The sequence below is a fragment of the Rhizobium hidalgonense genome, assembly GCF_002914525.1.
GTDB classification, from domain to species: domain Bacteria; phylum Pseudomonadota; class Alphaproteobacteria; order Rhizobiales; family Rhizobiaceae; genus Rhizobium; species Rhizobium hidalgonense.
This window is the reverse complement of the sequence record NZ_LODW01000050.1, coordinates 1-57,312: the sequence shown is the minus strand read 5'-3', so window position 1 is coordinate 57,312 and position 57,312 is coordinate 1. Positions and strand designations below refer to the sequence as shown.

At 58.6% G+C, this 57,312-nt stretch carries 52 protein-coding genes and 3 pseudogenes (1 of these 55 only partly in view); 29 read left to right on the top strand and 26 right to left on the bottom strand.

Features of this window, described 5'->3' with window-relative positions; translation table 11 throughout:
* Positions 1-154, top strand: the 3' end of a protein-coding gene (locus ATY29_RS13105) for an MFS transporter (protein ID WP_097536564.1). 1,445 nt of this gene lie to the left of the window's left edge; only the last 154 of its 1,599 coding nucleotides appear in the window; its start codon lies off the left edge, out of view; it ends in the stop codon at positions 152-154.
* 336 nt (positions 155-490) lie between these two features.
* Here the strand turns inward: ATY29_RS13105 and ATY29_RS36385 are convergent, their stop codons facing one another.
* Positions 491-868, bottom strand: a complete 378-nt coding sequence (locus ATY29_RS36385) for a hypothetical protein (RefSeq protein WP_133118198.1) — start codon at positions 866-868, stop codon at positions 491-493.
* Between the two features lie 135 nt (positions 869-1,003).
* Complete coding sequence (locus ATY29_RS38515; protein WP_097536563.1) at positions 1,004-1,369, bottom strand: hypothetical protein; 366 nt, start codon at positions 1,367-1,369, stop codon at positions 1,004-1,006.
* Between the two features lie 10 nt (positions 1,370-1,379).
* On the opposite strand from ATY29_RS38515, the gene ATY29_RS13095 reads away from it, so the two are divergent.
* A complete protein-coding gene (locus ATY29_RS13095; RefSeq protein ID WP_375164595.1) occupies positions 1,380-1,892 on the top strand; it encodes a GNAT family N-acetyltransferase in 513 nt (170 codons plus the stop codon).
* 252 nt (positions 1,893-2,144) lie between these two features.
* Here ATY29_RS13095 and ATY29_RS13090 read toward each other — a convergent pair whose 3' ends face one another.
* Complete coding sequence (locus ATY29_RS13090; protein WP_097536562.1) at positions 2,145-3,425, bottom strand: DUF3422 domain-containing protein; 1,281 nt, start codon at positions 3,423-3,425, stop codon at positions 2,145-2,147.
* A 597-nt stretch (positions 3,426-4,022) separates the two neighbouring features.
* Here ATY29_RS13090 and ATY29_RS13085 point away from each other — a divergent pair.
* A complete protein-coding gene (locus ATY29_RS13085; protein WP_165779427.1) occupies positions 4,023-5,450 on the top strand; it encodes an aldehyde dehydrogenase family protein in 1,428 nt (475 codons plus the stop codon).
* Here ATY29_RS13085 and ATY29_RS13080 read toward each other — a convergent pair.
* Positions 5,444-6,373, bottom strand: a complete 930-nt coding sequence (locus tag ATY29_RS13080; RefSeq protein WP_097536561.1) for a LysR family transcriptional regulator — start codon at positions 6,371-6,373, stop codon at positions 5,444-5,446. The genes ATY29_RS13085 and ATY29_RS13080 overlap by 7 nt on opposite strands.
* A 286-nt stretch (positions 6,374-6,659) precedes the next feature.
* On the opposite strand from ATY29_RS13080, the gene argE reads away from it, so the two are divergent.
* The 3 genes from argE to ATY29_RS13065 are packed head-to-tail and all read left to right on the top strand — an operon-like array spanning position 6,660 to position 9,100.
* On the top strand, positions 6,660-7,784 hold the full coding sequence (gene argE, locus ATY29_RS13075) for an acetylornithine deacetylase (RefSeq protein WP_097536560.1): 1,125 nt from the start codon (positions 6,660-6,662) through the stop codon (positions 7,782-7,784).
* Between the two features lie 9 nt (positions 7,785-7,793).
* Positions 7,794-8,717: a 2-hydroxyacid dehydrogenase gene (locus ATY29_RS13070; RefSeq protein WP_097536559.1), complete on the top strand. Its 924-nt coding sequence runs from the start codon at positions 7,794-7,796 to the stop codon at positions 8,715-8,717.
* A gap of 29 nt (positions 8,718-8,746) precedes the next feature.
* Positions 8,747-9,100, top strand: coding sequence for a cupin domain-containing protein (locus tag ATY29_RS13065; RefSeq protein WP_003567805.1), 354 nt, complete (start codon positions 8,747-8,749; stop codon positions 9,098-9,100).
* Positions 9,101-9,476: 376 nt separating this feature from the next.
* Here ATY29_RS13065 and ATY29_RS13060 read toward each other — a convergent pair whose 3' ends face one another.
* The 7 genes from ATY29_RS13060 to ATY29_RS13030 all read right to left on the bottom strand — a co-directional run bounded on the left by ATY29_RS13060 (position 9,477) and on the right by ATY29_RS13030 (position 16,288).
* A complete protein-coding gene (locus ATY29_RS13060; RefSeq protein WP_003567803.1) occupies positions 9,477-9,920 on the bottom strand; it encodes an Lrp/AsnC family transcriptional regulator in 444 nt (147 codons plus the stop codon).
* 19 nt (positions 9,921-9,939) lie between these two features.
* Complete coding sequence (locus tag ATY29_RS13055; protein ID WP_097536558.1) at positions 9,940-10,725, bottom strand: homoserine kinase; 786 nt, start codon at positions 10,723-10,725, stop codon at positions 9,940-9,942.
* Between the two features lie 29 nt (positions 10,726-10,754).
* Positions 10,755-12,152 (bottom strand): aspartate ammonia-lyase, encoded by a 1,398-nt coding sequence (locus tag ATY29_RS13050; protein ID WP_097536557.1) that lies wholly within the window; start codon positions 12,150-12,152, stop codon positions 10,755-10,757.
* 11 nt (positions 12,153-12,163) lie between these two features.
* Positions 12,164-13,042 carry a 4-hydroxy-tetrahydrodipicolinate synthase gene (gene dapA / locus ATY29_RS13045; RefSeq protein ID WP_097536556.1) on the bottom strand — a complete coding sequence of 293 codons (879 nt, stop codon included), beginning with the start codon at positions 13,040-13,042 and terminating at the stop codon, positions 12,164-12,166.
* 50 nt (positions 13,043-13,092) lie between these two features.
* Positions 13,093-14,505: an aldehyde dehydrogenase family protein gene (locus ATY29_RS13040; protein ID WP_025418503.1), complete on the bottom strand. Its 1,413-nt coding sequence runs from the start codon at positions 14,503-14,505 to the stop codon at positions 13,093-13,095.
* Positions 14,505-15,566, bottom strand: coding sequence for a homoserine dehydrogenase (locus ATY29_RS13035; RefSeq protein ID WP_003567792.1), 1,062 nt, complete (start codon positions 15,564-15,566; stop codon positions 14,505-14,507). The genes ATY29_RS13040 and ATY29_RS13035 overlap by 1 nt, the downstream gene beginning before the upstream one ends.
* 245 nt (positions 15,567-15,811) lie before the next feature.
* Positions 15,812-16,288: an Lrp/AsnC family transcriptional regulator gene (locus ATY29_RS13030; protein WP_003567790.1), complete on the bottom strand. Its 477-nt coding sequence runs from the start codon at positions 16,286-16,288 to the stop codon at positions 15,812-15,814.
* Between the two features lie 172 nt (positions 16,289-16,460).
* Between ATY29_RS13030 and ATY29_RS13025 the strand changes: the two genes are divergently transcribed.
* From ATY29_RS13025 to eutC, 9 genes are all read left to right on the top strand, one after another.
* Positions 16,461-17,861: an aspartate aminotransferase family protein gene (locus ATY29_RS13025; RefSeq protein WP_097536555.1), complete on the top strand. Its 1,401-nt coding sequence runs from the start codon at positions 16,461-16,463 to the stop codon at positions 17,859-17,861.
* A 29-nt stretch (positions 17,862-17,890) separates the two neighbouring features.
* Entirely contained in the window at positions 17,891-18,667 is a 777-nt protein-coding gene (locus tag ATY29_RS13020) for an amino acid ABC transporter ATP-binding protein (RefSeq protein WP_097536553.1), read from the top strand.
* A 38-nt stretch (positions 18,668-18,705) separates the two neighbouring features.
* A complete protein-coding gene (locus tag ATY29_RS13015) occupies positions 18,706-19,524 on the top strand; it encodes a transporter substrate-binding domain-containing protein (protein WP_097536551.1) in 819 nt (272 codons plus the stop codon).
* A gap of 61 nt (positions 19,525-19,585) precedes the next feature.
* Positions 19,586-20,299: an ABC transporter permease subunit gene (locus ATY29_RS13010; RefSeq protein WP_003567782.1), complete on the top strand. Its 714-nt coding sequence runs from the start codon at positions 19,586-19,588 to the stop codon at positions 20,297-20,299.
* Position 20,300: 1 nt separating this feature from the next.
* Positions 20,301-20,981, top strand: coding sequence for an ABC transporter permease (locus ATY29_RS13005; RefSeq protein ID WP_025418505.1), 681 nt, complete (start codon positions 20,301-20,303; stop codon positions 20,979-20,981).
* 23 nt (positions 20,982-21,004) lie between these two features.
* Positions 21,005-21,358, top strand: coding sequence for a cupin domain-containing protein (locus tag ATY29_RS13000; RefSeq protein ID WP_025418506.1), 354 nt, complete (start codon positions 21,005-21,007; stop codon positions 21,356-21,358).
* A gap of 42 nt (positions 21,359-21,400) precedes the next feature.
* Positions 21,401-22,720, top strand: coding sequence for an NAD(P)/FAD-dependent oxidoreductase (locus ATY29_RS12995; protein ID WP_165779426.1), 1,320 nt, complete (start codon positions 21,401-21,403; stop codon positions 22,718-22,720).
* A gap of 140 nt (positions 22,721-22,860) precedes the next feature.
* Entirely contained in the window at positions 22,861-23,844 is a 984-nt protein-coding gene (eutB, locus tag ATY29_RS12990) for a hydroxyectoine utilization dehydratase EutB (RefSeq protein ID WP_097536549.1), read from the top strand.
* Complete coding sequence (gene eutC, locus ATY29_RS12985) at positions 23,844-24,839, top strand: ectoine utilization protein EutC (RefSeq protein WP_003567771.1); 996 nt, start codon at positions 23,844-23,846, stop codon at positions 24,837-24,839. Before eutB ends, eutC begins: the two co-directional genes overlap by 1 nt.
* Before the next feature lie 332 nt (positions 24,840-25,171).
* On the opposite strand, the gene ATY29_RS12980 is transcribed toward eutC, so the two are convergent.
* On the bottom strand, positions 25,172-26,056 hold the full coding sequence (locus ATY29_RS12980; protein WP_164895889.1) for a LysR substrate-binding domain-containing protein: 885 nt from the start codon (positions 26,054-26,056) through the stop codon (positions 25,172-25,174).
* Between the two features lie 432 nt (positions 26,057-26,488).
* Between ATY29_RS12980 and ltaE the strand changes: the two genes are divergently transcribed.
* The 5 genes and pseudogenes from ltaE to ATY29_RS12955 all read left to right on the top strand — a co-directional run bounded on the left by ltaE (position 26,489) and on the right by ATY29_RS12955 (position 31,465).
* Complete coding sequence (gene ltaE / locus ATY29_RS12975) at positions 26,489-27,526, top strand: low-specificity L-threonine aldolase (RefSeq protein ID WP_041686662.1); 1,038 nt, start codon at positions 26,489-26,491, stop codon at positions 27,524-27,526.
* 195 nt (positions 27,527-27,721) lie between these two features.
* Positions 27,722-28,204 (top strand): annotated as a pseudogene (locus ATY29_RS12970) (ABC transporter permease); the annotation flags it as partial.
* A 215-nt stretch (positions 28,205-28,419) separates the two neighbouring features.
* A complete protein-coding gene (locus ATY29_RS12965) occupies positions 28,420-29,922 on the top strand; it encodes an NAD-dependent succinate-semialdehyde dehydrogenase (protein WP_165779425.1) in 1,503 nt (500 codons plus the stop codon).
* Positions 29,923-30,030: 108 nt separating this feature from the next.
* Positions 30,031-30,384, top strand: coding sequence for a cupin domain-containing protein (locus ATY29_RS12960; RefSeq protein WP_097536545.1), 354 nt, complete (start codon positions 30,031-30,033; stop codon positions 30,382-30,384).
* 244 nt (positions 30,385-30,628) lie between these two features.
* A complete protein-coding gene (locus ATY29_RS12955; protein WP_037091923.1) occupies positions 30,629-31,465 on the top strand; it encodes a GNAT family N-acetyltransferase in 837 nt (278 codons plus the stop codon).
* On the opposite strand, the pseudogene ATY29_RS12950 reads toward ATY29_RS12955, so the two are convergent.
* From ATY29_RS12950 to ATY29_RS12935, 4 genes and pseudogenes are all read right to left on the bottom strand, one after another.
* Positions 31,455-31,875 (bottom strand): annotated as a pseudogene (locus ATY29_RS12950) (Lrp/AsnC family transcriptional regulator); the annotation flags it as partial. The gene ATY29_RS12955 and the pseudogene ATY29_RS12950 overlap by 11 nt on opposite strands.
* Positions 31,876-31,976: 101 nt before the next feature.
* Positions 31,977-32,660 carry a GntR family transcriptional regulator gene (locus ATY29_RS12945; protein ID WP_097536543.1) on the bottom strand — a complete coding sequence of 228 codons (684 nt, stop codon included), beginning with the start codon at positions 32,658-32,660 and terminating at the stop codon, positions 31,977-31,979.
* A gap of 104 nt (positions 32,661-32,764) precedes the next feature.
* Entirely contained in the window at positions 32,765-34,135 is a 1,371-nt protein-coding gene (locus tag ATY29_RS12940; RefSeq protein WP_097536541.1) for an aspartate aminotransferase family protein, read from the bottom strand.
* Positions 34,136-34,143: 8 nt separating this feature from the next.
* Positions 34,144-35,145, bottom strand: coding sequence for a phosphotransferase (locus tag ATY29_RS12935; protein WP_097536539.1), 1,002 nt, complete (start codon positions 35,143-35,145; stop codon positions 34,144-34,146).
* Positions 35,146-35,697: 552 nt separating this feature from the next.
* Here ATY29_RS12935 and ATY29_RS12930 point away from each other — a divergent pair.
* Positions 35,698-36,387 (top strand): haloacid dehalogenase type II, encoded by a 690-nt coding sequence (locus ATY29_RS12930; RefSeq protein ID WP_097536536.1) that lies wholly within the window; start codon positions 35,698-35,700, stop codon positions 36,385-36,387.
* A gap of 627 nt (positions 36,388-37,014) precedes the next feature.
* Here the strand turns inward: ATY29_RS12930 and ATY29_RS12925 are convergent.
* From ATY29_RS12925 to ATY29_RS12915, 3 genes are all read right to left on the bottom strand, one after another.
* Complete coding sequence (locus ATY29_RS12925; RefSeq protein ID WP_097536534.1) at positions 37,015-38,442, bottom strand: aldehyde dehydrogenase family protein; 1,428 nt, start codon at positions 38,440-38,442, stop codon at positions 37,015-37,017.
* 153 nt (positions 38,443-38,595) lie between these two features.
* Complete coding sequence (locus tag ATY29_RS12920) at positions 38,596-39,567, bottom strand: threonine/serine dehydratase family protein (protein ID WP_097536532.1); 972 nt, start codon at positions 39,565-39,567, stop codon at positions 38,596-38,598.
* A 2-nt stretch (positions 39,568-39,569) separates the two neighbouring features.
* The gene (locus ATY29_RS12915; RefSeq protein ID WP_097536530.1) at positions 39,570-40,565 is read right to left on the bottom strand and encodes an ornithine cyclodeaminase family protein; all 996 of its coding nucleotides are present in this window, start codon (positions 40,563-40,565) and stop codon (positions 39,570-39,572) included.
* Between the two features lie 549 nt (positions 40,566-41,114).
* Between ATY29_RS12915 and ATY29_RS12905 the strand changes: the two genes are divergently transcribed.
* Positions 41,115-41,783, top strand: coding sequence for a haloacid dehalogenase type II (locus ATY29_RS12905; RefSeq protein WP_003567743.1), 669 nt, complete (start codon positions 41,115-41,117; stop codon positions 41,781-41,783).
* A 76-nt stretch (positions 41,784-41,859) separates the two neighbouring features.
* Positions 41,860-42,089: pseudogene (locus tag ATY29_RS37665) on the top strand (FAD-dependent oxidoreductase); the annotation flags it as partial.
* Positions 42,090-42,280: 191 nt separating this feature from the next.
* Here ATY29_RS37665 and ATY29_RS12895 read toward each other — a convergent pair.
* The 6 genes from ATY29_RS12895 to ATY29_RS12870 form a co-directional block, all read right to left on the bottom strand.
* Complete coding sequence (locus ATY29_RS12895; RefSeq protein WP_025418524.1) at positions 42,281-43,603, bottom strand: NAD(P)/FAD-dependent oxidoreductase; 1,323 nt, start codon at positions 43,601-43,603, stop codon at positions 42,281-42,283.
* A 19-nt stretch (positions 43,604-43,622) separates the two neighbouring features.
* On the bottom strand, positions 43,623-44,048 hold the full coding sequence (locus ATY29_RS12890; protein WP_003567739.1) for a RidA family protein: 426 nt from the start codon (positions 44,046-44,048) through the stop codon (positions 43,623-43,625).
* A complete protein-coding gene (locus ATY29_RS12885; protein WP_097536526.1) occupies positions 44,048-45,226 on the bottom strand; it encodes an alanine racemase in 1,179 nt (392 codons plus the stop codon). The genes ATY29_RS12890 and ATY29_RS12885 overlap by 1 nt, the downstream gene beginning before the upstream one ends.
* A 78-nt stretch (positions 45,227-45,304) precedes the next feature.
* Positions 45,305-46,030, bottom strand: coding sequence for a beta/alpha barrel domain-containing protein (locus tag ATY29_RS12880; RefSeq protein WP_097536524.1), 726 nt, complete (start codon positions 46,028-46,030; stop codon positions 45,305-45,307).
* A gap of 11 nt (positions 46,031-46,041) precedes the next feature.
* Complete coding sequence (gene pdxA / locus ATY29_RS12875; protein ID WP_097536523.1) at positions 46,042-47,016, bottom strand: 4-hydroxythreonine-4-phosphate dehydrogenase PdxA; 975 nt, start codon at positions 47,014-47,016, stop codon at positions 46,042-46,044.
* Positions 47,013-48,224, bottom strand: coding sequence for a four-carbon acid sugar kinase family protein (locus ATY29_RS12870; protein WP_097536522.1), 1,212 nt, complete (start codon positions 48,222-48,224; stop codon positions 47,013-47,015). The genes pdxA and ATY29_RS12870 overlap by 4 nt, the downstream gene beginning before the upstream one ends.
* A 68-nt stretch (positions 48,225-48,292) precedes the next feature.
* Between ATY29_RS12870 and ATY29_RS12865 the strand changes: the two genes are divergently transcribed.
* Positions 48,293-49,201 (top strand): LysR substrate-binding domain-containing protein, encoded by a 909-nt coding sequence (locus ATY29_RS12865; RefSeq protein WP_003567729.1) that lies wholly within the window; start codon positions 48,293-48,295, stop codon positions 49,199-49,201.
* A gap of 123 nt (positions 49,202-49,324) precedes the next feature.
* Here the strand turns inward: ATY29_RS12865 and ATY29_RS12860 are convergent, their stop codons facing one another.
* Positions 49,325-49,993, bottom strand: coding sequence for a FadR/GntR family transcriptional regulator (locus ATY29_RS12860; RefSeq protein WP_003567727.1), 669 nt, complete (start codon positions 49,991-49,993; stop codon positions 49,325-49,327).
* A gap of 203 nt (positions 49,994-50,196) precedes the next feature.
* Here ATY29_RS12860 and ATY29_RS12855 point away from each other — a divergent pair, with 203 nt between their 5' ends.
* The 5 genes from ATY29_RS12855 (at position 50,197) to ATY29_RS12835 (ending at position 57,027) form a co-directional block, all read left to right on the top strand.
* Positions 50,197-51,840, top strand: coding sequence for an ABC transporter ATP-binding protein (locus ATY29_RS12855; RefSeq protein WP_097536521.1), 1,644 nt, complete (start codon positions 50,197-50,199; stop codon positions 51,838-51,840).
* A 57-nt stretch (positions 51,841-51,897) separates the two neighbouring features.
* The gene (locus ATY29_RS12850) at positions 51,898-53,568 is read left to right on the top strand and encodes a peptide ABC transporter substrate-binding protein (protein ID WP_097536520.1); all 1,671 of its coding nucleotides are present in this window, start codon (positions 51,898-51,900) and stop codon (positions 53,566-53,568) included.
* Between the two features lie 71 nt (positions 53,569-53,639).
* Entirely contained in the window at positions 53,640-54,590 is a 951-nt protein-coding gene (locus ATY29_RS12845; RefSeq protein WP_097536519.1) for an ABC transporter permease, read from the top strand.
* A 32-nt stretch (positions 54,591-54,622) separates the two neighbouring features.
* Positions 54,623-55,501: an ABC transporter permease gene (locus ATY29_RS12840; RefSeq protein ID WP_003567719.1), complete on the top strand. Its 879-nt coding sequence runs from the start codon at positions 54,623-54,625 to the stop codon at positions 55,499-55,501.
* Between the two features lie 191 nt (positions 55,502-55,692).
* The gene (locus ATY29_RS12835) at positions 55,693-57,027 is read left to right on the top strand and encodes an NAD(P)/FAD-dependent oxidoreductase (protein WP_097536518.1); all 1,335 of its coding nucleotides are present in this window, start codon (positions 55,693-55,695) and stop codon (positions 57,025-57,027) included.
* Positions 57,028-57,312 lie beyond the last annotated feature (285 nt).

The following is a 57,312-nucleotide window of genomic DNA, read 5'->3' as shown; positions in this document are numbered from 1 at the left end:
CATGGTGGAATCCTGGGCTGAACATCTTCGCCAGCACAAGCGGGTCTCGAACGCCGACGCCGATCTGCAGGGCAAGGTCCTGGCTTACCATCTCGGTCCTGAGAAGCCCGTCGTCAGGCACTTCCTGACGATCAGCCGGCCGGCGGCGGCGTAACACCGAAGTAGGAGCTGGCAGCTACGGTCGCCGCCTCCATATCCATTGGCGAGATAGGTGACTCCAGCGGTCATTTGCGGATTCGAATGCCACCAGTCCTACCGCAGCAGGCCTTCGTTTCCGAACTCGTCCCAACCGCTCAACCCGGTCGCAGCGTCTCCAGCTTTCGGATGAGTTTCTTTAATTTTTTTCTCTTTTCGTCAGTGAGTGCGTCAGCTTGATGTGGCGCAGCGCAGCAGGCATCGTGGCGTATCGCGATCGTTTGCTTGATCTTTGAAAAGGGCGCCTGCGGCGCTGGGAGGGCTTCCCTCAATTCACTAGAGGAAAATACAGTTCTCACAGCACCGCTTCCCGGGCCAGCCAGCCGAGAAACCCGCCGACGACCAGCGCAGCATAGGCGATACCAGCGACCGCCAAATGGCCTGCCAGTACGAAGCCGATGATAGCGCCGGACAGACCAATCATGGCGCAAAACAGGATTGTATCTGCTTCCCTTCGGGGACGATCGTGCGCAGAGCTACACTGCTCGTTGTGGGCAGGGTTGCTGATGATGCAAGGATCGGTGCGAGAACGCATAGCCCCGTGGTCAAGTGACGATTGGCCGTGGTCGCAATGATCAATATCGTCGTTTCGTCCCTGTCCACCCTGCATCAAAAGATCGCCTTTGTTTCCTCTACCGATCGCCTTAACAGGCACAAATCGGTGATATGACATGTGAACTCCTCGCCAGAGGATCGGGAAATAAGGTTCCCCTTCAGCGAGGTCTCCCCGCTATGGAGCGGCGGCGATGTCTCCGCCCGGCCCACTGCTTTCTTCTTGAACATCTGCGGCCCTTCTTTCTGTTCACCATCAGGGGGCTGCGTGCATTTTCTCTGCAGACACCGTGGAGATTTGATGGACGCAAATACCCATGACCAGGCCAGCGTCCTGACGGTCGGCGAGACGTCCGGCTACCGGGGCCGCGAAGCTGCGGACTAGGAGGGCGACCGAGAACGCGCCGAACACCATTTTCTCCGACACCTTGAGATCGCAGGCGATATCGGGAACGAGGACACTGAAGGCATAGTAGAGCGCGCCGTAGCCGATGATCTGGGTCGCGCCGAGGCCGATCCGCGCCCAGAGGGGAAGTCGCCTCTCCATGTCCTCATGCGACCCGGTTGCTTGGGCGTCGAGCACCCGCTCGCCGTCCTCCTTGATGAACTCCGACGTGAACATCTCCGCCGGAATGATGTCGAGGACGGCCTCGGACGGCCGGGCCGGTCGGGTTCACATCGGGGCGACGACGAGTGAGCGGTTAAATATCGGGTGCTCCAGGATCGCGTCGAGGAGGTGGTCGTCGGTAAGCGCCCGATCGTCATCAATAATGCGGACCTTCGTCGTCTGCGAGGAGAGCTGCGTCATCGCCTATTACGCGCTCGCTTCCGGCGCCGTCAAACAGCCGGAAGCGCCTGGCCGTTTTTGGCGCAATATGCCTGATCCAATTCTGGTCGCGGTGCTTGGTCGCCTTGCAATTGATCAATCCTACCAAGGGCGCGGTATCGGCAGGGCATTGGTGCGCGACGCGGGCCTGCGCCTGCTCAATGCCGCTGAAGTACTTGGCATTCGAGGTTTGCTCGTTCATGCGATTTCAGATGACGCACGAGCCTTCTACGAGGCCGTCGGCTTCCTGTCTACTCCTTCCGACCCCATGATGCTGATGGTCGGATTGCATGACCTCAATAACGCCCTGAACCCTTAGGCGGAACTCATCAATAATTTCGGTCGAATGCATTCCATCTCGCTTCTAACTCGCTGAATTTCGGCAGAAGGTCCCCGACATTAAACGAGGGCCGCGAGTCCTAATCCCATCAACTGCAAGGAGGCAATCTTATTCGTACGCCCTATCTCGCAAGATCGTCGGTTGCCGGAGCTGCTCTCTGCCGTAACCGTGAACTATTCTCCAGGCTACCTTAACGCGTGTTCTACGCTGACTTTTTCAGCGGCGCGGGCTCTAGTGCTCTGCCTTTAAAGCATGCTTGACGCGGAGGATAGTGATCGCAACAGCTCCCACCACCACTGGAACAGCAACAAGCATGATCACCGGATCGACGTGGAACCCCGCATGGTCTGACGTCTCATAGATAAATTTCAGCAAACTCAGCAAATAGTAGCTAATCGCAATGATCGAAAAACCTTCGACGGCGCGCTGGATTTTAACCTGGGTCGCAGCTCGATCAGCCATTGCCTGGATCTGTGTCGCGTTCTGGAACTCAATCTCGACCTGAATTCGGGTCTGCAGCAAATCGAGCAGGTGCATCGTCGCTCTCGATAGGTGCTCGAGCCGCAAGACAGTTGCCTCGCAGGTACGCACAGCAGGCTTGAATCGCCGCTCCACGAAGGTGCCGAAACGTTGGAAGCCGGGGACATGGGTTTCCCGCAAGAGGGCTATTCTCTCCTCAACGATTTTGGCGTAGGCCGCGGTTGCTCCGAACCTGTTTCTGGTCTCGGCAGTGGCCGAGATGATATGCGACGAGAGAACCGTTATCTCCTCAAGCAACTGCTTGTGCTGATGCGCAGGGGTTCTCAAGTTGCGATTGGTCAATTGAACGAGTTCCGCATCGTACCCGCCGAGAAGCGGGGCGAGACGTCGCGCCTCTGGCAGGCCAAGCAGCGCCATCGACCGATAGGTTTCGATTTCGAACATGCGGCGTACCATACGCCCCAAGCGATGCGCATTCAGGTCCTTGTTGAAGAGGATGATTCTGCTTGAATTATCTCCGCGGACGCGAAAATCGGAGCAGACCTGCGCCGACCCACCACCGATCGATGACGCGGCGGTATCACCGAAATCGAAGCTTTTCAAAACCGCTCCCAGTTCGTCAGGGGGAGTCCCCAAGACAAGGATACTGGCGTGGCAAACAAGCCGAGGGGAGTCCAATCCTGCCAGCCGCGCAAAATCATCTTCCACCAGATCAGATTCGGGCCAGCGCTCAGGCTCTGAGTCCAATTTTCGTAGGCGCGTAATCGTCACGAACTCAGTATGTCGTTCGACCCTGACGGAAATCTCACCATCGGCTTCAAGGCTATCGTGAAACTCCTTGATCGCCCCATCTAACGGCATGAAAGCAACGTGCTCGACGATCGCCGGACCGTTGAAATAAATTGACGGACGAGCGTGAAGCTCGGAGTTGAAGTCTTCTGTCCGAGGTCCAACAGTAGCTGGGCTGGAGACGTATCGTCGCGCAGCAGCCGCCGGCGCCGAAACTGCTTCATCTGCGCGATTTGAAGTCAAGGCCATCTTCCCCACCCCACTAAAACATCAATCGGGCAACCTGTATGAACCGAACGCGATCAACTTAAAAGCCTGGTCCGGCGTATCGTCGAGCGATGTGAGCCTTTTTATCCAATCGATTGGCTCTCTTCTCATTGTTACGCTATGGCCGTCCTCATGAGGGATAGCGGAGGAGAGAGGCCGCGCCCAACTTTCTTGAACTCACTCGCGTATCCACGGGCTATGGCATGCCATGTATGCCCACTCATCAAGCTTGCTCAGCTACGGGCCTGTCGAAATTTGGTGTCCGGCCCTTGTTTGGTTGATACGAGACGCTTTCAATCCACACGCTCCTTCCAGCTCTCGAGGGCATAAGCATCAATGGAAAAAACCTATCAACGTTTCGAGGAAGAGCAATCGAGGGGCGTTAAAGTACCCCGGCGGCACCTTCGATTTCCGAGGACAAAACCCTACCTTCTTCGTAAACCGGCAGACGAGTTTTGTTAACACGTTCCTTAAGCAACCGTTCATGCAAGGTAAATTGTCATCTTCGCATTTCCTGGCATCTTCACCAGGGCAGCTCGGACTGGCCGCACCGTTATGACGCGAGGTGAAATTATGCTGACCGAACGCGAGGATCAGTTTTACGTTGGCGGTAAATGGCGCCAACCTGTTGATGTAACCCGTCTGCCTGTCGTCAATCCCGCCTCGGAGGAGGTTGTTGGGCATATTGCTGCGGGCGGTGCTCATGAGGTCGATCTCGCGGTCGCCGCAGCGCGCCGGGCCTTTTCCATCTTCTCTCAAGCAACGGTGCCGGACAGGCTCGGTCTGCTCCGCAGGATGCATTCTCTCCTGAAGGAAAGAGCGGAGACATTCGCACAAGCCCTTGTCATGGAAATGGGGGCGGCCGTCAGTTTTGCGCGGGCTTCTCAGGTTCCGTTTGCCGCCGAGCACATTCGCGTTCAGATGGAGATTCTCGAAAAGTACCAGTTCACGACGGTTGATGGATGCACCGCAACCGCCAAGGAAGCGATCGGGGTTTGTGCGCTGATCACACCCTGGAACTGGCCACTTTACCAGATCACGGCCAAGGTCGCTCCCGCGATCGCAGCGGGATGCACCATCGTCCTCAAGCCCAGTGAGCTGTCACCTTATAGCGCACTGCTCTTTGCCCAACTGATGCACGATGCCGGCACTCCGCCGGGCGTATTCAATCTGGTCAACGGTACTGGCGAGAGCGTAGGCGCAGCGCTCGCCAGCCATCCGGACGTAGACATGATTTCCATCACCGGTTCCACCCGCGCAGGGGTACTCGTCGCGCAGGCGGCCGCACCGACTGTGAAGCGAGTGGTTCAGGAACTCGGCGGCAAGTCACCGAACATTTTGCTCGCCGATGCCGATTTCAGCGCGGCGGTAGCGAAGGGCGTGCTTGCCGGTATGCGCAATGTCGGCCAGTCGTGCAGCGCCCCGACGCGCATGCTCGTGCCCGCACATCGGCTCGGCGAAGTGGAGGAACTGGCAAGCGCCACTGCGCGTGCCATCCGCGTCGGTGCGCCGCTTGATCCGGCGACGGAGATGGGTCCAATCGCCAATCGTGCTCAGTTCGAACGGGTACAGGTCATGATCCAGGCCGGTATCGATGACGGCGCCAAGCTGCTGTGCGGCGGACTGGGCCGGCCGACCGGCCTTGACAGCGGCTTTTTCACACAACCGACGATCTTTTCCGAGGTGACGCCCTACATGCGGATTGCTCGTGAAGAAATCTTCGGTCCCGTCCTTTCGATCATGCCCTACAAGGACGAGGAAGAGGCAATCGCGATTGCTAACGACACCGTCTATGGATTGGGCGCCCATGTTCAGTCTTCAGACCCGGAGCGGGCACGCCGGGTCGCCACTCGCATTCGTGCCGGCCAGGTCCATATCAACTATCCGGCTTGGGACGGAGCGGCCGCCTTCGGTGGCTACAAACGGTCGGGCAACGGCCGCGAGTATGGCGTATACGGGCTTGAAGAATATCTCGAGACGAAGTCGATCCTCGGTTATTGACCAAGCTTCTCCGCAGGATAGGCTCTCCAGGGCAATGGTTTCAGCGACTGGCGAAGCATTGTCAGAAATGCGGCAGTGCGCGCGCTTCGTCCGTGCCGCGATCCGAGGATGGCGACGATATCGGCCGAGGGCAGCTTCCAATTGGGAAGTACCTGCCTCAGCCGTCCGTCGGCGAGGTCTTCTGCAACCGCCCATTCAGAGCGCATCATGATGCCCTGACCCGCCAGCGCCCAATCCCGAATAACGGCGCCATCATTACTCGACATGACGGGGTTGACGCGCACTGTCGCAGTTTCCTGCCGTGATCCCTTAAACCGCCAGAGCGTTACGTCCTCCTCATTCTCGCGAACCACAAGGCAGCGATGTCGCGCCAGATCGGCGGGCGTAGAGATGGGCGCAGTCGAAGCGAGGTATTCGGGACTTGCGCAGAGAAACCGGTTGTTCGGCGCCAGCGTCGTCACCACTTGATCCAGATGCGCGGACGCTCCGATGTGAACAACCACCTCATAGCTGTCAACGATCAATGCCGTGGGATGGTCGGACAGTTGCAGGGTAGCGGTGGCACCACAATGCTCTCGAGCAAACGCCTCCACGACCGGGGCCACATAGATCCTACCAAAACCGTGAGGTGCTGCGACCCTGAGGTGCCCGCGGACCGCACCCTTGCGATCAGCCAAGGCTTCGGCAAGCGAGTCTATGGCATCGCTGACGATGACGCTGTGAGAAGCGACCAATGAGCCCTCTTCGGTAAGACGCAGGTGGCGTCCGGAGCGGTCGATCAGCCTCACCCCGACTTTCTCTTCAAGCGCGCGCAGGCGCTGGGTCACCGCCGGAGGGGTGACATTCAGCTTTCTCGCGCTTTCCGCGAGAGATTTCGAGCCTGTGAGGACCGAAAAGAAGGCGAGATCGTCAGACGTGAGCATTAACTGTCACCTGAAGCCATCATTCATGACCCATTAATTGCCATCTTTATGGTTCTGCGGCAAGGTGAGTTTCAAGTCGGAGATCGGGTTATGAAGTGGCGACGTCGACAGACCCCGTTTCTGGTCGCCATGACCAAGGGTAGAAAGCTGGCCCGCCTAGTATTGATAGGGCGCCCGCCATCGGAGACGGCGCGGAAATCGGCACGTGTGTCCGACCGCGGCGCTGTCGCCCATCGGCTGTGCGCGGTGGCGTGCGCGTAGAGCCGCCGATAAGGGAGGACCTACGATGAATGTTAAGGACATACTGGAGCAGCTGGTCGGCTTTCCCTCCGTCGTCGGGACTCCGAACGGCGATATCGTCGCATGGGTGAAGACCTATCTCGAAAGTCATGGCGCCACCGTGACTGTCTTGCCGGGGCCGGAAGGGGATAGGGCAAACCTGTTCGCCACGATCGGCCCCAAAGATGAGTCCGGCTATATTCTTTCCGGGCATATGGACGTCGTTTCGGCCTCCGAACGGACTTGGACGTCGGATCCCTTCCGACTGCGGGCTGAGGGAAATCGGCTCTTTGGCAGGGGCGCCTCCGACATGAAGGGGTTTCTCGCCGCCGCGCTTGCCGGACTTCCCGCTATAGCGAAAATGCCATTGAGGCGCCCGATTCACTTCGCATTTTCGTATGACGAGGAAGCTGGCTGCCGCGGCGTACCGCATATGTTAAAGCAGATCGGGAACCTGTGCGCTCCTCCATTGGGAGCAATCATCGGTGAACCAAGCAGTATGGTGGCGATCCGCGGGCACAAGGGAAAGGCCGCCGCCCGCATCGAGATCCATGGCACGACCGGTCATTCGTCGCGCCCTGATAAGGGCCTGAACGCCATTCACGCCATGACTGCGGTGATGGGTGCGACGCTGAAGACCGTTGATGCCTTGAGAGACAGCGCCTTAGATCAGAACTTCGAGCCGCCGTATTCTACGCTACAGATAGGAACGATCACAGGCGGACGCAGCGTCAACATCATCCCGGATGTCTGCATCATGGAATTAGAAGCTCGCGCCGTGCCCGGCGTATCGCCAAAAGTTCTCCTGGAACAGATCAAGACAACGGCCGAGGCTTTGGCGAAAGACGGTTTCCGCGTCACGTGGGAAACCAGCAGCACCTATCCGGCGCTTTCGCTTGATGCCGACACGTCGCTCGCTCGGCTAATGGAGGAACTAACCGCAGCACCGACCGTGGCTGCCGTGAGTTACGGGACGGAGGCCGGACTCTATCAGGCAGCCGGCATCGACGCGATCATCTGCGGTCCCGGGGACATCTCCCGCGCCCACCGCGCTGACGAGTTCATCCGCCTCGACGAACTGGCTGCCTGCGAAGGGATGATCCTGCGGCTTGCCAAAACGCTGCAACAGTAGGAGAGCTTCATGGTTTTCTGGTTCAATTCGGATCGAGAAAGAGGTCGCGTCTTCGCCGAAGCTTTTGCACGCGACCTGCCCGATCTGCCCTTCGTGATGGATATTTCGGAGCGCGATCCGGACGAAATCCGGTACATTCTCACGTGGACCGCGCCGCCCGACCTCCATCGTTTCAGGAACTTGAAGGTTGTCTTCTCGATCGGCGCCGGCGTCGATCAATTCAAGCCAGAATCGCTTCCCCCAAACGTCATGCTCGTCCGGATGGTCGAGGACGGTATCGTGCGGATGATGCAAGAATATGTCACGCTCGCTGTGCTCGCCCTGCACCGCAAGTTGAAGGCCTATATCGAACAGCAGGCTGATGCCGCCTGGCTCTCGCTTCCTGTGCGACAAGCTGGCGAGCAGCGGATCGGCATCCTTGGCCTTGGCATGCTCGCCCAGGCCGTTATTGAGCGACTGAAGCCCTTCGGCTTTCCGCTTGCCGCCTGGAGCCGCTCGAAACGACAAGTGGATGATGTTGATTGCTATCACGGCCCGGAGGGCCTCACGCCGTTCCTTGCGCGCACAGACATCCTGATCTGTCTCCTGCCGCTGACCCAAGAGACACAAGGACTACTCGACGCCGGGGTCTTCGCGACCCTTCCATCGGGCGCGGCGCTCGTCCACGTGGGGCGCGGCGCGCAACTCGATCATGACGCGCTGCTTGCGGCTCTCGATGATGGACATCTGTCGGGTGCGGTCATCGATGTCACCGAACCTGAACCCTTGCCCCCCGAACATGGTTTCTGGAGGCACCCGAAGATCATCCTGACGCCGCACATCGCGAGCGTCACGCAAGCAGAAACGGCGGCCCGCGCCGTCATCGACAACATCAAACGCCTTCGCAACGGTCTCGACCCGATCGGGCTCGTCGATCGCGACCGCGGTTATTGAAGCTGCAACCAGGAGAGCAAGGAGAAAACATGTCCCTCCTCAAGACCATAGTACCCAACAGCACCGAAGCGCCTCGCGAGTCCAAGCCGGGGCCAGAACGCCTGATCTCCGGCGATCCCTCGTTCAAGAGCTGGCCCCAGGACGTTGCGCGAGACGATATAATTCACACCGGCGTCTGGGAAGCGACACCGGGCCTGACGCGCTCCGTCAAGGGAGAGACATTCGAGTTCTGCCACATCCTTGAAGGCATCGTGGAAATCACCCCGGACGGCGGTGAACCGGTGACCTACAAAGCAGGCGACAGTTTCGTGATGAAACCCGGATTTATCGGCACCTGGCGCACCGTCGAAACGGTCCGGAAAATCTACGTCACTGTCAACTAACCAATTCCGCCGCCTTCGTGCGCGCGTTGCGACTGATCGGCCCTGCACAACAACGAACAGTAAATCGGCGGAGAAGCGTTTGCTCTCCGCCGATGTGAGGGCGCCGACGCGAATGTCGGAGCCGAAGACGTGGGATTCAACATATGATCGGCAAGGGGTAGTCCGCTCGCCGATGACAGGCCGGCCACCAGTCTGGGACTCTCTTCATTCGAAGCCCCATGAGGTGAACAACAACTCGGATCGGCCTGCTTGCTGGAATGATCATAGTCCGCTCGCACAGAGCTATGGTGGCCCATTTTGCGCGTCCGCCATTAGAGTCCGGAGCCGGGGCAGTTGTTGGGCGGACACCTGCCCCTTTTTCACCGATCACACCGGATTATCTTCGGATTACAGAGGATAGGGCGAACGCAGTCAGTGTGTCGCGCACGCCGGGCATCTCGGCGATCAATTGCCAAATCTGCCGGATGCGGTCGGCCTCGGGGGACTCGACCCGCACGAGGAGATCGAAATCACCGGTCATAACGTCGCAAGCAACGACTTCTGGGATCTTTCGTAGCGCCTGAACGACTTCGCCGCCCCGCATGCGATCGTGCCGATAGACGAAAATTAATGCGGTTGTGACGTTTTGGCTATTCCCTCCATCCCCGGTGAGGATTGTATATCCCTTGATGAAGCCTTCTCGTTCGAGACGTTCGATTCGCACCCGCACGGCGTTGCGAGAAAGGTTCACCTTCGCCGACAAATCCGCGTGCGAGATACGGGCGTTGGCCTTCAATTCGACAAGTATCTGTTCGTCAGTTCGATCGAGAAGATATTTCATGGATATTGAGCTGGGCCGCTTAACCTAGAATGTCGGGGGTTACGGACCGATAAGCTAACACGGCGATTTCCGGTAGTAATGTTCTTTCCTTCTTGCTCGAAAATCGCCTTGATGTCGAAGCCATTATGAATCCTGGCAGCGCCTTTTTTTCCGCGTCAGTCAGGCTGCGGACTCCCTGATACCCCTGCAGCAGCGCTCGCGCCCGCTCTTTGTTCAGCTCTCCATTGATCTCGCCGGCCCAACCGACAAGCGCATCAGCAAGCTCCGACACCAGCGAGTCCTCGTGCCGAAGCCTGAAATTGATGACCCCGCTGACTTCTTCTCCGAGGAAAAAGACGTTCTCCTGGACCAATGCGCCATGAATTGCGCCAGTGGGAAGATCCGTCGATTTGCACTTCGCTTTTCGTTCCAGGACGGTGTGTATTTCAGCCATCACGCGGCCCAGGCTGAGGCATTTTGCCGGGTTTGCAAATGTGGGTGAGGCGCCGGGTACGAAGCTGACCATGGCGACCAATCGACCTGCGGCCCGAGACGTGGCGTGGCCGTCGACAGTGCGTAGCGGCTTCGGGCAGGGGACGCCATGTCGATAAAGCGCCTCCATAGTTTCGAAGGCCCTTTCCAGATCTGAAGGTTGGGCTCCGTTCTCGAATAGTGTTACGATGAATTCGCCTTCCCTCGTCCGAAACAGATAGGTCGTCTCGGAGTCGCCGTCCGCGATGCCAATCACCGACAGAAGCGACGTCAAGCCATAAGCCGCGGCAATGAGTTGGCGATCTTCGTCAGAAAGCTCAGTAAAAACAGCCATTTCCACCCCTTATGTGGCCGATGCACGCATCAGAAATTTGCGAAGGCCGCGCTACCTTCAAAGAGCTCTTCAACTTGACCGGAGGCTAGGATACCTTCCTCTTCCACGACCTGCCGCAGCCCCCGCTTTTCGGTCAGGGCTTTCTTGGAAAGCTGGGCTGCCTTACTGTAGCCGATTAGCAACGCCAACGGTGTCGCTAGGACAAGAGACTGATCGAGGAGGTCCTTGCAACGGTCGACATCAACTTCAATGCCAGCGACGCACCGCTGCTTAAAAATTTCCATGCCCCGCGTCAACATCCGCATGGACTGTAGGATGTTGAGGATGATTACCGGCTCCATCGCATTGAGTTGCAACTGCCCCGCACTTGCCGCCAGGGTGACAGTAAGATCATTTCCGATAACCTGAAATGCGATTTGGTTCATCATTTCCGGAATGACGGCGTTGACTTTACCGGGCATGATCGAGGAACCGGCCTGTACAGGCGGAAGTCGGATTTCTCCCAAGCCGCCCCTCGGCCCACTGCTCAAGAGCCGCAGATCATTGCAGACCTTTGTCAGCTTCACAGCCATCCGCTTGAGGACACTTGAGATGGAAACGAAGCCACCGGTGTCGGACGTGGCCTCAATCAGATTTCGAGCTCGGATGAGCTGGATACCGGAAATCTGTGTGAGGTGGGCGCAAGCCGCGGCTGGAAAGCCGCGGGGGACGTTGATCGAAGTTCCGATCGCGGATCCGCCGAGATTAACCTCTTTCAACTGCCCGGAAGCGGACTGCAGTTGGTTGATATCTGCGTCGATCAGCTCGGCGAACGCATCAAATTCCTGCCCGACTGTCATTGGGACGGCGTCCTGCAACTGAGTGCGGCCGACCTTCAGCACAGTCGCATATTCATTCGCCTTGGCGCGGAATGCTTCGCGCAGCCCGACCTGGGACTCGATCAGCCCTTCGCAAGCACGAAGAATGGTCAGACGCAGCGCGGTCGGATAGACATCGTTTGTCGACTGGGACAAGTTCACTTCATCGTTCGGATGAAGCTTGTCATAGTCGCCCACATTCGCACCGAGCTTCAAGAGCGCCAGGTTCGCAACAACTTCATTCACGTTCATGTTGGTGGACGTTCCGGCGCCACCCTGCATCATATCGACCGGGAAGTTCTCATCAACGCATTTCAACTCGATGAGCTCATCGCAAGCCTCTGAGATCGCCGACGCTTTCTCCGCTGACAGAAGGCTAAGCTCGGCGTTTGCACACGCGGCCGCTTTCTTGACCATAGCCATAGACTGAATGAGTTCGGGGAAGTCTTTCAGGCGAAGGCCTGAAACGGTGAAGTTGAGCTCGGCTCGCCGCGTATGGACACCGTAGAGAACGTCACCGGGGATAGGGAGGGGGCCGATCAAATCGGTCTCTATGCGTTCAATTCCCATTCACCGCTCCCCTAGTCCAGAATTCCGGCGTGGCGCATGGCATGAGTGATAACCTCTTTGACAGGCTGGCTCACCTCCACGAGGGGGAGGCGGAGGTCACCGCGGATCTTCGAGAGTTGCGCCAGCGCGAATTTCACCCCAGCCGGGCTGGTCTCGAGGAATAGCGCGCGATGCAGAGGCATCAGTCGATCTTGAAGAGCCAGTGCTGCCGCGAAGTCGCCTTTCAGGCATGCCCGCTGGAAGTCTGCACACAGCCGGGGAGCGACGTTCGCGGTCACGGAGATACAACCGTGGCCGCCGTGGGCCATGTAACCCAGCGCCGTGCCGTCTTCGCCGGTGAGAAGATTGAACTCATTGCCGCAGGCCATACGCTCCAGCGACGGGCGCAAGAGATTGCCTGTCGCGTCCTTGACACCCTTAACGTAGGGACAATCTCTAAAAATCCGGGCAAGCGTTTCGACTTCAATATCGATCACGCTCCGACCCGGGATATTGTAGACAATGATCGGAGCCGCAGCTTCAGCGTCGATGGCCTTGAAGTGCTGATAGATTCCCTCTTGGGTGGGTTTATTGTAGTAGGGCGCGACGATCAGCAAACCGTCCGCGCCGGCCTCCTGTGCGTGCCGCACGAAGCTGATCGCTTCCTCGGTGCTGTTGGAGCCGGCGCCGGCAATCACCGGAACGCGACCGTTCGCTGCCGCGACCGCGAGTTCCACGACTTGCTTGTGTTCGGCATGGCTGAGGGTCGGGCTTTCCCCCGTTGTTCCGCAGGGGACGAGCCCTGACGTGCCTTCGGCGATCTGCCATTCAATGAGGCTGCGGAGGGCAATCTCATCGACTTTCCCATCGGCAAAAGGGGTGACAAGGGCAGTGATGGATCCGTTGAACATCTTGACTTCCAAAAACGACGATGGGTTCAAATTGGCGCCGGCGCCGGCGATCAGTGCTGCAGCGACGTGATGCAGACGACCTTCGGCTGGGTCATGTCCTCATAAGCAAAGCGAACGCCTTCGCGCCCCATGCTGCCGTATTTGAATCCGCCAAACGGCATTGCGTCGAACCGATAGTCGGACGACTGGTTGATCATGACACCGCCGGCATCGATCCGCTTGGCGGCCTCCAGAGCACTGGCAAGATCGTTGGTAAAGATCCCGGCATGGAGGCTATATTCCGGCGTGTTAGCCAACTCTATTGCCTCTTCAAGTTCATCGAACGGCTGCAGCATGACGACGGGGGCGAAGACTTCCTCATTCAGGACGTCGCACGTGGCCTGCACGTTTTCTAGGACGGTCGGGGGATAGAGTGTGCCTGCTGGCTTGTGACCGCAAAGCAGCGTCGCGCCGGCAGCAATTGCTCGTTCCACCATGGCGGCGGCGCGGTTCACCGCACGTTCGGAGATCATCGGACCCATGTCAGTCTCAGCGTTCATCGGATCGCCGGTCTTCATCCGGACGGTTTGGGCCACGAACTCGGTCTTGAAGTGTTCATAGACCGAGCGTTGCACCAGAATCCGCTGCGTTCCGATGCAGTTCTGGCCAGCCGCCCAGAAGGCGCCTGACACACAATCTTCCACGGCGGCCTGAACATCGCTGTTTTCCATCACGATAACCGGCGCATTGCCACCGAGATCCATTGCGAGCTTCTTGATGCCTGCAGATCTCGCAATGGCCTCGCCCGTGACAAATCCCCCTGTAAAGGAGATCATGCGAACGTCTTTTGCCGAGACAAGTGCCTTGCCCAGGTCGGCGCCGCCGACAGCGACCGTGATGACCTCTTCCGGCAAGCCGCTTTCGATCAAGACCTCTACCAACTTGATGGCGGAGAGAGGCGTAAGCTCCGACGGCTTCAGAAGTACCGCGTTTGCGCCGGCAATGGCGGGGCCAAGCTTGTGGGCCACCAGATTGAGCGGGTCGTTGTAAGGCGTGATCGCGGCGATGATCCCTAGCGGCGCCCGGGTATACCAGCCCTGACGAGATTCCGAGCCAGCATAGGCATCAAACGGAATGACTTCGCCAGCATTGCGCTTGGCTTCTTCGGCGGAGAGTTTCAGTGTGTTGACACAACGTGTCGCCTCCTTGCGGGCCTGGGCAATTGTCTTCCCCGCCTCCTGAACGATCAGGAGCGCAAACTCCTCCTTGCGTTCTTCGATGGTGGCTGCGGCCCTTTCGAGAATTGCAGAGCGCTGGTGGCGGGGGAGCGACCGGGCAATCTGCGCGCCGCGCCTGGCGCGTTCGAGCAACAGGTCCACAGCCTCGGCACTGGTCTCTGGGATTGCGCCGACAAAGCTTCCATCGAACGGATTAGTGACGATGATCTCCTTGGAAGAGGCGGGTTTCAAGGCGAGACCGGGCATCACGCGGCCTCCTTCGCGAAATTTGCCGACTGCGCATTGTGTATAGCCACGATGTCGGACAGCAGCGCGTAGGCGGTTTCGACTCGACCGGCGCCCGGGCCACTCATTGTGACTGGGCCGAGAAGCTCTGTGTTCAGCGATACCGCGTTGGTGGCGCCATTGACGCCGGTGAGCGGGTGTCCGAGGGCAAGCTGTTTGGGCGCGACACTGCCGGTTATCGTCCCGTCGGCATTGCGAACTGCTGACCCGACCAGTTTCCAACGCCTTCCAGTCTTGGCAGCTGCTTGAATGTCGGAGGGAGAAAGCTTGGAGATGCCGTTGCAGGAGACATCCTCGGGCTTGAGATTTGCTCCCAGCAGCTCATTTGCTAAGATCACGACTTTCAGGCGAACGTCGAAACCCTCGACATCGGCGGTCGGATCGGCTTCGGCATAGCCCAGCGCCTGCGCTTCCGCGACGGCGCTGGCGAAGTCGAGACCCTCCTCCATGCGGCCGAGGACGAAGTTCGACGTGCCGTTGAGGATCCCTTCGAACCCTTTCACCTCTGCGCCGGCAAGGGTCTTCTCTGCCATCCTTATGACGGGCGTGCCGCTCATGACGGAGCCCTCATACTCGAAATGAACGCTGTTCGCCTTGGCAAGGGCCTTCAGTTCCCGAGCAGCGATTGCGACAGGCCCCTTGTTCGTGGTGACGACGTGCTTGCCCGAGTTCAGAGCCCAGCGGCAGTGCGAAACCGCCGGTTCGCCGTCCATCGGGTTCGTAAATGTCGCCTCTACGACGATGTCGGCAGGCGCCGTCTTGATGATGGCTTCGTTATCGGCCTCGGCATTGCCGCCGGAGAGCCGGCCAAAACCGCCTTTCGCGAAATTCGCCTCCACGAGGGTTTTGGCATCCAGGCCATTCGGCGAAATGACGGAGCCCAGATGGAGATCGCTGACCGCAACGATGTTCAGGCGGAAACCAAGGTCCCGTTCCCACAGAGGATTCTTTATGGCGATGAGCTCGGCCAAAGCCCGGTTGACGCCACCAAATCCGATTAGGGCAATATTGTAGATCTTCATGTGGTTTCCTCCGATGAGCGATTTATGCGCATATCATCAGATGCAAATCGCTCAGTCGGAACGGCACAAATAGACCAATCTGCCGTGCATTTTGCTCATGATGCTGACCGCTTGCCCGTCCAGCCCGGCCCCAGCACGCGGCGGGATAGGTGGTTCGTGCGAAGAAACCGGCTCGCCCCAGCAATACGTCGAAGTGCCAATCTTTGCGCAAAGTGGAGGCGTCTGAGCGGCTGTCTGCGGAAACCTCAGGAAAAGTGATCAAAGTCGATCGGAACTGAAAAGCCAGTCTTGACGCGGTCCATGACCACCATTGTCTTGAAGCCTTTGATATCGGGATTTTCATAGAAGAACTTGCGGGTGAAGACCTCATAGTCCTCCATGCTCTCGGCAGTAACGATGAGGACGAAATCCGCATCTCCCGTTACGTAGTAGCCGTTCATTACTTCCGGCGTCTGCCGGATCGATTGTTTGAACCGATCGACGATGTCGGCTCTTTCGCGCTCAAGCGTGACCAATACAAGCATTGCGATCGGTCGGCCGACAGATTTGGGTTTCACAACCGCAACCTCCGCCTCAATCACTCCGGCCTCGCGCAGCCGCTTGAGGCGCCGCTGCACCGCAGTGGCCGAAAGACCGACCATCGCACCGAGCTCCTCGCTGCTGTGCCTGTTATGATTCTGCACAATGTTGAGAAGACGAGCATCTAGTCGATCGAGCTGCATTTGGAAACTCCGCAGGATTTCGTCATTTATCGCGCCGAAAAAGCAGGATTTCCTCGTCAGAGCAATACCTATGTCGGAAATGAGCGTCTCAGTGCTTCTACGCTTCACAGACAAGACAGAGGCGACAGAGACGTTCAGCCCACGATGACCTCGCTGCATGAGGAATTGAGAAATGACCAATATTGCTGAAATAGCTGAGATGGATCGCAGGACCGTTCTGCATCCATTCACCTACCTTAAAAATTACGCCGCCGGGGAGACCGATCCTACCATCGTCGAGACTGGAAAAGGCGTTCGTATCCGCGACGCATCCGGCCGGGAATATCTGGACGGGTTTGCGGGCCTCTACTGCGTGAATGTCGGCTACGGCCGGACCGAAGTCGCCGAAGCGATCGCCCGGCAGGCCTACAAGCTTGCCTATTACCATTCCTACGCCGGACACACGACCGAGGAGCTCGCACGACTTTCGGATCGACTGGTGCGAATGGCGCCAGGCAATATGTCCAAGGTCTTCTACGGGCTGTCCGGTTCGGACGCGAACGAGACGCAAGCGAAGATCGTCTGGTATTACAACAATCTTCGCGGGAAAGCGCAAAAGAAGAAGATCATCTCGCGTGAGCGTGGCTATCATGGCTGTTCTGTGGTTTCCGGTTCCATGACGGGCTTGAGCTTTTACCACGATCATATGGATCTACCGGTTTCGGGGATTCTGCGTACCGGCGTGCCGCATTTCTATCGCGGCGCGATACCTGGCGAGACCGAAGAAGCCTTTTCACAGCGTCGCGCTGATGAATTGGAAGCGCTTATTCTCGCCGAAGGGCCGGACACTGTCGGCGCCTTCATTGCGGAGCCGGTCCTTGGAACGGGAGGCATTACACCGCCGCCGGCAGGATACTGGCCGAAAATCCAAGCTGTGCTGAAGAAGTACGACGTACTGCTGATTGCCGACGAGGTGGTCTGCGGGTTTGGCCGCACCGGTGCCATGTTCGGTTCGGATCTCTACTGTATGAATCCCGATCTGATCACCGTCGCCAAGGGCTTGACCTCAGCCTATGTGCCGCTGTCGGCGGCCATCATTTCGCAGAAAGTCTACGAGGTCATGGAGGAGGCGACGCCGCGTGTGGGCTCCTTCTCACACGGTTACACCTATTCCGGTCATCCGATCGGCGCTGCGGCCGCGAACGCAGTGCTTGATATCGTCGAGCGTGAAAATCTGGCCGGACAGTCCGCGACGAAAGGCGCTTATCTTTTGCAACGGTTGAAGGCAGAGTTTGATCAGAACCCGATCGTCGGGGAAGTTCGTGGCGTCGGCATGCTTGCTGCCATCGAGTTCGTTTCCGATCGCGGTACCCGGGCTTCGTTCGATCCGGGCCTGAAAGTCGGCGCGCGCATCTCCCAAGCCGCTCGAAATCGCAACCTCATTGCGCGCGCAATGCCGCATGGAGACATTCTGGGCTTTGCACCACCACTCGTGATGACGGAAGCGGAAATCGACGAAATGGTTGCGATCGCAAGGGCTGCCGTTGACGAGGTGCTGCGGGAGCTGGACTCCCAGGGATTGGTGGCAGGATAACGAATGGGCACTCGTCTGAGGCTTTGCGCATGAACGCAATTCTAAAGGTTCACGAACTTACAAAGACGTTTGGATCGACGAAGGTGCTGGATGGTATCAGCTTCGACATGAGACAAGGTGAGGTCATTTCTCTGATCGGGTCGTCCGGATGTGGAAAAAGCACCGCACTTCGCTGTATCAACTTTCTGGAGACGCCTACATCAGGTCGGATCGAGTGCATGGGCCAGTCCGTCTCCGTCGTCAATGACGAGCGCGGCCGTAGTCAGATCGTCAACGGTCGCGATATCAGGAACCTTCGCAGACACATCGGCATGGTGTTCCAGAACTTCAATCTCTGGCCTCACCTGAGCGTCCTGTCCAACGTGACCGAGGCACTCGTTTGGGTGCTGAAACTCGGGAAGAAAGACGCCGAAGAGGTTGCGCTCTCGGCCTTGTCGAAAGTCGGCATGGCGAGCTTCCGCAACCGCTATCCGCAACAGCTTTCGGGCGGGCAGCAACAACGCGTCGCGATTGCGCGCGTTCTGGCAATGAGACCAAAACTGATGCTGTGCGATGAGCCGACATCTGCACTGGACCCCGAACTCGTGGGCGAAGTGCTGAAAGTCATAAGGGCGCTGGCGGAAGCGGGGGCTACCATCCTCCTCGTCACGCATGAAATGCGGTTCGCACGGGATGTGTCGAACCGGATGATATTCCTGCAAAACGGCCACCTTGAGCAGGATGACGAACCGAAGGAATTGTTTCGAAATCCCGCGACGGAAGGGGTGAAGCGGTTTCTATCGACAGTGATGGCGGCCAACGCCTGAAAACCGCACTACAACGAAAACCATAAGGGGTAACAATCATGATCAACAGCAATCTCATCAAGTCAGCATTCACAACCAGCCTTCTCGTCTGCGCACTGGCGACGGGCGCGTCGGCAAAGGACGGCGTTCTGCGCATCGGGACGGAGGGCGATGCGCCGAAGTTCAGCATGGCCGATCCGAGCGGCACGGTAACCGGTTTCGACGCCGATATCGCCAACGGCATCTGCGCCGAGCTGAAACTGAAGTGTGAATTCGTCGTACAGACATTCAGCTCGCTGGTGCCTTCGATGGACAGCGATCGCTTTGACGTCATCATTTCCGGCCTCGGTATCACCGCCGAACGTCAGAAGAAGATCGACTACTCCATCCCCTATGCGACAACACCACTCTATTTCGCTGTCGCCAAGGACTCCCCGCTTGCAGGTCTCAAGAGCCTCGCCGAAATCGAGAAGGCTCTCCAGGGCAAGAGTGTCGGCGTCGTCACCGGGACGACCTACGCCAGGTTCATTGAGAAGCGGCTGAACGGCGTCGATCTTAAGACATACGACGCCGTCACGCAGCTGACCGCCGATCTCGCGAGCGGCCGTATCGACATCGCCTTCGCGGATTCGCCGACATGGATGGATTTTCTCGCAACGCCTGACGGCGCCAACTTCACCAGAATCGACCTGAAAATCATGGCCATGGACGACCCAGACGTCCTTGGCCATGGCATGGGAGTCGGGATGCGCAAAGGCAATACCGAGCTCAAGACCAAGGTTGATGCCGCCCTCTGCAAGATGATCAACGATGGCAAGGTCAAGGAAGCATCGATGCATTGGTTCCAGGACGACTACACGATTCCCTGCAAGAAGTGATCGTTTCGAACATGAAGCCTGCCTTGGCACGGGCCAAGGCAGGGTCACGGGGATTGTGTCCATGTTGGGTGACCTTTGGGTGTTGATGGTGGAGCAAAGTTGGGCGCTCGCTCTGCTGAAAGGAAGTGTCGTCACGATCGCGATCGGTTTGATCGGAATGACATGCGGTTTTCTGGTTGCAACGCCCTTGGCCATCATGCGCTGGCGGAAGGTCAAGGTCGTTTCGCAACTGGTCGACGGGTACAGCATTCTTGTTCGTGGCGTTCCGGGCTTGTTGGTCATCTATCTCCTGTTTTTCGGGTCGATCGAGTGGGTGAAGGCGATTACGGCTGCGTTCGGCTACCAGGACTCGGCTGATAACGCATACCCCTATATCATCGGGGTAATCGCGATTGCCGTCATCTCGTGCGCCTATTCGATCGAAGTCATCCGGGGTGCGCTTCAGGCGGTGCCTTACGGTCTGCTGGAAGCCGCTCAGTCGCTCGCGTTGCCAAGAGGTGTAACGTTTATGCGCATCACGTTCCCACTGGCACTGCGACTGGCGCTTGGCGGGATCAACAACGTCTGGCAGATGACGATCAAGGACACTTCGCTAGTCTCGGTCGTCGGCTTACAGGAATTGATGAGGACGGCTGCCATCGGTGCGGGAATCACACGATCCCCGCTGCTTTTCTACTGTATCGCTGCGGCGCTCTTCTTCTGCATGACCGCAGTCAGTCAAACCGCGTTTTCCAGCGCAGAACGTGCGCTCGACCGCGGCTTCCGAGGACGCTGACATGGATCTTGGGATAATTGCTTATGCCGTTCCGTTCCTTGTCATAGGTGCCAAGACGACCTTGCTGATCGCCGTATTCGGCGTCGGTATTGGGCTTCCCTTTGGTGTCGCCGTCGGGCTCGCGCGCTGCTCGAGAAGCCAGGCATTGCGCCGCGTTTGCGACGCTTACTGTGCGATCTTCCGCGGCACGCCTATGCTGGTGCAGGTCTTCGTCATCTATTACGGCTTGGCCCAGGTGAGTTTTATTCGTCAGAATCCGTTTCTGTGGTGGATGATTGGAGACGGGTTGAACGCTGCGGTCCTTGCCGTGGTGCTCAACACAGGTGCCTACACGGCCGAGATTTTCCGCACGGCTTTCCTCTCCCTGCCCAAAGGACTTATCGAGGCGGCAGAAGCCTGCGGCATGCACCCGTGGCATGTCTTTAGGAGGGTGAAATTTCCGCTTGCGGTGCGCCAGGCGCTTCCGGCCTATAGTAGCGAGGCAGCGATCATCGTGAAGGAATCCAGCCTCGCATCCACGATTACCGTTCTGGAAATCACCGGATATGCGAAGCGGCTCATGAGCGAGACGTTCGCGATCATGGACATCTTCATCATTACCGCAGCGTTCTATCTCACCATAAATATCGTCGTCTTGACGGGTTTGAAACTCCTCGAACGGCGCCTTTCGCTTGCCCGATAAACAGATCCAAGAAAGGTCTTCCAATGTCCAAACTCACTTTCGTCGATTGCGGCAACCTGCCTCAACCGCGTAAGGGCCAGCCCGCGCCTGAAAGGCTTGTCGAGGGTAATCCGCAGTTTCTTTCCTGGGACATTGCGCAGACGGCCGACGGCGTCGTTCGCTCCGGCGTCTGGGAAGCGACGCCCGGCGCCTACCGCTCGATCAAGGGCGAAACTTTCGAATTCTGTGTCATTCTTTCGGGCGTGTCCGAACTGATCGAGGATGGCTGTGAGCCGCGGCGCATCGTTGCCGGCGACGCTTTCGCCATGCATCCGGGTTTCGTCGGAACCTGGAGGGTGATCGAAACGACGCGCAAGCTCTGGGTTTGCCGAGACTAAGTCAAAATCAATTGAAATCCTCTATCCGGAACTTAAGCTCTCATGGCCCAGGCTCAAGCGCATCCCATTAAGTCCACGCCCTACTGGTGGGAGGACAGCACATTTCCCGCCCTGCCAGCGCGGAACCTCGAGAAGACGTGCGACGTGGCGATCGTTGGAGGAGGGTACACGGGTTTGTCGGCGGCCCTCGAGCTTGCCCGTGCCGGTAAGCATGTCCAGCTGTTTGACCGTCAAGCCCTTGGCCTCGCGGCATCGGGCCGCAATGGAGGCATGGCCAGCGGAAGCATCCGCCCGGGGCGCAAGGATCTGGTCAGGCGGTTCGGGCAGGAGAGGGCGCAAGCCATTCTCCTGGAAGGTAAGGCGGCGCGAGAGGATCTCTGGCGCTTCCTCAGAGATGAAAATATCGAATGCGATTTCTCGCTGTCTGGCGCCTTCAGCGGGGCCATGACGGTTGATCAAGCCGACGAACTCCGTCGTCAGGCAGAGTTTCTGCATCAGAATCTCGGCATCGAGGCATATCCGGTGGAAAGGGCCGATGTTCCGAAGTTCATCGGAACCGACCTTTATGTCGGAGGCCTTGTGCGCAATGACATCGGTGGGCTGCAGCCGGCCAAGCTTCTTGGGGCCATGATCGATCTGGTAAGTTCATCGTCGGCGATCATACATGAAAATACCGCAGTCCTTGGATCGAAAAGCGAGGCCGGAGGCGTGCGAATTCAAACGCAGCGCGGAGAGGTTTTCGCCAGAAAACTTCTTGTCTGCACTGATGGCTACACCGACGGTTTCGACCCGTGGCTCCGTCGCCGCCTTGTCCCGGTTCGCAGCAGGATAATCGCGACTGAACCGCTCGACAGAGAGGTGATAGATCGGCTGATGCCGCCACGCATGATGTATGGCGACCTGCGTAAGCTCAGCTACTATTATCGACCATCGCACGACGGATCTCGGATCTTGTTCGGCGGACGCGACGGCACGACCGAAGGAGACTCCGCCGCTCCGATTGCACATCTGCAAAGCGAACTTGCGCGGCTTTTTCCCGAACTCGCAGGAATAGGTCTTACGCACAGCTGGTTCGGCTATGTCGCCATGAACCGCGACATGATCCCGCGCATGTTCTCCCGCGGAAATACAGTCTATGCGACCGGCTATTGCGGCTCCGGTGTCGTGTGGGCCAGATGGCTGGGCAAGAAGGCGGCGTTCAAGATCCTCGGTGACCCGGAACAATCGCGTTCAGCGTTCGATTTCGATGCCGCTCCGAGGGCCGTGCCATTCTTCAAGGGCAAACCCTGGTTCATTCCTATCGTTTACTCGATGTATGCGCGGCACGACAGGAAGATGCTCCTCAGACGCCTGAAGGGCTGAGGTTCAGATGCCATACTCGTTTCTGCAAGTCCGCCACGGCGCCGAAAAAGGTTCGTGCCGTCCGCTTGCAATCAAGCCCCTGCGTTGGCGCTATGCGCAGCAGACAACAACTGGCAGAGGCCGGAGCTAGGTGAACAGACATGATTAGTCTGGAAACGATCGAGCAGGCGCGCGAGCGCATCAGCAAGCACATCCGCATCACGCCTATCGTCATGTCGGCGGCACTGTCCGAACTGGCCGGGACGCAGGTCAGCCTGAAGCTGGAGCATCGCCAGTTGACCGGAAGCTTCAAGCTTCGTGGAGCAACCAATGCCGTGTTGCAGCTCACCCAATCCGAGCGGGATAGAGGCGTTGTTGCGGCTTCCACCGGCAATCACGGACGCGCTCTGTCCTATGCCGCCGGCGCGATTGGCTCTCGAGCGACCATTTGCGTGTCGCACCTCGTGCCGGAAAACAAGGTGTCCGAAATCCGCCGGCTCGGCGCTCGCGTCCGGATCGTCGGGTCATCCCAAGATGAAGCGCAGGTTGAGGTTGATCGTCTCGTCGCGGAGGAGGGCCTCAGCATGATCCCCCCCTTTGATCACTCCTGGATCATCGCCGGCCAGGGCACCGTCGGACTTGAAATCGTCGAGGCGATGCCTGACGTCGCCGCGGTTCTTGTTCCCCTATCCGGAGGCGGTTTGGCAGCAGGTGTCGCGGCGGCGGTCAAGACGGTGCGCCCGGATGCCAAGGTAATCGGTATAACTATGGAAAGGGGAGCGGCGATGAAGGCTAGCATCGACGCGGGGCACCCGGTCCAGGTCGAAGAACATCGAAGTTTCGCCGATTCGCTCGGCGGCGGCATCGGTTTGGCCAATGCCTGGACGTACCCGATGTGCAAAACCCTCCTCGACGACGTGGTGCTCGTCAGCGAGCGCGAGATAGCCACTGGCATACGTCACGCCTATGCGTGTGAGCGTGAGATAATTGAGGGTGCTGGGGCAGTCGGCATTGCTGCGCTGCTCTCAGGTAAACTGGCGCAGGTTGAAGGCCCGATCGTCGCCATTCTTTCAGGCGGTAACATTGACATGGCGTTGCACATGAAGGTGGCCAGCGGCCTTGACACAATTGATGAGGGAGGCTGATGCCAAAAATAAGGATATTGACCGAGTCAGAGCTTCGAACCATCGTTCCGCTCGACATGGATGCGGTGGATTGCGTTGAAAACGCCTTCCGCGCATTGGCCCTGGAAAACGCGGTTCAGATGCCGCCGATTTTGCGCCTCGACGTGCCCCACAGCAGGGGCGAAGTCGATGTGAAGACGGCTTATATTCATGGTTTGAGCAGCTTTGCTATCAAGGTCAGCCCTGGTTTCTTTGATAATCCGAAGATCGGGCTTCCGAGCACTAATGGTCTGATGGTCTTGCTGTCGAGCAAAACCGGCTTGGTGGAAGCTCTCTTGCTTGACAATGGCTACCTCACCGACGTTCGCACAGCGGCCGCTGGCGCTGTCGCGGCAAACCATCTGGCACGGAAGGACGCGTCGATCGCAACGGTCTTCGGAGCGGGCGTTCAGGCCAGGCTGCAACTCGAAGCCCTCATGCTGGTGAGACCTATTCGAGAGATCCGCGTTTGGGCGCGTGATTATCGGCGGGCGCAAGCGCTTGTTGAGCAGCTCGGAGCAAGACAAAATCTTTCCATTTCCGCATTTGAGGATCCGCGAAGGGCGATCGCCGGGTCACAGATCGTCGTCACGACGACACCTGCCGACCGACCGATTGTCGATGCCTCGTGGCTCGAACCCGGACAGCACCTGACCGCCATGGGTTCGGACGCAGAACATAAGAACGAGATCGACCCCATCGCTATCAAAGCGGTAGATGTTTACGTGGCTGACAGCCTCAAACAAACGCGAAGACTTGGTGAATTGCGCCATGCCATCAACGCAGGTCTCGTCGCAAGTGATGCTGATTTTCCGGAACTAGGTCAGGTCGTTGTAGGTGCCAGACCGGGCCGCAGAAGTGCCTCGGACATCACCATAGCCGATCTTACGGGGACCGGGGTTCAGGATACCGCAATTGCCACGCTGGCGTTTGCGCGCGCCGAAGAACGAAGTGCCGGCACGTTCTTTGAAAGTTGATGCTGGTCGGCTCTTTGCCTCCGAGGCCTCAGCGACCCGAGTACCGATTCGGCGGTCTAGGTCTGCATTGGCGCCGTTCACGCTGCACTGAAGACTAGCTAGCTCAGAGTGTGCGGCGCCTGCTCCTCATACTCCATTCCTGCTATTGCCCAGAGCCCACCCGAACGAGCAGGTCCGCTCATCGACTTGAGAAAGTTTGGGACCCCCAAAGGCATAATCGAAGGTGCCGTCATGAGAAAGGTCTTTGGCCTCGCCTCTTAATCTACCCGATCCTCCGGAGCCTGGACAGCTCCGACGAATCCGGGCGAGCCGACCCATGTCCAGTGCTTCTCTCACGACGCAGCATAGAAATCTTCTTGGATAGTGGCGAGAAGCCAAGACACGAATTGATCGATTCCAGACGTCTTCCTTGCCAGCGCCGAACGAATAACGCCGTAATGTGAACCATCGGGGTGAAAGCCGAGTGGTGCGGTCAGGCGGCCTTTGCGGATATCGTCAATGGCAATAATCTTTGGGCACATGGCCACCCCAAGACCGCTGGCTGCGGCCTCCACCATCAGGAAATGATGGTCAAGAAAGCGCGTCGAGCGCGCCTTCGGCGCGTCCGGATGGGCGGCGGACCACTTCTGCCATCCATCCGGCCGGGTCTTTGCAGCAAGCGCGACATAATCGCCGGCAGCAAACCGATCCGTCATGGCGGGATGCATGACAGGACCGACTTCCTCCTCAATCAACCGTTCGATCTGCCAATTCGCATCGATCGCGAAATCGAGCCTGCGGATCGCTAGGGTGATACGGTCGCGCGCAAAATCGAACCCCCCACCACCGACAGAAAGATGAAAGTCGATTTCGGGATGGCGATCCTGAAATTCCGATAGGCGTGGGATCAGCCATCGCATGGCGACGGATCGTTCGCAAGAAATGACAATCGGCGGTGATAGGTCGACTTTGCGGATATCCTCCAGCGCCGCCGAAACCAGGGACAAAGCGTCTGTCGTCGCCTGCGCGAGCCGTAAACCGTCTCCCGTCAGCCTTAGGCCACGCCCATCAACTTCCAGCAAACGAATGTCGAGGTGTTCGGAAAGTTTCGAAACACGCCGGCTGACAGCACCGTGCGTCAAATTTAACTCAGCCGCGGCCGCACGTACGGAACCAAGGCGCGCAACGACCTCAAAGGCACGCAGGTCATCGAGGGATGGAATGTCCGAACGCTTCATTGGTGACAAACTATCACCGGTATGTTTGAAATCATATCAATTTCCATCTCGAAGTACGGAGGAACAGTCGAGGCGGGCGCTCTCCCAAAAGCAAGGCTCCTCGAATCTGCAGAGTAGGACAAGGCGGCAACGTTTCGCACGTTGTCTCCATCGAAGAGGGTAGTCGCATGCTGTAAAAGCGATGCAGCATATGTGACGCACAGGGCGGCAGCCGCTTGCAGACAGGCCGTGAAAGATCGAGCCAAAGTTCGCTGTCGCAGGCGGCGGTCAAAGGCAGTTGCAACGCCACATTGATAGGGCGCCATGACTCGTCGTGGCTAGATCGCATGATTGGTGATCTATTATCACCATAATCCGTCAGTTTATATCGATAGTCCGAGCCTATCCTTTCGCTAGTATGACCGATAAAGCCAAACCGATAGGGTCTCGATCATGCAAGCCAATGCTGCTATCCGCCTGGACTTCCGCTCTGATACGGTTACCCGTCCCACCCTTGGCATGCGAGCGGCGATGGCTGCCGCCGAAGTGGGCGACGATGTCCTTGGCGACGACCCCACGGTCCAGGCGCTCGAGGCCCGATTGGCCGCACTGTTCGGCAAGGAAGCGGGACTGTTCGTGCCAACCGGCACCATGTCCAATCTCGCTGCGATCATGAGCCATTGCCAGCGCGGCGAGGAATATCTCTGCGCAACCGGAGCTCACACCTATCTGTGGGAAGCCGGAGGCGCTGCGGTGCTGGGCTCGGTCCAGCCGCAGCCATTGCCGGTGCGCGCCGACGGCACAATCCCCATCGAGGAGCTTCACGCCGCGGTGAAGGACGATGATCCGCATTTTGCGATCACGCGACTGGTCACCATCGAGAACACGTTCGCCGGGCGGGTCCTGCCGCGCGATCATCTGGCCGAGGTCGTCGAATTTGCGCGAGAGCGGAAGCTCGCCACCCATCTCGATGGTGCGCGGCTGTTCAATGCGGCTGCGGCGCTCGGCGTTGATGTCGGGTACCTGGCAGAGGGCTTCGATAGCGTGTCGCTGTGCCTTTCAAAGGGGCTGGGGGCGCCGCTCGGATCAGTGCTGGTCGGCGATGCCCCATTGATCGCCCGTGCGCGCCGGTGGCGCAAGATGCTCGGCGGCGGAATGCGGCAGGCAGGGATAATTGCAGCGGCTGGACTGTACGCGCTCGACCATCACGTCGACCGGCTGGTCGAGGACCACGCTAATGCTCGGGTGCTCGCGCAAGCATTTGCGGGAATTGAGGGGCTGAAGGTGACCCCGCCGCAATCAAACGTGGTCTTTGTCGAGCTCTCGCCCGATCTGGCGACCCGGCTGTCCGAGGCGCTACGTGAACTCGGCATCGCGGCGAGTTTCTGGCCCGGTGGGCGAATGCGCTGGGTCACCCATCTCGATGTCAACCGTGCCGCTGTCGACGAGGCCATTGCGGCAGTGCGCGAGGTCACTGAAAGTAGGAGATGAAGACTCCCGGCGAATTGAACAGGGCAAGTTGCGCGGTCATTCCAAGGCCACTTCATCCTACGGAAGAAAGCAGGCCTCTTCTGAATCTCGAACGATTCGGGAATCAACGGGTCCTGCGCAGCGGACCTCGCCCTTGCCACCGACCTGCGCCATGGCGTTTGAGGCAGCCGCATCAACGTTGGCAAGCGGCTTCCCCTAAAGGCGCTGAACGCAATACCGCGCGTCGTGCTCGCGCCGATCTTCGTGCTGTGGCTTGGCCTTGGGCTGGTCCAAGGTGGCGCTCGCCGTAACATTGGTTTTCTTCGTCACATTCTTCAACGCAAAGCAAGGCGTGCGCGAGGTAAACCCGGTTGTGTTGTCGAACGCCCGCATTTTGGGAGGCACTCGATCGATCTCCTGCGTCATGCCTATTTCCCAGCGGCGGCAAGCTGGATTTTGTCATCGTTGCGCACCTCGGTCGGCTTCGCAGTTGTGGGAGCGATTATCCGCGAATATCTCGGCTCCTCTGCCGGGCTCGGCTATTTAATCGCGCAGGCCGAAGGCAACTTCGATGCAGTGGGTGTCTTCGCGGGCATTCTGATCCTAGCAATCTTTGTGTTGATCATCGACTTCGTTCTCGACATTGCCGAGAAGCGGCTCATCAAGCGGCGAACGAGCTGTTCCGAAAGGCCCGCCTGAACGCTCATCCGCGTCCACCGACAAAACTCCTTTCCGCAGGCGTTCTCCCTTTGCGCAGGAGGGAGAACGCCAGTGGAATTTGAGCCGTTCTGCTTATCGCAGGGCCGCGGCGTTCGGAAGATCGAAAATAATCCGCGAGACCAATTTGATCTATGTTGACACCAATCGCTAAACCAATTCTATATTGATCGCACGACGATCCTGATTGGTAGCGAATGGTGGTGAACGTGAAAGCAACTCCGACACTTGAAACGAGCCGTGCGCCTTCACAGGCGGCTGTAGCACGCGAAGCTCCCACGCAACTGTTCATCGGCGGCGAATGGGTTACTGCAAAAGGTGGCCGGACCTTCGATGTGATCGATCCTTCGACTGCGGAAGCGATCGCCACTGTTTGTGACGGCGATATCCCGGATGCAATGGCGGCCGTCGACGCGGCAGAAAAGGTGGCTGCGGCCTGGAAGGCAACGTCGCCGCGGCGGCGCTCGGATGTCCTGATGAAGTGTTTTCACCTCCTTCTCGAACACGCAGAGTGGCTGGCGCAACTGATCACGGTGGAAAATGGCAAGGCGCTTCCCGACGCGAGATCTGAGGTCGCCTACGCGGCCGAGTTTTTCCGTTGGTATGCCGAGGAGGCTGTTAGGGCTCCCGGTGAATTTGGATCAGCACCTTCGGGCGCAAACCAGATCATCGTCAGCCATGAGCCGATTGGTATCGCCGTATTGGTAACGCCCTGGAATTTTCCGGCAGCGATGGCGACCCGAAAAATCGCCCCGGCATTGGCAGCAGGCTGCACTTGCATCCTGAAGCCGGCAGCCGAGACGCCTCTGACGGCGCTCGCCATTGGAGAACTGATGCGGCAGGCAGGTGTTCCTGCCGGAGTGGTCAACATCGTTCCCACGAAAAAAGCCGGTCCTGTGGTCAGTGCAATGCTGCATGACAAGCGGGTGCGGAAGCTGTCGTTCACCGGCTCGACCGGCGTTGGGAGAATACTGTTGCGCGAGGCCGCGGACCAGGTCGTCAGCTGTTCAATGGAATTGGGCGGCAACGCGCCTTTCATCGTATTCGACGATGCCGACCTCGAAACGGCGGTCGCAGGCGCAATGGTCGCAAAGATGCGCAACGGCGGTGAGGCTTGTACGGCCGCAAACCGCTTCTACGTTCAAAGAGGAATTTCTGCTGACTTCATTCGGCGCTTCGCGGAGGAGATGGCAGCGCTCAACGTCGGGCCAGGACTGGCACCGGAGACGCAGCTTGGCCCACTGATCACCGATGCTGCGGTGACCAAGGTGGAGCGCCTGGTAGACGACGCGATCGCCAAGGGAGCCCGGCTGGTGACAGGCGGAAGCAGGTTGAGCGGCGAGGGATTCTATTATTTGCCAACCGTTCTCGCCAATGTCTCTCCGGACGCCGAGATACTTCGCGAAGAAATCTTCGGTCCGGTTGCGCCAATGATCGTGTTTGACACCGAGGACGAGGTCGTCGATCTGGCCAACGACACCGAATACGGGCTTGTATCCTATATCTTCAGCCGAGACCTCAAGCGTGTGCTTGCGGTCGCCGGCAGGCTGGAAAGCGGCATGGTCGGGATTAACCGCGGTGTCGTTTCCGACGCTGCGGCGCCGTTCGGCGGCATGAAGCAGAGTGGCCTCGGGCGCGAAGGCAGTCATCACGGCATGCTCGAATACCTCGAAACGAAGTACATCGCCGTCACCTGGTAGGTCGTCGCGAGCAAGGCCGCTTGCCAATAGCAATCATGTGCCGACGTCAGGCAGGCTCCAACCACGGAACAATGCCGCGGGTGACTGCAGCAAGAATAGGAGTGATAAATGTCCCTACTGAAAACCATCGATCCGAATCCATCCTTCGAGCCGAAACATAGAACTGCCGAGCCGGAGCGCCTGATTGCGGGCAGACCCGCCTTCAAGACGTGGCTGCAGGACACCGCCAAGGACGGCAAGGTCAATACCGGTGTTTTCGAGGCGACGCCCGGTGAAACGCACTCCATCAAGGGCGAAACATTTGAATTCTGCCATCTTGTAGATGGCGTGATCGAACTGACGGAAAAGGGCAAGGATCCGGTCATCTATCGCGCGGGCGACAGCTTCGTGATGAAGCCTGGCTACGTCGGGGTCTGGAAGACAATCGAGACCGTGCGGAAGATTTTCGTCACCGTCACCTGATCATTCGAGCAAACGATGCCGTTTTAACGTGCATCTTCGCATTTGCAGGCGGGACAGGGCGAGGCGGCAGGCAAGCCGTTTCGGCCGGCGAGACTTGAAATCGATGGGCGGTTTATCCGTCGCTCTTTACTAGGCGTGTGTATACGTGTCTCCGGTACGGCCAGGAGACTCGATTCTCCGTCACGGCTTCATAGACCTTCGCCGTTATCACTGATGAGCAGGAGACTCACGAATGGATGAACTCATGCAAACGGAATCGATCGTTCTTGCGCCTTTCGAGGCTCATCATGTGGGCGGAGCCCTCGCGCTGTCGCGTGCAGCGGGTTGGGCGCACAGGAGGGAAGACTGGGAAATGATACGGTCTCTGAGCGAAGGACGCGTTGCGCTCGCCGGCGACCGGGTTGTGGGTACCGCCCTCATGACTCCCTTCGGCGACACTTGCTCTGCCATTAACATGATTATTGTCGATGAAAGCCAACGTGGACGGGGGGTGGGAAGAAAATTGACCACCGCCGCGTTGGAACTCGCTGGTGAGCGTGAATGCCGATTGACGGCGACGAATGACGGCTTGCCTCTATATGAAAAACTCGGCTTCGTCGCGACGCACCAAATCCTCCGTCATCAAGGCATTGCCGGTCAGGTCGGTGCTCCTGACAATGTTGAGTGGATCGGGCCTGACGCGCTGCCGGCAATCAAAGCGCTCGATCGTACGGCATTCGGGGCCGACCGTGACGCGATATACAACGCCCTGGCGAATGAGGGGCGTTTTGCCGCCATCCGGAAAGGTGATCATATCGTCGCATTTGCGGCGACGCGGTTGTTCGGAAAGGGTGAAGTCGTCGGGCCCGTCGTTGCTGAAAACTCGGAACAGGCGAGGGACCTGCTTGCCTTCATCCTATCGGGCAAGGAAGGTCGCATTGTAAGAGTCGATATCCCTGAACAGACCGGCCTTTCGTCACCGCTCGCGGACTGGGGACTGCCTAAGGAGGGCAGCGTCGTTGCGATGGTTCGCGGCGCGGCGGGTCGATGTGAAACACCGGCCGTTCAAACTTTCTGCCTTGCGAGCCAAGCTATTGGCTGACGTGAAAATCCGAAGTGCGACGCGGCGACATTGCAAGCGGCAAATGCACTTTGATCAGGGGCGATTTCAAGACGACGAAGGTGAAGTACTTGTCAATGCGGATCTCCAAATCGAGGAGCTGCTCCATGATCGCCTGGCACTCGTCGATTCCGGTGGTGACAAATTTTACGAGGTAATCGTAGCCTCCCGAAACCAAATGGCATTCGATAAGCTGATCGACCCTTCTCGATCGCGCTGATAAATCTCGCGAAGTCAAGTTGACGGTGATTCTTCAGCTTGATTTCGGTGAACACCGTCAGCGTCAGTTTTGCGATATTGATCTGCGCACAGTATCCCTGGATATAGCCCTTCGCCTCCAGCTTTCTTACGTGCAACAAACAGCGACTTGGCGAGAGGTTGACCATTTCCGCACGACACATCTGCCTTTTGGCCGCGCGGCAGATGCCGCGAGGCGATCAATGCGGGATCGAGGTGGTCTTTTCCGAAGCGTCACATCCCCGGGGAGCGCTGGTCAGCGTTGATCGAGCAGTTTGATCTGGAGATCTTCCCAATGCTCCTGGAATGCATCCCGCGCCGTATCGTAGTGACGGCTCCTCAAGCTGTTGATGAGCCGCTCGTGTTCTTCCGCCATTTCTTCAGCGGTGGAGTAGAAATCCTGCCGCTGTGCGAGAAGAAGCTCGATCTCGCCCTCAAGGTCCGAATAGGTCCGCTTGAGCCGAGCGCTACCGCTGGAGGCGATGATGGCGCGGTGGAAGTCGCGGTCCGCAGCAACCAACAGGGATCTGTCGGAGGACAGAGTCGACCTGTGCATAACATCGATCGCCTCCAGCGCCTGCGATGGGATAACGCCGGTCAGCACGATCAGACGAATGGCCTCGCCCTCGATGGCGCCGCGCACGCGCGTGATATCGACAATATCGTCTGGCCCGAATTCTGGCACCACAAAGCCCCGGTTCGGTATCTGACGTAACAGTCCTTGCGTGACGAGCACCTGGGCTGCTGTACGGAATGTGTGCCGCGAGGTCGAATGCTCTTCGCACATCTTCACGTCGCGTAGGAACTCGCCCGGTCGGAAGTCCCCCGACAAGATGCGCCGTCGCAAGGCGTGCACCAGGATTTCCACCGCGCTAGCGGGCAAGGGCTCGACGTTCATCTCTGGATCTTCGGCTTGGTTCTTGGCGGGCAGCGGCGGCATGGCTTTGGCTTTGCTCGTTGTTTATGTCGTATACCTACGCCACATGCGGCGGCGCTGAGCAAGGGAGATGATATTGTACCTTCCTTGCCGCATGCTGGCGGGTCCTAGATCCTCACGGACCGAAGCGCCTCGTCGACGCCCTCGAGCAAACGCGCCGCGTTGGCCGATGTGAAGATGAGCGGGGGCCTGATCTTCAGGATATGTGCGTCCGCTCCCGTCGCGGAAATGAGGATGCGCCGGTCGCGCAGGGCATTGACCGCCGCAAGCGCACGGTCCATGTCCGGCGTTTTCCGGTCTCTGTCCCTAACGAGTTCGACGGCGAAATAGAGGCCGGCCCCGCGAACATCGCCGACAAATTCGTATTTTTTCTGCAGGTTCCGGAGGCCGTCGAGGATTTCGCCGCCGACCTTGGCGGCATTGTCCAACAGGCCCTCCTCGAGGATCGTATCGAGCACGGCTCTTGCTGCGGCGACAGCGACGGAGTTGCCGCCAAACGTATTGAAGTAGCGCATGCTGGATCCGAATTCGGCAACGAGTTCGGGCCGCAGCACCACGCCGGCAACGGGATAGCCGTTGCCCATGGGTTTGCCCATTGTGACGATGTCCGGATCGACCTTGTGACGGCTGTGGCCCCAAAGATGGGTGCCGGTCCGCCCGAATCCGGATTGCACCTCGTCGGCAATGAACAAGCCGCCCGCCTTGCGCACCACTTCCGCCACCGGCGCCAATATGTCCGTCGGATCGACGTAGAGACCATCGGAGGAGAAGACGGAGTCGGCGATGAATGCCGCTAGGCCGCCGCCATGCTGCTCAATGTCGGCGATCTGCCGCGCGACATCCTCCGCCATCCGCTGGCCAATTTCCTCGACGGGCAGTCGATAGGAATCCGGCGCCGCGACAGTGCGAAGATAGGGATCCAGAGCCGACTTTCTGCCGAGCGACGGCGAGATTGCCGCCACCGCGCCGCTGTTGCCGTGATAGGCTTCCGCCGTGACGATGACGCCTGTCTTGCGTGTGTGGTAACGCGCGATCCGCAAGGCGAGATCGTTGGCTTCCGAGCCCGTGCATGTGAACATCGCGCATCCGGTTCGGCCGAGTTCGCCACCGAACGTATTGATCAGGGCTTCGGCATAGTCCAGCAGCGGCTCCTGCATGTAACGCGTGTGGGTACAGAGTACCTCGAGTTGCTTCTGGATCGCCTCAACGACCCGCGGATGAGAGTGCCCCAGCGACACCACGTTGTTGTAGGCATCGAGATATTCGTTGCCGTGCTTGTCATAGAGGAAGACGCCCTTCGCACGGGAGATCTCAACCGGGGACTTGTAGAAGAGCCGATAAGCAGGCCCGAGCAGCCTTTGCCGCCTGGCGACATGCTCGAGATCTTCACTTGTAAGATGAGACGTGTCCTGAGGGTTGAAGCCATTTGGCATGTCGCCACGGAAGCCCTTGGGCAGGGTAGTCGCTTGTTTGGACATTGCGGTTCCTATCGTGTCAGAAGATCGGAAATCTGTGCGGTCGAAATCGAGTGAAACCACTCGAGGTGGGCCCAGCCGGCTTCGGTGTTGCGTAGGATATAGCGGCTATTCTCGGGGAAGATCTCTGCGCGCCAGCATGTCAGCAGCGCACGAACCGCAAGGCGGCCCATCGACAAAAAGGGAATGAGGCGGAGCTCCTCATCCGTCAGTTCGGCATGGCGGAGATAGCCACGCAGAACGTCGCGCGCTTCGTCGAACAGATCACGCCGGTTCCCATGGGCGAACGATTTTGGCATCTGGTTCATCAACGCCGTGGAGACATCGACGGCAATGGCGGTACGGACCGCATCACCGAAGTCGATGACGCCGGTCAGAAACTGCGGACTGGTGTGCTCGACGACCAGGTTCGACGTATTGAAGTCGTTGTGGAGCACTTGCCGCCGGCACAGATCGAGCTTCGGCTTGATTTCGGCAAACCGTTCGAGCGCACGGACGGTCCAGGCCCGCTTATCGCCCTCAGGAATGAAGCTCAACAGATCGGTGAGATCGAGCAGATGGGTGACGTCCCATGCGACCGTCCGGCCGTCTGCGGGGTGCGAGAAATCGGCCATGGAATGGCGCAGCTTTGCCAGGATTTCGCCGATCCGTTCACGCTGTGGGGCTGTGCAAGATGTCCGGTCGAGCGGGGTGCCGGCAAGGAAGGTTATAAGGCGCACGACTCGCCGATCGCCGCCGCTCGTAGTGACGATTGGCAAATCCGCCCCGTCGACATCGCCAAATGTGCGGGGGATTGGTAGATCAGGGGCTCGCTTCTCCAAATGGCGCATCAGCGACACCTGGAAATCGAGTTCCTCGATCCGCTCAGAAGGATGAGCGATCTTCAATACAAACTTCCCCTGGGCGGCGCAGTCGAGGAGGAACGTGTCGTCCTTTTCTGTTTCAAAGCGCGTTGCCGAGCCGCGCGTGCCATATAGCCGCTCGGCGATTCGTTCGGCTTCCGCAGCGCCCACGGAATGGCACGCCTCTGAAAGCTCAGGGACGCGGGCTGGCCCGTACTGATGCTTGTGACCCATAACTCATTTATATCCTGAAGTTCGATGACCTCAGTATCTCATACTTCAATTTTTGTACAACAATTTATTTCGATGATGAATCTAGTCAGCCTTAGCTTTTTTTGATGGTTGCAGGCCAAAATGTGAGAAAAGGCAACAAAATTAATAACATGCTTGGCTTGCGGTGACGGCATGGAGTAGCAACGTATACACGTCGACTGAGCGCTCGACGATGAAAATCCAAAAAATGGTTGGACAATAAGTTGATATCACCTCAAAGTTATGCCAGTGTGCTCCCACTGGTCGAAATGCAGCGAACAAGTCGGATTGATCCGCTTTGGTGGATTGGCCCGGTATCTAAAAAGGCAGAAGAAATGACCAGATTCGCAAAGGTATCTGCCGCGTCCGCATTGGGTCCGTCGGGACCGCGACCTCTTAGAAAGGCGGCATGCCCGCCAAAATGACCTGGACAGGCACACCGTGCCATGAAAATTGGAAGGAATACACGCGATGACTCAATTTCGGCCGAAGTACGTGACCTTCGATTGCTACGGCACGCTCACCAATTTCGACATGGCCGGCGCGGCGCGACGCGTCTACAGCGAGCGCCTCTCCCCTGAAGCGATGGCAGCCTTCGTCGAGGCTTTCAAGGGCTATCGCCTTGACGAGGTGCTAGGCCCATGGAAACCGTTCGTCGAAGTGGTACACAATTCAATCGAACGCACCTGCAAACGTATCGGTATCCCGTTCAAACCCGAAGACGCGCAACGCATCTATGACGAGGTGCCAACCTGGGGTCCGCACCCGGACGTCCCGGCTGGCCTGTCCAAAGTGGCCAAGGAAATTCCGCTGGTCATCCTGTCGAACTCCATGAACAGCCTGATTATGTCGAACGTGGAAAAGTTGGGCGCACCCGTCCATATGGTAATCACGGCAGAAGAAGTCGGGGCATACAAACCTCTGATGAAGGGCTTCGAATACATGCTCGACAAGCTCGGCTGCGGACCGGAAGACATCACTCATGTGTCCTCATCCTTCCGCTACGACCTGATGACCGCCTATGACCTGGGCATCAAGAGCAAGGTCTGGGTCAACCGCGGCCATGAGCCCGCCAATCCCTATTACGAATACACCGAGATCAAGGACATCGGTGGACTAGCTGCCGCCGTTGGCCTGGAGCCAACCCTCAAGCGCGCCTGAAAAGCCAAGGCTCAGGCGCTGTGACGACAAGGAGATCGGGGCCGTCCGTTGGCCCCTTCTCTTTCGCCTGAAGGGAGCAAGCATGGCCTTTCGGGGGACCCCATCCGCACGCGTGATCTGCTGGCGTTAGAGGACGGTGTGATCCGAGCTTGACGCAACGGCACGTCGGACTTAGCACGCGTTTGTTGCGCGGTCGCTGTCGATTTCCGCTTTCGATTGCCGGTGCTGTTCCTCAACAACCGTTTTAGGCACGCACAGCGGTCGTCCGAAGCGTGTGGGAGTGACTGACCGGCTCAATCTTTACGGTTGGATTGGTCAAACCACCGATCCCATTCACCCGACCTTTCGATGCTCCTATCGATGCAGCGGACAGCCTTCCGGGTACGATCGGCGAGTTCGAAATCCACGGGTCGGCTGGTCTTTTTCTGAATAAGTGAAAACGTGAAACTGATCTTCGACCCCGCTCGGCCTGTGCTGACGCGGGGATGTCGTTCACAGGCGACGGCATCTTCAGAGCGGTCGATCCCACGCGATCATCCGTGATCGCGCGTAGCTGGATCTCCCGTTTGACTGTATTCGCAGCCCCTTGCGCAGGCATCCGAAACGGCTACACCGCACAGTAACCATTCACTCGTTCGCGAAGCCGGCTATGCCCTTGATCTCGGTAAACTCTTGCAGTCCGAACTTCCCGTATTCCCGACCGTTGCCGGATTGCTTGTAGCCGCCGAAAGGGGCGGCGCTGTCCCAGGCGGAGTTGTTGAGGCGAACGCTGCCGGCGCGCAGCCTGCCTGCGAGCGCTCGCGCCTCCTCTGGATCGCCCTGAATGTAGGCCGCTAGACCGTAAGGCGTATCGTTCGCGATTGCGATCGCTTCATCCTCACTGTCATAGCCGATGATCGACAGCACCGGGCCGAAGATTTCCTCCCGCGCGATTGTCATCTGGTTGGTCACGCGGGCAAACACCGTCGGGCGCACGTAATAGCCGGAATTGAGATGCGAAGGGCGACCAGGGCCGCCGGCGATCAGCTCCGCTCCTTCTGCGATGCCGCGTTCGATCAAAGCTTGGATCTTGTCGAACTGGGCGCCGCTTGCGACCGGACCGAGGTCGGTGCAAGGGTCAGATGGGGGGCCGACAACCAGCGCAGCAGCCTCTCTCGCAGCGATCGAGCTTGCTTCCTCCATTCGCTCCGCAGGCACCAACATTCGGGTGGGCGCAGTGCAGGTTTGGCCGGAATTGCCGAAGCACCGGCGTACGCCGGCGGCGACCGCGCCTGAGAAGTCGGCGCTGCGCAGGATGATGTTCGGCGACTTGCCGCCGAGCTCCTGATGCACTCGCTTGACGGTCGGTGCCGCCGCCTGCGCAACGGCAATGCCAGCGCGCGTCGACCCGGTGAAGGATACCATATCCACATCCGGGTGGCTGGCCAGGGCCGTTCCGACCGTAGGCCCATCGCCATGAACGAGGTTGAAGACGCCTTTCGGCACGCCGGCTTCATCCATGATCTCGGTAAAGATCACCGCGTTGAAGGGAGCGATCTCCGATGGCTTCAGGACCATGGTGCATCCCGTGGCGAGCGCCGGAGCGACCTTGCAGGCGATTTGGTTGATCGGCCAGTTCCACGGCGTGATCATCGCGACGACCCCGACCGGCTCGCGTGTGATGCAGGTGGTCCCCTGCATGTAGTCGGAGGCAAAGGTCTCGAAGGCTTTGATCGTCTGTTGGAAATGGAGCGCGCCGATGCCGGCCTGCTCGGCCCGGGCCATGGCGAGCGGCGCGCCCATTTCCCGTGAGATGATGTCGCCGAGCTCGTCATTGCGGCGCTTCAGGATCGTTACGATTCGCCTCAGCAGTTCGATGCGCTCTTCCTTGGATGTCTCCGAGAAGGAGGCAAAGGCTCGCCGTGCGGCCGCGACCGCTTTTTCCGTGTCGGCGGCACTGCCGAGGGCGATCGTGCCCATCGGCTCTTCGGTCGAGGGATCGATGACCTCAAGTGTTTTCGAAACGGACGGCTCAACCCATTTACCGTCGATATAGAAGCTGTGGGCGTGTTTCACTGGTGGCTCCTTGAATGGCTCTGATCTATCCCTCTGCCGATTGAAATACCGATCCGCCCCGCGGCCGGAACTGTTTGCATTTGTGAGAGAGGATATGAGAATCGCAGGCGTCGAACGCGATCGGGGTGGTGTACTGACCGAAGCTGAGGCCGATCACGGCGCCAGATTGTAAATCTCGGCAAGGTCGCCTAGATCCCAGTTGCCGCCAGACAAGACCGCACACACTTTCTCATCTGGCTTCACGTCTATGCTGCCTGCCAATAGGGCTCCTATGCCGATGGAGGCGGCTGGTTCCGCGATCAATTTCGCATCCTGGGCGAGGGCACGCATTCCGGCAATGATGTGTTCGTCTTCAACAAGAATAATCTCGTCGACATATTTTTCGATAATCGGGTACGGATTTTGACCCGGAACGCTTAACCTTAAACCATCCGCGATCGTGTTCTTTAACGGAAGCGATGTGCGCTCCCTGTTTTTCCGGCTGTAGAAATATTTCGGCGTCAAGGCAGGCTCTGCCGCGATAACACGCACCGACGGCTTGGTTTCTTTAATCGCAGTGGCGATGCCCGAGATCAGCCCTCCACCGCCCAGGGGTACGATGACCGTGTCCACATCTTCCAAGTCTTCGAGGATCTCACACCCGATCGTTCCCTGACCGGCCATTACGACGGGGTCTTCGAAGCCGTGAATGACCGCATAATTGTGTCCTTCGGCGATCTCGTAGACTTTTCTCCATCGAGCAGCATTATCACCATCAAAAAGAATGACTTCCGCGCCAAGGGCCTCTGTATTGGCGATCTTGATTTTGGGTGTGGTGACCGGCAGCACCAACATCACTTTTACACCGAGCATCCTCGCTGCGTAAGCAAGCGCCTGGGCGTGGTTCCCCGACGAGGTCGCAATGATCCCGTTTGCGATCTCTTCTCGGGGGAGCGAGAGAGCCTTGTTCAGGGCGCCGCGGATCTTGAATGCGCCGGTAATCTGGAGTGTTTCCGGTTTGAGGTAGAGCTGACAACCAACCGCTTTCTCGATCTTGTCTGCACGCAACAGCGGCGTGTGTCTGACATGCGGCTTTAGCCGCTGCTGAGCCTCGCGGATGTCCTGAATGGTGGGATAGTTGCGCATGGTCATTCCTCAAAAAACGGGAAGAAAGTGCCGACATTGTTCGCTATGGCGTTGCGATAAATTTTGGTGGCGGTCGTATTGTCTTGAATGGCCATCCCAGTGGAGTCGAAAATGGTGATTTCGTCATCACTTTCGCGTCCCGGCTTCCTCCCCAACAATACCTCGCCGATTTCGCCGTGGATGTCGTCCTTGGCAATGATGTCTTTATTCAGCGGGTGCCAGGTTTCGCCCTTTTGCGTGCATTGCGAAAGCGAGTCGACGATGATCTTGGCGTTTCGGAAAAGCTCCGGATCCAGCTCCTGTTTGCCGCGTTGATCCGTGCCGATTGCGACAATGTGCGTACCGGGTTTTACCCATTCCGCTTCCACAAGCGAACCTTTCCCACGGGTCGTTGTGATCAAGATGTCGGCCCGCTCGACCGCCTCCTTCTTCGAACTTGCGACGGTAACGGGAATGCCGAATTCGCGCTCGATATCCGCCTTGTATTTGGAACTTGTTTCGTAGGTGCTGTCCCAGGCGTGGATCTCTTCGATCTTCATGATCTCGTTGATCGCCCGAATTTGCATTCTTGCCTGATTGCCTGTGCCGATCGACGCGATCGTCCTGGCGTTCTTTCTCGCCAGTGCCTTCACGGAGACGGCTCCCGCCGCCCCGGTTCTGAGGCCGGTGATTAAGCTGCCATCCATGATGCAAATCAACGCACAGCTCCTGGCATCAAACAGGAGAATGGTTCCCATGCTATTCGGCACGCCATGTTCTGCTGGATTGTTGGTGAACCCCCCGGAATGTGCTTTCATGGAGATGATTTCCGCGACTTTATCGTAGCCAAGTTTGAAGTCGATTTCGCCACGCAGGGAGGGCAGATGAATCCCGATATAGTCAGGCTGTTCCACCTGGTCGCTGCTGAAGGCCTTGTAAGCCTCCTCGACCGCGCCGATGACTTCCGTCATGCCGATAAGCCGCGCTACCTCATTCTTCTTGAGCAGCAGCGTTTCCATGCGTGACCTCTCTAATTCAATTCACCGGATCATTGCGACCTGACCTGCATTGATCCTATCAGGCCCAATGTGGGCCTATCGGTCGAATTCGCGGGAACCCAGGCAGATTGTTTTATATCGCACGACGATTTTGGCAGAGAGTACCGGCAGGCGCCTTTCGGAGCGTGGGCGGAGTGCTGGAACTATCCCGCCACTTCGAATGCTAAGATCGGCGAATGATTGGAAGCTGACGCAGTCGATCTTACTCGCTGTCGCCTACGAGTACCGAAGGACGAGCCTCCCGGGATTGGATCCTTCTTTGCGACGCAAGCCCCATATTTCGCAGATGCGCTCCCGTTTCCTGCGGGACGAATTGACCGGGCAGTACCTTTCTGACGCGCCCGGCATCTCGACCGCGGATCACTCTGATCCAGCACTCACAAGGGCAAACGATGTTTCCCTCCAGCATTTTGTGCTGAAGTTCCGCAGTTTCCGGGCAGTTCAGGTGCGAGCTCAGGGCTATGATTGGTCATAACTTGAACAACTCCCCGCAAAGCAAGGACGAAGCGCATGGCCATTTTCCGCCCGAAATACATCACCTTCGACTGCCATGGCACACTCATCAACTTTCAGATGGCGGAGGCCGCACGCGATCTTTACGGCGACCGAATGAGCGAGCAGAAAATGCTGCAGTTTATCGCGGACTTTTCTGCGTACCGCCTTGATGAAGTCATGGCCGACTGGAAGCCTTATGCGGAAGTCGTTCATAACGCACTGGCAAGGACCTGCAAACGCAACGGTATCGACTTCAAGGACGAAGACGCGCAGATGGTTTACGAACGCGTTCCCACTTGGGGGCCGCATCCAGACGTTCCCGCGGGTCTTGCCAAGGTGGCTAAGGAAATTCCATTGGTCATTCTGTCAAATGCGATGAACTCGCAGATCATGTTCAACGTCAAGAAGCTCGGCGCGCCTTTCCACGCCGTCTACACCGCCGAACAGGCCGGCGCCTACAAGCCGCACTTCCGGGCGTTCGAATATATGCTCGATATGCTTGGTTGCGGCCCGGCGGATATACTGCATTGCTCCTCCTCGTTCCGTTACGATCTGATGTCTGCACATGATCTCGGGATCAAGAACAAGGTTTGGGTCAATCGCGGTCACGAGCCGGCCAATCCCTATTACGGATATACCGAAATCGCTGGCATCTCGGGATTGCCCGGCGTCGTTGGTCTTTAAGGTGCGCAGATAGATCTTAAGATCCCGATCCTGCGGGACCCTCTCCGTTCGCCTTGGGTCGGGGCGGGGCATTGCGGGCGGCGCTACGCAACTCGCGAAGGCGGATGCAAAGGTTGGAGGCCGAGAACGTCGGCTGGGCCGCCTCCGGCGCAATCGCGGAACAACGGGCTTGCGCATAGTTGCCTGGCGGCAAAGGCGGAACTCGGCAAGGAGGGCGCGATCGCGCTCCACAAGGCCTTAGACGACTCCATCGACGCGATCGAGGCGCTTGGATGCATCGAATGCGATTTCCGTCGCGCCGGGAAGCCGCCCGAAAGCGGTAACCTCGGAATGCTGAGCGCCGACGCGATCCTCGGCCGACAGGACAATCCGAGGGAGGGGCTCGACTGGCCGGCCGTCCGCGGGGCACTTCGGAACTCCTGGTTCCTGCCGCTGGTCGGCATGATTACAAGTTGCTGGACAGCCTCGGCTAGGAACGACACTGGCCTTTGCCTTGATCACAGCCCGCCGACCTCGACTCTGGAGCCGTCAAAGAAGCGCGACAGCCGGAACGGCGTGGGATCGACGCAAGGCCTATCGTTCGCAACCAGGTCAGCTGCCAGGCGGCCGATGCCTGGGCCAATGCCGAATCCATGGCCGGAACCGCCCGCGGCCAAGTAAAGGCCTTTCACATGATCGGACGCCGAGATGACCGGTACCGCGTCCGGTGTGCAATCTACATACGCGCCCCAGCTGTCGGTGATCTCAATGCCCCTTAGGGCCGGGAACTGTTCAGTGACGCCCTTCAGAATAGCCGCGATCGTCCGGCGGCTCGGTCTTGGATCGAGAACACGGATCCGCTCGAAAGGCGAAAGCGTATCCTTGGTCCAGTTCGCCAACGCTTCCGGTCCGTGGAACATGGATCTGCCCACGCCGATCTGGACCGCTTTCAATCGCTTCAGAAACATCGGCATGAACCAGCGCGCATAACGCAGGCCTTGCGGCGTAATATCGAGCGTGGCCCTGCCGCTGACAGCAAGCGTGTAGCTGCCATCCAACCTGCGGGTCAACGAGCACTCTGGAGTGTAGATCGCCTCGCCGAGATTCGTTGTGGGTCGCGTACGAATTGCGGTCTGGCGCACGCTTGCCTGCGGAAATTGAACGCCGTACTGGCGGCAGAACAGGGATGTCCACGCACCGCCGGCGTTCAGGACCGCCTGCGACCTGATTATCCCTTTTTCGGTAGTGACCCCAGCAACTGCGCCATTGACGATATCGAGACCGCGTGCAGCGCATTCCTGGTGGATAGTCGCTCCGAACTTGCGGGCACCATTCGCGATCGTCGGCGCGGCAATTGCCGGCTCGCCTTTGCCGTCATCGACCGAATGGACGCCGCCGAGCCAACGACGACCTTGCGCGGGAATTCTGTCATGGGCCTCCCGGGCAGTGAGCATCTTGGTATTGACGTTGAATTGCCGGGCAAGATCAAGCCATTGTTCCCATTCCGCCAGCTGCTTGGGGTTGTCTGTCGCATAGAACAGACCGCATTGGCGGAAGCCGACGTCCTCGTCGATTTTGGCGGCAAACTGGTCCCACGCCTGCATGGATACCCCTGATAGCGGCAGTTCGCGCTCATCGCGGTTCTGCCGGCGGCACCAGCCCCAGTTTCGGCTGGACTGCTCACCGCCAACATAGCCCTTCTCGAGCAATGCAACGGATAGCCCCCGCTCTGCGAGAAAAAATGCCGCCGACGCGCCAATAATGCCGCCGCCGATGACGACGACGTCGGCCTCCGCGGGAAGCTCTTGATCGCTCTGTATGCGTTTGAGGAGTGGTGACATCGTGGCTGACCTGAATTGACTAGTCGGAGCTGTTTTCTGCCTCCCGCGCAGGAGCGTCCTGCGCGAGCACGGCGATCGCGTCGATCTCGACGAGATAGCCGTAGTGGAGTTCGGGCACCGGAACCACGGTGCGCGCCGGGCGCGCCCCTCCCAGCCGCGCTGCATAAAGCTGGTTGAAGCGCGGCCAGTTGCTGACGCCAACGATGTAGGCGGTCACCCTGATGAGATCGTCCGGGCTTCCCCCTGCCGCTTCCAGGACCGCCAACATATTGTCGATGGCTTGCCTCGCCTGCGTCTCGAACCCATCGTCGGGAAGCGACGTCCCATCCGGCCGGATCGGGAGCTGCCCAGATATATAAAGATGCTGGCCCGCCAGCTTGGCCTGGACATAGTGACCGGCAGGGCTGGGCGCGCGATCGGTGTTTACGGTTATGACGTTCGACATCACCAGCCTCCGAAGCGCGGCCAACAAGCCTCAACGGCATGCGAACCACTGCGCACAACATGATAGACCGGGTGCTGCGCAGCGGTTGCGCAAGCATGGTTCGGCAGGATCCGCACCCGGTCTCCGATCGCCAGAGACGGAAGGCGCGCGTTCGAGCCGGGCCGCACGGCGAGGATGCCATGCTCCTGGTTCGCGTCGACAACGATGATGTCCTGGTAGGCATTGCCGTCGATGTCACTGACGAGGCCATATCCCTGGTCGATGGCCTGCCTGCTGGTGCCGCGGTCTCGCGACAAAGACATCCATCCGCCATCGGTTATGATCCACCCCTTCTCGCGCTGGTGCCCGATAACCGTCGCAAGAACGCTGAGCGCGATGTCTTCGACCTGGCAAATGCCGATGCCTGCCATCACCAGATCGAAGAACACGAACACCCCGGCGCGGACTTCGGTCACGCCTGTTAGATCCTTCGCATGATGGGCCGTCGGCGTCGAACCGACGCTGACGACCGGGCACGGCAGTCTTGCACCACGAAGAAGCTGCGCGGCTTCAACAACGGCCAACCGCTCCGCCTCGGCAAACCGCTGCTGCGCCTCGTCGCCACCACCTTTGTAGCTGTCGCCAGCATGGGTCAAAACGCCACGCAGTTCCGCGCCTGCGGCCAGCGTCTGCCCAATCTCCAGCAACTGCGCGTGATTGCCAGGCACAACACCCGAGCGGTGGCCATCGCAATCGATCTCGATCATGGCTGGGATCCGCATTCCGGCGCCTCGGGACGCCTCGGCAACCGCCTGCGCCTGTTCGACGGTATCCAGTACCACCACGAGATCGACGCCCTTGGCGCGCAGCTCGGCGACACGCGCGAGCTTTGAAGGAGCGATGCCGACGGCATAGATCACGTCGCGAACGCCAGCGGCCGCGAACTGCTCCGCTTCCTTCAGCGTCGAGACGGTCGCCGGTCCCTCTGGCGCACTCATGAACCGCCGGGCCACGTCAATCGACTTCGCAGTCTTCAGATGCGGTCGCAGCGACACGCCGAGGTCATCGAGCCGGTTCCTGAGCCGCTTGATATTGCGGTCCATCCGGTCCGCATCCAGAACCAGACAGGGCGTTTCCAACGTCTCAAGCGTGGTCGTGGTTGCCAAGCCAGGGGAGGGGGCTAACGTCGCTAGATCCATTTGTCGGGCCTCCAAATTCGAAACTCACCTTGTGCCCAAATCGTAAAGACAGCAATTAATGATCGGTGAAGAGCCAATTCAGGTGTACCTTAATACCGGCGCAATACCATCCGCGTCAGCTTGAATCCGCTCGAGAACGTTGATCTCCGCCTCGATTTCCAATCGCAGATCGGCACTGCCGGAAAAAGCGCCATTGAAAGCCGCCGTTCCGATGGTAAAACCTGCAGCACCAGACCGTACGACCGCCGCCAACCTTTCAGGACTGTCGATCGATCCTGCAACAACCACAGGCTTGGCCACGGCCTCACACACCCGCGCCATCAGCTCTTCGACATCGCCGCCGAAGCGATAGGCGAGCAGATCGAGACCGCTGACACCGTTGATCGCCGTCAAATGCCGGGCACTTTCCACAATTGTCTCGATGGTCCCTTCGAGCTTGCTCGGATGACCGACGATCTTGCCGGGGAACGGATAGTACCCCATGTTTCGCCCAGCAATAACTGGGAGAACGACGTTCGGTCGGGTCCCACCCATCAAGATGTCAACACCGAGGTCGACCGCGGCCTGCGCGGATCGTCGCTCGCTCTCCTCGTCGAGGCTGACCACTTCGAGATAGAGCGTGGCACCCGCCGCCTTGATTGCCGAAGCTAGGCCCAAGAGTTTATCGAATGGCAGGCCAATATCCTTGAACCCCACATGTCTGATGCCGGCGGCAAGCACATCCTTGAGGCGCTCGGCCGCGTCGGCAACGGTGCGGTCCTGGTTGGTCAACATAAATATGAAGTCGGGAGAAGTCTGGGGCATCGAAAGCGCTCCTAGATTGCATTGAGAAGCAGCGCCTGATCGAAGGCGTAGCGAAGTGAGGAATGGTCGGCCGTCCCTTGGCCCGCGATGTCGAATGCGGTGCCGTGATCGACGCTGGTACGGATGAAGGGCAGGCCGATGGTGACGTTGACGCCGTTGTCGATGCCGAGATACTTGACCGGAATGAGGCCCTGGTCGTGATATTGCGCAACGACGATATCGAACTCGCCCCTGCGGCCCCGCATGAAAATCGTGTCTCCTGGCCATGGACCGGACGCGTTTATTCCAAGTTCCTGAGCCCGGCTGATTGCCGGCGCGATAATGTCGAGATCCTCGCGTCCGAACATGCCGTTTTCACCGGCATGGGGATTGAGGCCGGCGACGGCGACGCGGGGCGAGGCGATGCCATATGCCTTACCTGCCCGGTGCGCCAATTCGATCGTTCTGAACACAGATTGCTGCGTCACGAGGCCGATAGCGTCGCGCAACGACACGTGGATCGTGACCAGGATGACACGCAGCTCGTCGTTTGCCAGCATCATCGCGAACTTGTCGGTCCCCGACCGTTCCGCAAGGATTTCGGTGTGGCCGGGGTAATTGAGCCCGCCCTTCTTCATTGCTTCCTTGTTGATCGGCGCGGTGACGATGGCCCTGATGTTGCCTGCCAGGGCTTCGTCGATCGCCCTCACAACATAGTCGTAGCTGGCGCGGCCAGCGCGAGCATCCACCTGACCGATCGGCAAATCGTCAGGAAGATCCGAAACATTGAGAACGGCTATGAGTTTGCCGTCTGGAACAGCCTCATCGACTGACATGATGGGCTGCACGTGAAGCGGAAGATCGAGGGCTCGGACTGCGCGTTCCATCACCTTGGCGTCACCAATCACCACCGCGTGCTCAGGAAGTCCGTCCGCAAAAACGCGTGCGATGATTTCCGGGCCGATCCCACAAGGATCGCCCATGGTAATTCCGATAGGCGTTTTCATTTCTTATCTCCAAGCCAGAGGCCGCGAAGCAACTCAGCTGATTTCAGCAGGATATTGGGCGAGCCGAAGCCGCCCGCTTTTGTGATAATGTGAAAGGGATGCGATCCGGTCGTGCGCCCCACCGGAATTCCGGGCTCGATCTCGCCCAAAAGTTCGAGTGAACCAATCCCAAGTACGCCCAGCACCGATTCGGCGGTGTCGCCGCCGGTCAGGAAAAGACCCGTGACGGGATAACGCTCGATTAGCAGGCGGACCGCCTGGCCAAGAGCGATCGCAACGGACCGAGGATCGACCGACGTGCCGCGCTCAGACGCTGTTAGAAGGACATCTCCGGCAGACCCCGATTGGCGATATTGCCCAACGGCGCTTTCGGCCGCGAGAACGGGAGAATGAGATGCCTGCTCGGCGTCGACGACGATCTGTCGGACGTCGTCCTTGCCTCTCAGCCTTGAGCATTGCTCGCGGCTAAGCGGATTAACGCTGCCGATGACAAAGAGATTGAGCGACGCCGTGCGGGACGACAGTGCGGCGTCATCGGCCCGGCCGACCTGGTCCGCCAACGCAGTCGCCAGCCCCGGAGAACCACACCAAAGGATGGACTTTGCATCCGCCGCCGATTTCACCAGCAGGGCCAGATCGTGCTGCGTTGCTGCATCGACTATCAGTAACTTCCTGTCATCCGCGACAAGTTCTCCAGACTTCAAGGCTCGAACTTCCGCAAGTCCAAGAAAACGCACTTCCGCGTCTGGAATAGCCGGGAACAGGGCGCGAATGTGCGAGTCTGTTATGGGGTGGAGGGGGTCCTTTGCAAATTCGGTTTCCTCCAACGGCACGCCACGAAGAAGCTGACGCCCTCCTTCCGTGGTTCGCCCACCGGCTGGGAAAGCCGGAGCGACGATTGCAATAGCCCGACCGGAGGCTCTGCGTGCAGCGATTATTTCAGCGCCAATGTGACCACGAATGGTGGAATCGACAGTATTGTAAAGGATTTCCGCGGACGCCAGGCTTTTTGCAGCGTGCGCCGCTCGATCGACAGCATCTTCAATGGATGCTGCACGACTGGCCTTGTTTACCGATACAATCGCAGCATCTTCCCGTGGCGATCGCTGATGATCGGCGAACACGAGGCATCTGTGCCCCATGCTCACGAATGGCGCGGCGCCATCCGTTGCACTGGTGAGATCGTCGGCGAGAATTCCTACCTTCAAAATTGCTCTCCCGTCGGTTCTCAATGTGACGAGAGATTATTAGCGCTATTGCTTCTGCCGAAAAAACGATGAATTCTGACAGAAATCCGTCACTTCAAGTCACAGATATGGCCGCACGAGTTCCTTCACTATCCGCATTGAGAGCCTTTGAATCCGCTGCTCGTCATTTGAATTTCGGGCGTGCGGGCGATGAACTGTTTGTCACACACAGCGCCATCAGCAAGCAAATCCGCTTGCTTGAGGAAGACCTTGGAGTGGCTCTTTTCGAACGAAGAAACAGAGCCGTTTTCCTCACGGACGCGGGGCGACGCCTCCTTGTTGCGATGAGCGAGGTGCTTCGCCTGATCAGCGATTGTTGCGAGGAAATAAGAGTTGGCGGTTCCGCACCGCTGGTGGTCTCATGCGAGCCGACCTTCACGCAGCGGTGGCTGATCCCTCGTCTCCCACAATTCAATACACTTCATCCGGATATCGAGGTTCATGTATTAGCCGCTGGTGGTCCGGTGAGCTTTGACAGGAGCCACATCGATCTGGCGCTACGGAGAAGCGATTTTAGCTGGTCGCCGGAGCTTTTTGTGGAAACGGTCGTCGAAGAACGTGTCGGCCCCGTATGCGCGCCACGCCTGTTGGCTTCCGGCAGCGATGACATTCTCTCCTTGCCTCGCATTCATTCGGCCACGCGCCGAGACGCGTGGGCGCGATACATCGCCGATAATCAGCTCGCAGATCCAAAAGCGCCCGGCAACCAGGTGTTCGAACACTTCTATTTGAGTATCGAGGCGGCAATCGCTGGCTTAGGTGCTGCGATTGGTCCGGAGCCGTTGGTAGCCGATGCAGTGGAAAGCGGGCAACTGGTGGCGCCGCGGGGATTCTCCGGCAACGGACATAGCTACATCCTGTTGAGCCGACTTCCATTCGAAGGCGATGCTAGAAAACGAAACTTCCTCTCATGGCTTCGACGGCAGTTTGGTTCCTGAAGCGCTTAGTTGGCCAGCACCTTGCGGCTGTGATCCGCTCGTGAGGATGGCAGAGGTCGCGGCCGAGACGGTCGCAGTGGACAATGCGACAATGTCCTTCGACACCAATTGACGAGATCCAGTTCAAATGCTGGGACCCAGTATGTTCGTTCTGGCTTCGATGATGTGATCGTACATGTTTCGCTCGGCCTCCCTGCTATCCCGATCTTTTATTGCGTCGAGAATTGCCTGATGGCTGACGATATACGCCGTCATGCGCTCGGAGGTCAGCGACTGTTCCTTCATTTTCCCCCAGAGGTTCCCGGCCCGTACCGCGTGAATACCTTCATAGAGCGACGCAAGAAGACCGTTACGAGCGGCCTGGACGATGATGCGATGAAAGACGGCGTCCCATTTCTCGAATTCGCCCAGTGCTTCCGACGCGCTGCCTCGTGCGATTGATTTCTGCATTTCCTCGACTTCCTGCCTGGTCGCCCGTAACGCTGCCAACGCGGCGATCTTCGGCTCTATGATCAGCCGAGCCTCAAAGACTTCCGCCGGATAGGTGCGCAATGTGTCTCCTTCATTGGTTGCCGGCCGGCGAAGGGCGCTCGAACTCACGCCGCTGCCGGCAATAAAGGTGCCTCTGCCGACGTGCCTGATAAGGCGGCCTTCCTTCTCCAAGGAACTGAGCATCCTTCTAAGGGCGGTACGCGGCAGCCCGAGTTTCAGTGCCAAGTCACGCTCGGGAGGCAGGCGATCGCCTGGTTCCAGACCTTCCGCCTCAATGAAGTCCTTCAACACCACGCTCATGTGACCTCCAATAAATATTTTGCGAAACCAATTTGATCTATATTGACACCAATGGCAAGACCAATCTTATAATAATCATCGAACCAACGCCGATTGGTTGCGAATGGTGCTGAGATGCACTGCTCGAAAAGATTACGCGGCAGCATGATTGATCGGCGATCAAAATCTCAAATGAGAAGCTGCGTAGACAAGGAGAAAAACCGATGGCCGTTACGACAGAGGCTGTTACAGCAGGCGATGCAGCGCTTTCGGTGCGTGGTCTCACAGTCGACCTGCCAAAAGGCATGGAGCGAGCTCATGCCGTCGAAAACGTGTCGTTTGACCTCAAGCGCGGTCAAATCCTCTGCATTATCGGCGAGTCTGGATCGGGCAAGTCGGTAACCGCGAATACTATCATGGGGCTTTTGCCAAAGGTAATTCCAGTCTCGTCGGGTGCGATCAATCTCGATGGAACGGCCATCGTCGACGCGCCGGCAAAAAAGCTGCGCCAGTTGCGCGGCCGCGTCGTGTCCATGATCTTTCAGGATCCGCTTTCGGCGCTCAACCCGCTGATGACGGTCGGTGAGCAGGTTACTGAAGTGATGGCGGCCCATGGAGTGGGCACGAAGGCTTCGCGGCGTGACCGCGCACTCGAGTTGCTTGCCGAGGTGGGCCTGCCCGATCCGGATCTGATGTACCACCAGTATCCGTTCCGGCTTTCTGGTGGTCAGCGCCAACGCGTGATGATCGCGATGGCGCTGGCCCTCGAGCCGACGGTTCTGATCGCAGACGAACCAACGACAGCCCTCGACGTAACCACCCAGGCGCAGATCCTGAAGCTCATCCGTGACATTCAGCGCCGCAAGGACATGAGCGTCATGTTTATCACCCACGACTTCGGCGTTGTCGCAGAAATTGCCGACAGCGTCGTGGTTATGGAGAAAGGGCGGATTGTCGAGCAGGGCACCGCCGATCAGGTTCTCAAATCCCCCAGCCACCCCTACACCCAGCGCCTGATTGCCGCCGTTCCGCGCCTCACGGGCGAGGACAGAAAACTCACGGCGCAGACGAGCGACGAGACAGTCCTGACTGTCAATGGATTGTGCAAGACCTATCGCAGCGGCAGCGCGCTGTTCGGCAGCCAGCGTGTCGTGCCTGCGGTACAGGACGCCTCGTTCACCCTGGCCGCGGGCCGCACCCTTGGCATTGTCGGCGAAAGTGGTTCCGGAAAATCGTCGTTGGGACGACTCCTGATCAAGCTCCAGGACAGCGACAGCGGTCAGATCCTGTTTGAGGGCAAGGACATCATCAAGCTCTCTGAATCCGAATTCCGGCCGCTACGCCCTCGGATCCAGATGATCTTTCAGGATCCCTTTGCATCGCTCAATCCGCGCTCCACTATCGGTCAGATATTGACCGTCGGGCCCGTCGCACATGGTATGCCCTACGCACAGGCGCGCGACGAAGCTCGGGCGTTGCTATCCCACGTCGGTCTCGATGCGGGTGCGTTCGGCCGCTACCCGCACGAATTCTCGGGCGGTCAGCGCCAGCGCATCGGCATCGCGCGGGCCTTGATGTTCAAGCCCAAGCTGCTGATTGCCGACGAAGCAGTCTCCGCGCTCGACGTGTCGATCCAGGCCCAGATCCTCAAGCTGCTTGACCAAATCCAGCGCGAGACCGGCGTATCAATGGTCTTCATCACCCATGATCTGCGTGTTGCCAGTCAGATCTGCGACGAAATTGCTGTGATGCAGAAGGGCCGGGTCGTCGAACGCGGCCCGCCGTCTCAGATCTTCCTGAAACCGCAATGCGACTACACGCGTGAACTTGTAGCTGCAATTCCCGGAGAACGGCGCAGAGACACTTGAGAAAGTGCAATGAACTCCGGGAAGTAGCCTCCTAACGAGCAAAAGAGAGGGAATGAAATGACAAAAGAGTCTAGGACCAAAAGCAACGTTTCTCGGCGCGACGCACTGCGCCTGATGGCAGCCGGCGGCATTGCATGCTTTGCCGCTCCCAACCTGATCGGCAAACCTGACATTGCTCGGGCCGCCGACAAGAAGCCTGCGGGTCGCGTCGTCGTCGGGCTTTCGCAGGAACCGACGGTCTTCAATCCGCTGATGGCCCATATCGAAACGGACGATGCGGTCCACTTCTCACTCTTCGACGCCCTCTTTCGCATGGATCCGGGCGGCGTGCTCCAGCCCAATCTTGCACTAGAGGTGCCCACGCAAAAGAACGGCGGCATCTCGGCGGATGGCCTGAACTGGCGCGTTCGCCTGCGTGACGATGTGCGCTGGCATGACGGCCAACCGTTTACCGCTGAGGACGTGAAGTTCACCCTTGAACTGATCACCAATCCGAAATTCCGCGCCTGGCGTACGGGCGGCCATTCGCTGGTGCGCGACCTCACGGTGGTCTCGCCAACTGAAATCACCTGGCGCATGGAGCAGGTTTTTGCTCCTTACCTGTCGTTTCTCACCGAAACCTTCATCGTGCCGAAGCACCTTCTCGAGAAGGAAGCTGATCCGAACGCAGCAGCCTTCAATCAGGCACCCGTTGGCACCGGCGCCTTTAAGTGGAGCCAGCGTGTGGCCGGCGACCATCTCGAACTGGCGGCGAACCCGGATTATTTTGGGGACGGTCCGTATGTCGAACAGGTCATATTCAAATACATTCCTGACCAGACGGTGCTCTACACTCAGTTCAAGAGCGGCGACATCGATCTCACAGACCAGGCGTACATCACGCCCGACCACTACGACGAGGCCAGCAAGTTGCCGGGCCGTGTGGTGAGCCGGGTGCCTGGTGCCTCCGTCGAGTCGTTCTATCTCAACCTCGAGCGGCCGCAGTTCAAGGAACTTGCGGTGCGTCAGGCACTCTATGCTGCAATGGACAGAAAGGCGATCATTGACGCCCTCTATTTCGGCGTGGTGACAACGACGGAAACCTTCATGCCGAAGGAGTCTTACTATTTCAATCCGAACCTTCCGGCGCAGGAATTCAATCTCGACGCCGCACGCAAGCTCCTCGACGATGCCGGCTGGGTGCCGGGGTCGGACGGAATCCGGGAGAAGAACGGAGTGAGGCTGGCGTTCAACAACTCGACCACATCCGGCAATAACCTCCGCGAGCAGGTGCAGCAGTTCCTGCAGCAGACATTCGCAGAAATTGGTGTCCAGATGACGATCTCGAATTTGCCGGCTGCTGTCATGTTCGGCGAGTTTTGGCTGAAGTCACAGTTCGACACGGCAATCTCGGGTGTTACGCATCTAATTGCCGCGGACCCCGATGCAACCAACCGTCTGGCGAGCAGTGCGATTGCCGCCAAGGGCGGAAAGGGATCGAACGTCGGCCAGTATTCCAATCCGGAAGTGGATGCGCTGCTCAAGAAGGGTGCCCAGACCTTCGATCCGGAGGCACGTCGTGAAATCTATTACCGCATTCAGGAAATCGTGCGTCAGGACCTTCCCTTCCTTCCGCTTTTTGCCGCCACATACGTGGTTGGCACGAAGGAAGGCCTTGAAGGCTGGGAACCGAATACGAACACGCGCACCGCATCCTGGCATGCTGCCGGCTGGCACTGGAAGAGCTGAGTTAACCTCCCGTTGTCGCCGCCGCGGTCGCGGCGGCGACCTCTATTGGCGCTATCACAGGGAGAGCCTGAATGCGTAGCTTCCTACTTAACCGGTTCGCTCAGAGCCTCGTACTGCTCCTGATCGTTTCCATCATCGGCTTCGTGGTCCTCAACCTGATCCCTGGCGGTCCGCTGGCACAATTCGGGCTCGATGCGAGCATGACTCAGGACGACTTGAAGCGACTGGCGGAGCAGTTGGGCCTGAACCGTCCTCTGTGGGTGCAGTATCTGGATTGGGCCTGGCGCCTGTTGACAGGAGACTGGGGCCACTCCTTCCGCGACGGGGCGCCAGTTCTCGAGGTGATTGGACGGCACCTCATGGCAACGTTGTTGCTGATGGGATCGTCCACGGTGATTGCGATCGCTATCGGTACGTGGATCGGTGTTCGCGGCGCCGTAAAGCGCTATTCGGTTTTCGACTACGTGGCGACCGTCGGTGCGATGGTGGCCCTTTCGATCCCGACTTTCTGGTTCGGCCTGATCGGGATCTACGTCTTCTCGCTCAAACTTGGCTGGCTTCCAGCCGGCAACATGTACACGATCGGCGACGAATCCGTTCTGAACTATCTCCATCATCTTATTCTGCCCAGTGTAGTGCTCGCGCTCGTGCATGTGGCCATCTGGAGCCGCTACATGCGAACGGCTACTCTCGACGTTATCAATCAGGAATTCATAAAGACTGCCCGCGCTAAAGGATTAAGTGAGCGGCACATCCTGATGAAACATGTCATCGGCAATGCCCTCCTACCGATGATCACACTCCTTGGGATGCAGCTTCCCAGCGTCCTGACGGGTGCTCTGGTCACCGAGACGGTGTTTACCTGGCCGGGCATGGGACGCCTGTTCCTCGACAGCCTCGGCTACAGTGACTATCCGGTGGTGATGGGATTGCTCATGTTCTCAGCGATCCTTGTCGTGGTGAGCAACCTCGCAGCCGACATTGTTGTCGCCATCATCGATCCCCGTATCCGTCTGAGTTAAGCGCCATGAACGCTCATCAGGAGACAGCCATCATGACTGCCATTGCCGCAAATTCGCCCCGGGAGCGCTGGTGGAACAGCCGAACTGCGCACCGTTTCATGAAGCACCATCTGGCCCTCATCGGGATGGTGATGATCGCTCTCCTGACCCTGGCATGCGTTTTGGGTCCCCATGTGTTGCCGTACGATTCCCTCTACATCGACCTGCGCGCTCGCTTCGCTCCGCCCCTGACCGGCCAGCATTATCTCGGCACGGACCCGCTGGGACGAGACCTGGCCGCCCGCCTGTTCATGGCGGGACGGATTTCGCTTTTGGTCGGCTTCTCAGCGATGCTGTTGTCGACGCTGATCGGAACCCTTGTCGGCGTGGTGGCTGGATATAGGGGAGGCCTGATCGGCACCGTTTTGATGCGTGCCGTGGATGGCTTCCTTTCTTTCCCGTCCATCTTCCTCGTGCTTGCTCTTGCCGCTGCGTTGAAGCCAAGCCCAATCATGATTACCGTCGTCATCGCTGCCACAAGCTGGATGGAAGTTGCGCGCATCGTCGAGGCCGAGGTCCGCTCTTTGCGCGAGCGCGAATTCGTGTTGGCCGGCCGCATGCTGGGACTGAGTGCAACGCACATCATGTTCCGCGAGATCCTTCCCAATGCCATAGGCCCGATCATCGTCGCCGCGACCCTGACCGTCGCCCGAGCAATTCTGATGGAGGCCTATATCAGCTTCCTCGGCTATGGAATTCAGCCGCCGCTGCCCAGCTGGGGTAATATGCTGAACGGCGCCCAGCAATATCTGGGGACGGCACCTTGGCTGGCGATCATTCCCGGCGCGGCCATAACGATCGCTGTCACCAGCTTCAATTTCATCGGCGACGGGCTGCGCGATGCGTTCGATGTTCGCGGTGATCACAGCTGAGGAACAGCATCTCGCGCCCGCCCCAACGAGACATCCGCTGCTGAACGCGCACCTGAGTGTCGGGTGGAATACGTCAGACGTCATCGCCTCCCGAGCGTCGGTAATGTTCCGAGGTCACGACGACAGATTGTTGAGCTTTTATCATTCCAGTCCGGAGATGACTGGAGCACGATGCCAGAGGAATAGTGACTATGCCGGTCCAGGTTCAGAAAGTAAGTGATAGCGCCTCTTTTCCAACCGAGGTCGATGTCGTCGTCATCGGGGCGGGGATCGTGGGTACCTGCACGGCCTATGAGCTCGCCCGCAAAGGGGTATCCGTGGCGCTGCTCGAAAAGGGCATCGTCGGTGGCGAGCAGTCAAGCCGCAACTGGGGATGGGTTCGCCAGCAAAACCGCGACCTCTATGAACTTTCGCTGGCCATGTACAGTCTGCGGCGCTGGGAGGAACTGAGCACCGAGACTGCCCGCGATCTCGGCTTCCGCCGAACGGGCATACTTTATTGCACGAAGAACGAGGCTGATGTCGCCCGATGGGAAAAGTGGGGCCAGGCTGCACGTGTGCAAGGGTTTCACAGCCAGATCCTCAGCTCATCCGAGGCCAATGAGCGAGCTTCAGGCGGTACATCCTCCTGGGTCGGCGGCGTTTGGTCGCCGACGGATGGGAGAGCCGAGCCCAGTCTTGCTGTGCCCGCCATCGCCGAGGCAGCGAAGGAAAACGGAGTATCGCTGCATCAAAACTGCGCCGTTCGGGGCCTCGACATCAGCAACGGCCGGGTAACAGGCGTGTGGACTGAGCGGGGGCTTGTGAAAGCCGGCACAGTTGTTTGCGCTGGCGGAGCATGGGCTTCGCGCTTTTCTCAGCGATATGGCATCGAGCTTCCAGTCGCAAACATCTCCGGGACCGCAATCAAGACGACCCGCGCGCCCGAAATCATTCAAGCAGGATGCCTTTCGGCTTCGAACTTCGTGTTGCGACGTCGGACAGACGGCGCCTACACGGTTGCCGTACCGGGACGTGGTACGCTCGACATCACGCCGCGGGGGATGCGATACGCGGTCAAATTCTATCAGATGTACCGCAGCAAGATCGGCAAGAAGCTAAAGTACCGCCTGAAGAGCAGCTTCTGGAATGGGCCCGATGCTGTCGGTAGCTGGGAGAATGACGAAATCTCGCCGTTTGAAAAGAACCGTATTCTGGATCCAGCGCCCGATGGCGAACTCGTCAAGCTCGCATTGAGGAACCTTGAAAGCGAATACCCAGCGCTCAAAGGCATCGGCGTCGAGCGCGCCTGGGGAGGGCTCATTGATACTTCTCCGGATCTCGTCCCGGTTATTTCGAGAGTGGACCATCTGCCCGGTTACGTGGTTGCCGCGGGATTCAGCGGACACGGCTTTGCCATTGGACCGGGTGCCGGTCGGTTGGTCAGCGAGATCGTGATGAACGAGACCCCGATTACGGACATCTCACCCTACAGGCTGAGCCGCTTCAGCGACGGCTCGACGATTAGGCGGCCGGAAATGATGTAACGGATTTTGTCGGTCGCAGTCCAAGTCGCTGCTGTCGGTGTACTCATGAACGGGCCTCAAACCCGACATGGGTGAGGATATCAGTCAGTCAAAACAGACTTCAAAATTCTGATCGAGCGGGATCAGTATTCAGAAGCCAAAGACATGGAGCTAAACTGTGGTCCTCGAGCGCTACACCGTGCCGCGTCTTGTGCGGCAGCGAGCATTGATAGACCGGGATAAGTACCTGAAATGGTACGAGGAGAGCGTCGAGAACCCGGACAAGTTCTGGGGCAAACACGGCAA

Excerpts from the sequence above, each read along its gene's own strand:
- ATY29_RS36385 (WP_133118198.1), bottom strand. The coding sequence starts at position 868 with ATGTCATATCACCGATTTGTGCCTGTTAAGGCGATCGGTAGAGGAAAC.
- ATY29_RS38515 (WP_097536563.1), bottom strand. The coding sequence starts at position 1,369 with ATGTTCACGTCGGAGTTCATCAAGGAGGACGGCGAGCGGGTGCTCGAC.
- ATY29_RS13095 (WP_375164595.1), top strand. The coding sequence starts at position 1,380 with ATGATGTCGAGGACGGCCTCGGACGGCCGGGCCGGTCGGGTTCACATC.
- ATY29_RS13085 (WP_165779427.1), top strand. The coding sequence starts at position 4,023 with ATGCTGACCGAACGCGAGGATCAGTTTTACGTTGGCGGTAAATGGCGC.
- ATY29_RS13080 (WP_097536561.1), bottom strand. The coding sequence starts at position 6,373 with ATGCTCACGTCTGACGATCTCGCCTTCTTTTCGGTCCTCACAGGCTCG.
- argE (WP_097536560.1), top strand. The coding sequence starts at position 6,660 with ATGAATGTTAAGGACATACTGGAGCAGCTGGTCGGCTTTCCCTCCGTC.
- ATY29_RS13070 (WP_097536559.1), top strand. The coding sequence starts at position 7,794 with ATGGTTTTCTGGTTCAATTCGGATCGAGAAAGAGGTCGCGTCTTCGCC.
- ATY29_RS13065 (WP_003567805.1), top strand. The coding sequence starts at position 8,747 with ATGTCCCTCCTCAAGACCATAGTACCCAACAGCACCGAAGCGCCTCGC.
- ATY29_RS13060 (WP_003567803.1), bottom strand. The coding sequence starts at position 9,920 with ATGAAATATCTTCTCGATCGAACTGACGAACAGATACTTGTCGAATTG.
- ATY29_RS13055 (WP_097536558.1), bottom strand. The coding sequence starts at position 10,725 with ATGGCTGTTTTTACTGAGCTTTCTGACGAAGATCGCCAACTCATTGCC.
- ATY29_RS13050 (WP_097536557.1), bottom strand. The coding sequence starts at position 12,152 with ATGGGAATTGAACGCATAGAGACCGATTTGATCGGCCCCCTCCCTATC.
- dapA (WP_097536556.1), bottom strand. The coding sequence starts at position 13,042 with ATGTTCAACGGATCCATCACTGCCCTTGTCACCCCTTTTGCCGATGGG.
- ATY29_RS13040 (WP_025418503.1), bottom strand. The coding sequence starts at position 14,505 with ATGCCCGGTCTCGCCTTGAAACCCGCCTCTTCCAAGGAGATCATCGTC.
- ATY29_RS13035 (WP_003567792.1), bottom strand. The coding sequence starts at position 15,566 with ATGAAGATCTACAATATTGCCCTAATCGGATTTGGTGGCGTCAACCGG.
- ATY29_RS13030 (WP_003567790.1), bottom strand. The coding sequence starts at position 16,288 with ATGCAGCTCGATCGACTAGATGCTCGTCTTCTCAACATTGTGCAGAAT.
- ATY29_RS13025 (WP_097536555.1), top strand. The coding sequence starts at position 16,461 with ATGACCAATATTGCTGAAATAGCTGAGATGGATCGCAGGACCGTTCTG.
- ATY29_RS13020 (WP_097536553.1), top strand. The coding sequence starts at position 17,891 with ATGAACGCAATTCTAAAGGTTCACGAACTTACAAAGACGTTTGGATCG.
- ATY29_RS13015 (WP_097536551.1), top strand. The coding sequence starts at position 18,706 with ATGATCAACAGCAATCTCATCAAGTCAGCATTCACAACCAGCCTTCTC.
- ATY29_RS13010 (WP_003567782.1), top strand. The coding sequence starts at position 19,586 with ATGTTGGGTGACCTTTGGGTGTTGATGGTGGAGCAAAGTTGGGCGCTC.
- ATY29_RS13005 (WP_025418505.1), top strand. The coding sequence starts at position 20,301 with ATGGATCTTGGGATAATTGCTTATGCCGTTCCGTTCCTTGTCATAGGT.
- ATY29_RS13000 (WP_025418506.1), top strand. The coding sequence starts at position 21,005 with ATGTCCAAACTCACTTTCGTCGATTGCGGCAACCTGCCTCAACCGCGT.
- ATY29_RS12995 (WP_165779426.1), top strand. The coding sequence starts at position 21,401 with ATGGCCCAGGCTCAAGCGCATCCCATTAAGTCCACGCCCTACTGGTGG.
- eutB (WP_097536549.1), top strand. The coding sequence starts at position 22,861 with ATGATTAGTCTGGAAACGATCGAGCAGGCGCGCGAGCGCATCAGCAAG.
- eutC (WP_003567771.1), top strand. The coding sequence starts at position 23,844 with ATGCCAAAAATAAGGATATTGACCGAGTCAGAGCTTCGAACCATCGTT.
- ATY29_RS12980 (WP_164895889.1), bottom strand. The coding sequence starts at position 26,056 with ATGAAGCGTTCGGACATTCCATCCCTCGATGACCTGCGTGCCTTTGAG.
- ltaE (WP_041686662.1), top strand. The coding sequence starts at position 26,489 with ATGCAAGCCAATGCTGCTATCCGCCTGGACTTCCGCTCTGATACGGTT.
- ATY29_RS12965 (WP_165779425.1), top strand. The coding sequence starts at position 28,420 with ATGGTGGTGAACGTGAAAGCAACTCCGACACTTGAAACGAGCCGTGCG.
- ATY29_RS12960 (WP_097536545.1), top strand. The coding sequence starts at position 30,031 with ATGTCCCTACTGAAAACCATCGATCCGAATCCATCCTTCGAGCCGAAA.
- ATY29_RS12955 (WP_037091923.1), top strand. The coding sequence starts at position 30,629 with ATGCAAACGGAATCGATCGTTCTTGCGCCTTTCGAGGCTCATCATGTG.
- ATY29_RS12945 (WP_097536543.1), bottom strand. The coding sequence starts at position 32,660 with ATGCCGCCGCTGCCCGCCAAGAACCAAGCCGAAGATCCAGAGATGAAC.
- ATY29_RS12940 (WP_097536541.1), bottom strand. The coding sequence starts at position 34,135 with ATGTCCAAACAAGCGACTACCCTGCCCAAGGGCTTCCGTGGCGACATG.
- ATY29_RS12930 (WP_097536536.1), top strand. The coding sequence starts at position 35,698 with ATGACTCAATTTCGGCCGAAGTACGTGACCTTCGATTGCTACGGCACG.
- ATY29_RS12920 (WP_097536532.1), bottom strand. The coding sequence starts at position 39,567 with ATGCGCAACTATCCCACCATTCAGGACATCCGCGAGGCTCAGCAGCGG.
- ATY29_RS12915 (WP_097536530.1), bottom strand. The coding sequence starts at position 40,565 with ATGGAAACGCTGCTGCTCAAGAAGAATGAGGTAGCGCGGCTTATCGGC.
- ATY29_RS12905 (WP_003567743.1), top strand. The coding sequence starts at position 41,115 with ATGGCCATTTTCCGCCCGAAATACATCACCTTCGACTGCCATGGCACA.
- ATY29_RS12895 (WP_025418524.1), bottom strand. The coding sequence starts at position 43,603 with ATGTCACCACTCCTCAAACGCATACAGAGCGATCAAGAGCTTCCCGCG.
- ATY29_RS12890 (WP_003567739.1), bottom strand. The coding sequence starts at position 44,048 with ATGTCGAACGTCATAACCGTAAACACCGATCGCGCGCCCAGCCCTGCC.
- ATY29_RS12885 (WP_097536526.1), bottom strand. The coding sequence starts at position 45,226 with ATGGATCTAGCGACGTTAGCCCCCTCCCCTGGCTTGGCAACCACGACC.
- ATY29_RS12880 (WP_097536524.1), bottom strand. The coding sequence starts at position 46,030 with ATGCCCCAGACTTCTCCCGACTTCATATTTATGTTGACCAACCAGGAC.
- pdxA (WP_097536523.1), bottom strand. The coding sequence starts at position 47,016 with ATGAAAACGCCTATCGGAATTACCATGGGCGATCCTTGTGGGATCGGC.
- ATY29_RS12865 (WP_003567729.1), top strand. The coding sequence starts at position 48,293 with ATGAATTCTGACAGAAATCCGTCACTTCAAGTCACAGATATGGCCGCA.
- ATY29_RS12860 (WP_003567727.1), bottom strand. The coding sequence starts at position 49,993 with ATGAGCGTGGTGTTGAAGGACTTCATTGAGGCGGAAGGTCTGGAACCA.
- ATY29_RS12855 (WP_097536521.1), top strand. The coding sequence starts at position 50,197 with ATGGCCGTTACGACAGAGGCTGTTACAGCAGGCGATGCAGCGCTTTCG.
- ATY29_RS12850 (WP_097536520.1), top strand. The coding sequence starts at position 51,898 with ATGACAAAAGAGTCTAGGACCAAAAGCAACGTTTCTCGGCGCGACGCA.
- ATY29_RS12845 (WP_097536519.1), top strand. The coding sequence starts at position 53,640 with ATGCGTAGCTTCCTACTTAACCGGTTCGCTCAGAGCCTCGTACTGCTC.
- ATY29_RS12840 (WP_003567719.1), top strand. The coding sequence starts at position 54,623 with ATGACTGCCATTGCCGCAAATTCGCCCCGGGAGCGCTGGTGGAACAGC.
- ATY29_RS12835 (WP_097536518.1), top strand. The coding sequence starts at position 55,693 with ATGCCGGTCCAGGTTCAGAAAGTAAGTGATAGCGCCTCTTTTCCAACC.